General features: G+C 73.0%; 53 protein-coding genes, 2 pseudogenes and 1 riboswitch (2 of these 56 running past the window's edge). Of the genes and pseudogenes, 18 read left to right on the plus strand and 37 right to left on the minus strand.

Going from position 1 to position 56,366, the window contains the following annotated elements:
* Positions 1-34, minus strand: partial view of an STAS domain-containing protein gene (locus ABZT87_RS19860; RefSeq protein WP_355068341.1) — the 5' end (the start) only. 389 nt of this gene lie to the left of the window's left edge; 34 of the gene's 423 nt are visible here — the first part of the coding sequence; the start codon lies at positions 32-34; its stop codon lies off the left edge, out of view.
* 201 nt (positions 35-235) lie between these two features.
* On the opposite strand from ABZT87_RS19860, the gene ABZT87_RS19865 reads away from it, so the two are divergent.
* Positions 236-1,252, plus strand: a complete 1,017-nt coding sequence (locus tag ABZT87_RS19865; protein ID WP_355068339.1) for an SMP-30/gluconolactonase/LRE family protein — start codon at positions 236-238, stop codon at positions 1,250-1,252.
* A gap of 108 nt (positions 1,253-1,360) precedes the next feature.
* On the opposite strand, the gene ABZT87_RS19870 is transcribed toward ABZT87_RS19865, so the two are convergent.
* Positions 1,361-2,620, minus strand: coding sequence for an Ig-like domain-containing protein (locus ABZT87_RS19870; protein WP_355137229.1), 1,260 nt, complete (start codon positions 2,618-2,620; stop codon positions 1,361-1,363).
* An 803-nt stretch (positions 2,621-3,423) separates the two neighbouring features.
* Between ABZT87_RS19870 and ABZT87_RS19875 the strand changes: the two genes are divergently transcribed.
* Both ABZT87_RS19875 and ABZT87_RS19880 read left to right on the plus strand, forming a co-directional pair.
* A complete protein-coding gene (locus ABZT87_RS19875) occupies positions 3,424-4,398 on the plus strand; it encodes a sugar phosphate isomerase/epimerase (protein ID WP_355137231.1) in 975 nt (324 codons plus the stop codon).
* 20 nt (positions 4,399-4,418) lie between these two features.
* Positions 4,419-6,524 carry a PQQ-dependent sugar dehydrogenase gene (locus ABZT87_RS19880; RefSeq protein WP_355137233.1) on the plus strand — a complete coding sequence of 702 codons (2,106 nt, stop codon included), beginning with the start codon at positions 4,419-4,421 and terminating at the stop codon, positions 6,522-6,524.
* 71 nt (positions 6,525-6,595) lie between these two features.
* On the opposite strand, the gene ABZT87_RS19885 is transcribed toward ABZT87_RS19880, so the two are convergent.
* The 4 genes from ABZT87_RS19885 to pdhA all read right to left on the minus strand — a co-directional run bounded on the left by ABZT87_RS19885 (position 6,596) and on the right by pdhA (position 12,017).
* Entirely contained in the window at positions 6,596-8,275 is a 1,680-nt protein-coding gene (locus ABZT87_RS19885; RefSeq protein ID WP_355137755.1) for a right-handed parallel beta-helix repeat-containing protein, read from the minus strand.
* A 132-nt stretch (positions 8,276-8,407) separates the two neighbouring features.
* Complete coding sequence (locus ABZT87_RS19890; protein ID WP_355137235.1) at positions 8,408-9,808, minus strand: dihydrolipoamide acetyltransferase family protein; 1,401 nt, start codon at positions 9,806-9,808, stop codon at positions 8,408-8,410.
* On the minus strand, positions 9,805-10,821 hold the full coding sequence (locus ABZT87_RS19895) for an alpha-ketoacid dehydrogenase subunit beta (RefSeq protein WP_355067829.1): 1,017 nt from the start codon (positions 10,819-10,821) through the stop codon (positions 9,805-9,807). The genes ABZT87_RS19890 and ABZT87_RS19895 overlap by 4 nt, the downstream gene beginning before the upstream one ends.
* Positions 10,818-12,017: a pyruvate dehydrogenase (acetyl-transferring) E1 component subunit alpha gene (gene pdhA / locus ABZT87_RS19900; protein ID WP_355137757.1), complete on the minus strand. Its 1,200-nt coding sequence runs from the start codon at positions 12,015-12,017 to the stop codon at positions 10,818-10,820. Before pdhA ends, ABZT87_RS19895 begins: the two co-directional genes overlap by 4 nt.
* A 136-nt stretch (positions 12,018-12,153) precedes the next feature.
* Here pdhA and ABZT87_RS19905 point away from each other — a divergent pair, with 136 nt between their 5' ends.
* A complete protein-coding gene (locus tag ABZT87_RS19905; RefSeq protein ID WP_234587152.1) occupies positions 12,154-12,597 on the plus strand; it encodes an Lrp/AsnC family transcriptional regulator in 444 nt (147 codons plus the stop codon).
* Between the two features lie 15 nt (positions 12,598-12,612).
* On the opposite strand, the gene ABZT87_RS19910 is transcribed toward ABZT87_RS19905, so the two are convergent.
* From ABZT87_RS19910 to ABZT87_RS19925, 4 genes are read right to left on the minus strand one after another with little or no spacing between them, the layout of a single operon-like run.
* Complete coding sequence (locus ABZT87_RS19910) at positions 12,613-13,584, minus strand: DNA primase small subunit domain-containing protein (protein WP_355137237.1); 972 nt, start codon at positions 13,582-13,584, stop codon at positions 12,613-12,615.
* A gap of 37 nt (positions 13,585-13,621) precedes the next feature.
* Positions 13,622-14,926 (minus strand): acyltransferase, encoded by a 1,305-nt coding sequence (locus ABZT87_RS19915; protein WP_355137239.1) that lies wholly within the window; start codon positions 14,924-14,926, stop codon positions 13,622-13,624.
* Between the two features lie 22 nt (positions 14,927-14,948).
* Positions 14,949-15,923: an NAD(P)-dependent oxidoreductase gene (locus ABZT87_RS19920; protein WP_355067815.1), complete on the minus strand. Its 975-nt coding sequence runs from the start codon at positions 15,921-15,923 to the stop codon at positions 14,949-14,951.
* A gap of 29 nt (positions 15,924-15,952) precedes the next feature.
* The gene (locus ABZT87_RS19925; protein ID WP_354862608.1) at positions 15,953-16,843 is read right to left on the minus strand and encodes a glycosyltransferase; all 891 of its coding nucleotides are present in this window, start codon (positions 16,841-16,843) and stop codon (positions 15,953-15,955) included.
* 207 nt (positions 16,844-17,050) lie between these two features.
* On the opposite strand from ABZT87_RS19925, the gene ABZT87_RS19930 reads away from it, so the two are divergent.
* The 5 genes from ABZT87_RS19930 to ABZT87_RS19950 all read left to right on the plus strand — a co-directional run bounded on the left by ABZT87_RS19930 (position 17,051) and on the right by ABZT87_RS19950 (position 22,541).
* Positions 17,051-18,610: a glycosyltransferase family 39 protein gene (locus ABZT87_RS19930; protein ID WP_355067813.1), complete on the plus strand. Its 1,560-nt coding sequence runs from the start codon at positions 17,051-17,053 to the stop codon at positions 18,608-18,610.
* A gap of 72 nt (positions 18,611-18,682) precedes the next feature.
* Positions 18,683-19,414 (plus strand): histidine phosphatase family protein, encoded by a 732-nt coding sequence (locus ABZT87_RS19935; RefSeq protein WP_355137241.1) that lies wholly within the window; start codon positions 18,683-18,685, stop codon positions 19,412-19,414.
* Complete coding sequence (locus ABZT87_RS19940) at positions 19,398-20,267, plus strand: NAD(P)H-hydrate dehydratase (protein ID WP_355137243.1); 870 nt, start codon at positions 19,398-19,400, stop codon at positions 20,265-20,267. The genes ABZT87_RS19935 and ABZT87_RS19940 overlap by 17 nt, the downstream gene beginning before the upstream one ends.
* A gap of 91 nt (positions 20,268-20,358) precedes the next feature.
* A complete protein-coding gene (locus ABZT87_RS19945; protein ID WP_354862600.1) occupies positions 20,359-20,859 on the plus strand; it encodes a hemerythrin domain-containing protein in 501 nt (166 codons plus the stop codon).
* Between the two features lie 136 nt (positions 20,860-20,995).
* A riboswitch (ZMP/ZTP riboswitch) is annotated at positions 20,996-21,085 on the plus strand.
* Positions 21,086-21,104: 19 nt separating this feature from the next.
* Positions 21,105-22,541: a glycine hydroxymethyltransferase gene (locus ABZT87_RS19950; RefSeq protein WP_354860687.1), complete on the plus strand. Its 1,437-nt coding sequence runs from the start codon at positions 21,105-21,107 to the stop codon at positions 22,539-22,541.
* Between the two features lie 143 nt (positions 22,542-22,684).
* Here the strand turns inward: ABZT87_RS19950 and ABZT87_RS19955 are convergent, their stop codons facing one another.
* The 6 genes and pseudogenes from ABZT87_RS19955 to ABZT87_RS19980 form a co-directional block, all read right to left on the minus strand.
* Positions 22,685-22,945 carry a hypothetical protein gene (locus ABZT87_RS19955; protein ID WP_234587138.1) on the minus strand — a complete coding sequence of 87 codons (261 nt, stop codon included), beginning with the start codon at positions 22,943-22,945 and terminating at the stop codon, positions 22,685-22,687.
* On the minus strand, positions 22,945-24,273 hold the full coding sequence (locus ABZT87_RS19960) for a PLP-dependent aminotransferase family protein (RefSeq protein WP_355137245.1): 1,329 nt from the start codon (positions 24,271-24,273) through the stop codon (positions 22,945-22,947). The genes ABZT87_RS19955 and ABZT87_RS19960 overlap by 1 nt, the downstream gene beginning before the upstream one ends.
* Positions 24,274-24,276: 3 nt before the next feature.
* A complete protein-coding gene (locus tag ABZT87_RS19965; protein WP_355137247.1) occupies positions 24,277-25,395 on the minus strand; it encodes an alpha-hydroxy acid oxidase in 1,119 nt (372 codons plus the stop codon).
* Between the two features lie 127 nt (positions 25,396-25,522).
* Positions 25,523-26,443: pseudogene (locus ABZT87_RS19970) on the minus strand (alpha/beta hydrolase); the annotation flags it as partial.
* A gap of 9 nt (positions 26,444-26,452) precedes the next feature.
* The gene (locus ABZT87_RS19975) at positions 26,453-27,664 is read right to left on the minus strand and encodes a cytochrome P450 (protein WP_355137249.1); all 1,212 of its coding nucleotides are present in this window, start codon (positions 27,662-27,664) and stop codon (positions 26,453-26,455) included.
* A gap of 67 nt (positions 27,665-27,731) precedes the next feature.
* Positions 27,732-29,009, minus strand: coding sequence for an SGNH/GDSL hydrolase family protein (locus ABZT87_RS19980; protein ID WP_355137759.1), 1,278 nt, complete (start codon positions 29,007-29,009; stop codon positions 27,732-27,734).
* Positions 29,010-29,319: 310 nt separating this feature from the next.
* Between ABZT87_RS19980 and ABZT87_RS19985 the strand changes: the two genes are divergently transcribed.
* From ABZT87_RS19985 to ABZT87_RS19995, 3 genes are all read left to right on the plus strand, one after another.
* Positions 29,320-30,885, plus strand: a complete 1,566-nt coding sequence (locus tag ABZT87_RS19985; RefSeq protein ID WP_355137251.1) for an AMP-binding protein — start codon at positions 29,320-29,322, stop codon at positions 30,883-30,885.
* On the plus strand, positions 30,882-32,105 hold the full coding sequence (locus ABZT87_RS19990; RefSeq protein ID WP_354860692.1) for an MFS transporter: 1,224 nt from the start codon (positions 30,882-30,884) through the stop codon (positions 32,103-32,105). The genes ABZT87_RS19985 and ABZT87_RS19990 overlap by 4 nt, the downstream gene beginning before the upstream one ends.
* A gap of 234 nt (positions 32,106-32,339) precedes the next feature.
* Positions 32,340-33,263: an aminoglycoside phosphotransferase family protein gene (locus ABZT87_RS19995; protein WP_355137253.1), complete on the plus strand. Its 924-nt coding sequence runs from the start codon at positions 32,340-32,342 to the stop codon at positions 33,261-33,263.
* Between the two features lie 35 nt (positions 33,264-33,298).
* Here the strand turns inward: ABZT87_RS19995 and ABZT87_RS20000 are convergent, their stop codons facing one another.
* Positions 33,299-33,874, minus strand: coding sequence for a hypothetical protein (locus ABZT87_RS20000; protein WP_355137255.1), 576 nt, complete (start codon positions 33,872-33,874; stop codon positions 33,299-33,301).
* Between the two features lie 303 nt (positions 33,875-34,177).
* Between ABZT87_RS20000 and ABZT87_RS20005 the strand changes: the two genes are divergently transcribed.
* Both ABZT87_RS20005 and ABZT87_RS20010 read left to right on the plus strand, forming a co-directional pair.
* The gene (locus ABZT87_RS20005; RefSeq protein ID WP_355137257.1) at positions 34,178-35,134 is read left to right on the plus strand and encodes a sialidase family protein; all 957 of its coding nucleotides are present in this window, start codon (positions 34,178-34,180) and stop codon (positions 35,132-35,134) included.
* A gap of 9 nt (positions 35,135-35,143) precedes the next feature.
* Positions 35,144-35,815: an SGNH/GDSL hydrolase family protein gene (locus ABZT87_RS20010; protein ID WP_355137259.1), complete on the plus strand. Its 672-nt coding sequence runs from the start codon at positions 35,144-35,146 to the stop codon at positions 35,813-35,815.
* Between the two features lie 72 nt (positions 35,816-35,887).
* Here ABZT87_RS20010 and ABZT87_RS20015 read toward each other — a convergent pair whose 3' ends face one another.
* The 12 genes from ABZT87_RS20015 to ABZT87_RS20070 form a co-directional block, all read right to left on the minus strand.
* On the minus strand, positions 35,888-37,246 hold the full coding sequence (locus ABZT87_RS20015; protein ID WP_355137261.1) for a hypothetical protein: 1,359 nt from the start codon (positions 37,244-37,246) through the stop codon (positions 35,888-35,890).
* Positions 37,243-38,211, minus strand: a complete 969-nt coding sequence (locus tag ABZT87_RS20020) for a transketolase C-terminal domain-containing protein (RefSeq protein ID WP_355137263.1) — start codon at positions 38,209-38,211, stop codon at positions 37,243-37,245. Before ABZT87_RS20020 ends, ABZT87_RS20015 begins: the two co-directional genes overlap by 4 nt.
* Before the next feature lie 28 nt (positions 38,212-38,239).
* Positions 38,240-39,211 carry a thiamine pyrophosphate-dependent dehydrogenase E1 component subunit alpha gene (locus ABZT87_RS20025; RefSeq protein ID WP_354860703.1) on the minus strand — a complete coding sequence of 324 codons (972 nt, stop codon included), beginning with the start codon at positions 39,209-39,211 and terminating at the stop codon, positions 38,240-38,242.
* Positions 39,208-39,999, minus strand: coding sequence for a DUF3050 domain-containing protein (locus tag ABZT87_RS20030; protein ID WP_355137265.1), 792 nt, complete (start codon positions 39,997-39,999; stop codon positions 39,208-39,210). Before ABZT87_RS20030 ends, ABZT87_RS20025 begins: the two co-directional genes overlap by 4 nt.
* Position 40,000: 1 nt before the next feature.
* Positions 40,001-40,930 (minus strand): phytanoyl-CoA dioxygenase family protein, encoded by a 930-nt coding sequence (locus ABZT87_RS20035; protein WP_354860705.1) that lies wholly within the window; start codon positions 40,928-40,930, stop codon positions 40,001-40,003.
* Positions 40,927-42,018, minus strand: coding sequence for a 4-hydroxyphenylpyruvate dioxygenase (hppD, locus tag ABZT87_RS20040; RefSeq protein ID WP_355137267.1), 1,092 nt, complete (start codon positions 42,016-42,018; stop codon positions 40,927-40,929). Before hppD ends, ABZT87_RS20035 begins: the two co-directional genes overlap by 4 nt.
* Before the next feature lie 70 nt (positions 42,019-42,088).
* Positions 42,089-43,327, minus strand: coding sequence for a beta-ketoacyl-[acyl-carrier-protein] synthase family protein (locus tag ABZT87_RS20045; RefSeq protein ID WP_355137269.1), 1,239 nt, complete (start codon positions 43,325-43,327; stop codon positions 42,089-42,091).
* 22 nt (positions 43,328-43,349) lie between these two features.
* Complete coding sequence (locus ABZT87_RS20050; RefSeq protein WP_355137271.1) at positions 43,350-44,966, minus strand: class I adenylate-forming enzyme family protein; 1,617 nt, start codon at positions 44,964-44,966, stop codon at positions 43,350-43,352.
* Positions 44,963-45,457, minus strand: a complete 495-nt coding sequence (locus ABZT87_RS20055) for a beta-ketoacyl synthase chain length factor (protein WP_354860712.1) — start codon at positions 45,455-45,457, stop codon at positions 44,963-44,965. The genes ABZT87_RS20050 and ABZT87_RS20055 overlap by 4 nt, the downstream gene beginning before the upstream one ends.
* A gap of 98 nt (positions 45,458-45,555) precedes the next feature.
* Complete coding sequence (locus ABZT87_RS20060) at positions 45,556-46,653, minus strand: beta-ketoacyl synthase N-terminal-like domain-containing protein (RefSeq protein ID WP_355137273.1); 1,098 nt, start codon at positions 46,651-46,653, stop codon at positions 45,556-45,558.
* A complete protein-coding gene (locus tag ABZT87_RS20065) occupies positions 46,646-46,891 on the minus strand; it encodes an acyl carrier protein (RefSeq protein WP_354862636.1) in 246 nt (81 codons plus the stop codon). The genes ABZT87_RS20060 and ABZT87_RS20065 overlap by 8 nt, the downstream gene beginning before the upstream one ends.
* The gene (locus tag ABZT87_RS20070; RefSeq protein ID WP_354862635.1) at positions 46,891-47,157 is read right to left on the minus strand and encodes an acyl carrier protein; all 267 of its coding nucleotides are present in this window, start codon (positions 47,155-47,157) and stop codon (positions 46,891-46,893) included. The genes ABZT87_RS20065 and ABZT87_RS20070 overlap by 1 nt, the downstream gene beginning before the upstream one ends.
* 30 nt (positions 47,158-47,187) lie before the next feature.
* On the opposite strand from ABZT87_RS20070, the gene ABZT87_RS20075 reads away from it, so the two are divergent.
* Positions 47,188-47,913, plus strand: a complete 726-nt coding sequence (locus ABZT87_RS20075) for a 4'-phosphopantetheinyl transferase superfamily protein (protein ID WP_355137761.1) — start codon at positions 47,188-47,190, stop codon at positions 47,911-47,913.
* Here the strand turns inward: ABZT87_RS20075 and ABZT87_RS20080 are convergent.
* The gene (locus tag ABZT87_RS20080; protein ID WP_355137275.1) at positions 47,808-49,202 is read right to left on the minus strand and encodes a class I adenylate-forming enzyme family protein; all 1,395 of its coding nucleotides are present in this window, start codon (positions 49,200-49,202) and stop codon (positions 47,808-47,810) included. The two genes, ABZT87_RS20075 and ABZT87_RS20080, sit on opposite strands and share 106 nt — an antisense overlap.
* Before the next feature lie 299 nt (positions 49,203-49,501).
* A complete protein-coding gene (locus ABZT87_RS20085) occupies positions 49,502-50,179 on the minus strand; it encodes a TetR/AcrR family transcriptional regulator (protein ID WP_355137277.1) in 678 nt (225 codons plus the stop codon).
* 73 nt (positions 50,180-50,252) lie between these two features.
* Here ABZT87_RS20085 and ABZT87_RS20090 point away from each other — a divergent pair, with 73 nt between their 5' ends.
* The 3 genes from ABZT87_RS20090 to ABZT87_RS20100 are packed head-to-tail and all read left to right on the plus strand — an operon-like array spanning position 50,253 to position 51,520.
* Entirely contained in the window at positions 50,253-50,453 is a 201-nt protein-coding gene (locus tag ABZT87_RS20090) for a hypothetical protein (protein WP_355137279.1), read from the plus strand.
* A gap of 18 nt (positions 50,454-50,471) precedes the next feature.
* Positions 50,472-51,128, plus strand: a complete 657-nt coding sequence (locus ABZT87_RS20095) for a hypothetical protein (protein WP_355137281.1) — start codon at positions 50,472-50,474, stop codon at positions 51,126-51,128.
* Positions 51,125-51,520 (plus strand): DoxX family protein, encoded by a 396-nt coding sequence (locus ABZT87_RS20100; RefSeq protein WP_354862628.1) that lies wholly within the window; start codon positions 51,125-51,127, stop codon positions 51,518-51,520. Before ABZT87_RS20095 ends, ABZT87_RS20100 begins: the two co-directional genes overlap by 4 nt.
* 48 nt (positions 51,521-51,568) lie before the next feature.
* On the opposite strand, the pseudogene ABZT87_RS20105 reads toward ABZT87_RS20100, so the two are convergent.
* The 6 genes and pseudogenes from ABZT87_RS20105 to ABZT87_RS20130 form a co-directional block, all read right to left on the minus strand.
* Positions 51,569-51,895, minus strand: a pseudogene (locus tag ABZT87_RS20105) (antibiotic biosynthesis monooxygenase family protein).
* The gene (locus tag ABZT87_RS20110; protein ID WP_355137283.1) at positions 51,892-53,142 is read right to left on the minus strand and encodes a beta-ketoacyl synthase N-terminal-like domain-containing protein; all 1,251 of its coding nucleotides are present in this window, start codon (positions 53,140-53,142) and stop codon (positions 51,892-51,894) included. The pseudogene ABZT87_RS20105 and the gene ABZT87_RS20110 overlap by 4 nt, the downstream one beginning before the upstream one ends.
* Positions 53,139-54,413: a beta-ketoacyl-[acyl-carrier-protein] synthase family protein gene (locus tag ABZT87_RS20115; RefSeq protein WP_355137285.1), complete on the minus strand. Its 1,275-nt coding sequence runs from the start codon at positions 54,411-54,413 to the stop codon at positions 53,139-53,141. The genes ABZT87_RS20110 and ABZT87_RS20115 overlap by 4 nt, the downstream gene beginning before the upstream one ends.
* Positions 54,410-54,814 (minus strand): cupin domain-containing protein, encoded by a 405-nt coding sequence (locus tag ABZT87_RS20120; protein ID WP_354862623.1) that lies wholly within the window; start codon positions 54,812-54,814, stop codon positions 54,410-54,412. The genes ABZT87_RS20115 and ABZT87_RS20120 overlap by 4 nt, the downstream gene beginning before the upstream one ends.
* Positions 54,807-55,589 carry an SRPBCC family protein gene (locus ABZT87_RS20125; RefSeq protein ID WP_355137287.1) on the minus strand — a complete coding sequence of 261 codons (783 nt, stop codon included), beginning with the start codon at positions 55,587-55,589 and terminating at the stop codon, positions 54,807-54,809. Before ABZT87_RS20125 ends, ABZT87_RS20120 begins: the two co-directional genes overlap by 8 nt.
* Positions 55,586-56,366 carry the 3' portion of an acetyl-CoA carboxylase biotin carboxylase subunit gene (locus ABZT87_RS20130; protein WP_355137289.1) on the minus strand. Its footprint extends 662 nt past the window's final position, so 781 of the gene's 1,443 nt are visible here — the last part of the coding sequence; its start codon lies beyond the right edge, outside the window — the gene reads right to left on this strand; it ends in the stop codon at positions 55,586-55,588. The genes ABZT87_RS20125 and ABZT87_RS20130 overlap by 4 nt, the downstream gene beginning before the upstream one ends.

The raw sequence follows: 56,366 nt of genomic DNA on the forward strand, positions 1-56,366 counted from the left end.
CCTGCACGTCGATCCGGTCGCTGCGCTCTTCCATGAGGTGAAATCTAGCCCCCACCACCGACAGTTTCGCCCCTCCGCGGAGTGATCCCGGGTACGCCCAGGGTCATCCCCCGATGTGCCCCTCATCCCCCTAGGGGTGGAGGCCAGGGCCCTCGCGGTCGGCCGAACGGCCAGGTGCCGCGCCGCGTGCACGGCGCTCCAGGTCGACAGGGCATCGGCGGTGGAGAATGACCCGATGGTGATCCCCCGGCCCCGGCCGCCACGGCTGATCCGTCCCGTCCGCGAACCGGCCACCGTCCCGCCTCCGCTCAACGGCGTGTGGGCGGCCACGGACCGCCGGCTCGACCAGGTCGACCTCCTGCCCCTCCCCCCGGGGGCCGTCGGGCCGGAGGACGTGCTTGTCGACCCGAGCGGCCGGGTCATCAGCGGCGACGAGGACGGCAACATCTGGTGGTGGCCGGCCGACGCGCCGGCCGGCACCCGACCCCGGCTGCTGGCCGAGACCGGCGGCCGGCCGCTCGGCATCGAGGCGGATCCGTCCGGGGAGGCGCTCATCGTGTGCGACGCGTACCGCGGGTTGCTGCGGGTCACGCCGGACGGGGCGGTCCGCGAGCTGACCGGCACGGCGCCGCCGGTGCACCTGGCCAACAACGCGACGGTGGCCCGCGACGGCACCGTCTACTTCACCGACTCGTCGGACCGGTTCCCGGTCTCGCACTGGAAGCGGGACCTGCTGGAGCACCGCCCCAACGGCCGTGTGCTGGCCCACCACCCGGGCAGTGGACGCACCGAGGTGGTGGCCGACGGGCTGTACTTCCCCAACGGGATCGCGCTGACCCCCGACGAGTCGGCGCTGATGCTGGTCGAGACCACCACCCACCGGCTGCTCCGCGTGGAGTTGCGCGGCGGGGTGCGGGTGCTCGCCGACCTGCCCGCGTACCCGGACAATCTCTCCGCGGTGGGCGACGGGACGTACTGGATCGCCCTGCCCAGCCCCCGGGTGCCCATCGCCGAACGGCTGCTGCCGCACCCGCGGCTGCGCCAGCTCGCCGCTCTGCTGCCCGACGCGATGCAGCCGCAGCCGCGCCGCTACGGGCTGGTCGCGCTGGTCGACGGCGAGGGCACGGTCCGTCGTACGCTGCACGGCCCGGCCGGGAACTACTGGATGATCACCGGGGTACGACAGCACGGCGACCAGCTCTGGCTGGGCAGCCTCATCGGGCCCGGCGTGGCCCGCGTACCCCTGGGATGACCGCCTGGCTCGCGCCCGGCGTGTCGGGCGGTGGCCGACCCGGACGCGGCCGGGGTGCCTGCACGGCGAACGGGCCGACCCACCGCGACGGTGGGTCGGCCCGGTGCCTCAGCGCCCGCTGATCGAGGGCGCCGGCGCGGGTGACCCGCCGGCCACCGCGCCCGGGTGCGCCGGGGCGACCGGCGCGGGCTTGAGCCCGGACGGCACCGGCAGGGCGCTGCCCTTGACGAACTCGTCCCAACTCACGTTCCACGCCGTCCAGCCGTTGCCGGGTTGCAGGTCGACCTCGGTGCCCTTGACGGTGACCAAGTCGCCGACCTGGGTCACCCCCATCAGCCAGTCCGCGGCCGTGGCGGAGACGTTCGCGCAGCCGTGCGAGGTGTTGGTGTAGCCCTGCTCGCCCTCCGACCAGGGGGCCGAGTGGATGAACTCACCACCCCAGGTGAGCCGCTGGGCGTCGTCGACGTCGACCACGTAGCCGCCGTTCGGCTCACCCCGGGTGTCGAAGGTGGTCCGCTCGTGCTTCTCCATGATCACCATCTTGCCGCTGGAACTGGGCGTACTCGGCTTGCCCAGGCTCACCGGGATGCGGCGCACCAGCTTGCCGTCGCGCAGCACCGTCATCTGCTTCGTGGCGTTGTCGATCTCCAGCGAGACCTGTTTCCCGATCTTCGAGGTCGCGGTCCGCTCGGCGTCCCCGACCAGGTTCTTGCCGATCGGCAAGCCCTCCAGCCCCGCACGGACACTGATCGTCGTCCCCGGCCGCCAGAAATCGGGCGCCCGGTAATAGACCTGACTTCCGTCGTCCAGCCACGACCAGGTACCCGGCTGCGGCGGATTAGTCTTCACGAACAACCGGCGCTGCACATCCGCCCTGGCCTCTTTCGGAATTCCCGGGTCGAACGCCACGGTTACCGGCATTGCCGTGCCGTACGTCCGGTTGCCGACGAAATAGAGGGTGCTGGTGATCTGCGGCTTCGTGGACTTGGCCATCGTGGTGAACGTGGTCGTCCGCGTCGTGGTCGCACCCGAGTCACCGGTCGCGGTCACCTCCGCGGTGTACGTACGCCGAGGTGCCAGCGGCGCGCTCGGCACCCAACCGGAGCCGTCCTCGCGCGGCTCCGCCTTGACCTGCGCGCCCTTGTCGTCGGTGAGCCGGACAGCGGTGACCCGTCCACCCTTGACCACCGCGCCGACCTCGGCGCTGATCGGAACGTCCCGGGCCTTGTCCCCCGGTGTCACGGTGACCTCCGGCGCCGCGACGTGTCCCTTGGCCGGCCCGTCCCGGTCGGCGGTACATCCGGCCAGCACGAGCGGTGCGGCCGCGATAGCTACCGCCAACAGCGTCAATCGCCGCCTAGGTGTCATGTTCAGTCCCCCCGTTTTCGACTGCCCTCCGCCACATTCTGTCGGCCCCTACAGGAGTATCCAGGGCATTCGGAAATAATCGGCGGCGCATTTATCCGCGCATTTTCCGACACTGCGCCGGTTGGCGAGAAAAACGCACGAGTGCCGCCTTGAGGCACGTCCGCACTCCCGCACGTCACCCGACCCGCAACGTCCGGTCCCACCCCGACCCCGCCACGGCCGCACCTATCGCCGTCGTTGCACGACTTGCGCCCCGCGCCCCGCGCCCCGCGCCCCGCGCCCCGCGCCCCGCGCCCCGCGCCCCGCGCCGAGATCATCGCGACATCGGGGATGGGGCGGTTTCCGACGCGCGGGAGGCAGCAACATCGCCGATGTCGTGTGGATCTCCGCGAGGAATCGGCCGATCGGCGAGCAGGGCTTCGGACCGGTGCGCCCCTCGGGTCGCGCTCGGCCGGAATGGCGTGTAAGACGGGCACGCATGACGGGTCGGGGCGGCTGCCGCACCTGCTGGGAGGACTTTTGTCATTTGAAGCGAAACTTCTGCTCGTCGAGACGAAGCTTTGCCTTTGTCCGGAGGCAAGGGTAGGGTCGGCTTTCAGATAGAAGGTTGCCCATTCGTCAATCAGCCTGCCTGCCTCCCTTGCCGGGTCGGCCGCGGTCCCCCTCAGGGGCGCCGACCGCCCCGAAGCGTCGTCCTCACCGTCCAGCCGGAGCGCGCCTCCGGCCGGTTCGGCGCGCCCCGGCAAAGGCAGCCGGTCGACAGCTGCCGACGGCACACCAGCCGTCAGGAAGGGACCACCACCATGGATCACCAGACCAACCGCTCGGAGCCGACAGCGACCTCCGAGTCGGTCAGTCGGCGCGGACTGCTCCGCGCCGCGACCGTCTCCGCCGCCGCCGTCGGCGCCGCCGGGCTCCTCGCCGGGCCGGCGAACGCCGCGCCGGCAGGCGACACCGCCGCCCGGGGCCAGTCCCACGGCCGGCGTCGGGTGCCGGTGGACCGCATCAGCATCCAGCTCTACACCGTGCGTGACCAGCTCGCCGCCGATCTGCCGGGCACCCTGACCGCCCTGCGGCGCATCGGTTACCGGCGGGTGGAGCACGCCGGCTTCGTGGGGCGTACGGCGGCGGAGTTCCGGGCCGCGCTCGACGCGGCCGGGCTGCGCGCCACCTCCGGGCACACCGGCATCCCGCAGCCGTTCGACGCCGCCACCTGGGAACGTGCCCTCGCGGACGCCAACACGGTGGGCTGCAAGAAGATCGTCCACCCGTACTTCGGTCGGGACGCCCAGGGCCGTCCGTACCGGGACCCCGCCGTCTACCGTGCCCTGGCCCGGGATCTCAACCAGGCGGGCCGGCTGGCCGAGCGCGCCGGGCTCGATTTCGGCTACCACAACCACCAGTTGGAGTTCGTGCCGCTGACCGACGGCTCGACCGGCTTCGAGATCCTCACCGGGCAGACCGATCCCCGGCTGGTCCACTTCGAACTCGACCTGTACTGGACCTGGCGGGGCGCACACGACCCGGTCGACGTGATCCGGGCCAACCGCGGCCGGATCCGCCAGGTGCACGTCAAGGACCTGGACGTCGAGGGCGGCTTCGCGGACCTGGGCGACGGCGTCATCGACTTCGGCCGGATCTTCGACCACGAGCGGGAGGCGGGCATCGAGGAGTACATCGTGGAGCGCGACGACGCGGGCACCCCGCCGCGCGCCCCCGCCGACGCCCTTGACACCGCCCGGGTCGGCTTCGACTACCTCGCCGCACTCCGGTACTGACCACCTCGGGGGACTACCTGATGATGAACCGGACCGCTTTCCTGTCCGCCCTGCTCCTGGTGTCGGCCGGCCTGGTCGCGCCGACGACCGCGGCAGCCGCCGCGCCGGCGGCCCCGCCGCCGGACAGCAGCTTCCAGAAGGTGACGCTCAACGACTTCCCCGGCGAGCCGATGAGCCTCGCCGTCCTGCCCGACCTGCGGGTGCTGCACACCTCCCGGACCGGCGAGGTCCGCATCCACGACCCGCGCACCGGGCTGAACACCATCGCCGCCGACATCCCGGTTTACGAGCACGACGAGGAGGGGTTGCAGGGCGTCGCCATCGACCCGAACTTCGCCCAGAACAAGTGGGTGTACCTCTACTACTCGCCGCGGCTGGACACGCCGGTGGACGACCCGGCGACCCCCGACGTCAACGAGGGGGACGCGCCGGCGGTCGGCACCGAGGCCGACTGGCAGCGGTTCCGGGGCGCGCTGCGGCTGTCCCGGTTCAAGCTGGACGGGATGAAGCTGAACCTCGCCAGCGAGCAGCAGATCATCGACGTGCCGACCGACCGGGGCATCTGCTGCCACGTCGGCGGCCAGATCGACTTCGACAGCAAGGGCAACCTGTACCTGTCGACCGGTGACGACACCAACCCGTTCGCCTCCGACGGCTACGTCCCGATCGACGAGCGGGCCGACCGCAACCCGGCGTACGACGCCCAGCGCACCGCGGCCAACACCAACGACCTGCGCGGCAAGCTGCTGCGCATCAAGGTGAAGGCCGGTGGCGGTTACACGGTGCCGGCCGGCAACCTGTTCAAGCCGGGCACGGCGCAGACCCGCCCGGAGATCTACGCGATGGGGCTGCGCAACGCGTTCCGGTTCGCCGTCGACCGGCGTACCGACAACGTGTACCTGGGCGACTACTCCCCCGATGCCTCCACCGCGAACCCGGCGCGCGGGCCGGCCGGACACGGCCGGTGGATGCTGATCGACAAGCCGGCGAACTACGGCTGGCCGTACTGCGTGACGCCGACGATCGCCTACCGCGACTACGACTTCGCCACCGGCGAGTCCGGCCCGAAGTTCAACTGCAAGCGACCGGTCAACGACTCACCGCACAACACCGGCAAGCGGCAACTGCCGCCGGTCCAGGCCCCGCAGGTCTGGTACGCGGCCGCCGCCTCGGCCGAGTTCCCGCAGCTGGGCACCGGCGGCATCGCCCCGATGGGCGGCCCGGCGTACGACTACGACGGGACCAGCACGTCGCGCACCCGGTGGCCGGCCTACTACGACGGGGTGCCGCTGTTCTACGAGTGGACCCGGGACTACATCAAGGAGTTCCGCCTCGACTCCGACGGGGACGTGCAGGACATCCGACCGGTGGCGCCGTCGCTGGTGGTGGACAACCCGATGGACATGGAGTTCGGTCCGGACGGCGCGCTCTACGTGCTGGAGTACGGGGACGGCTACTTCGCCGAGAACCCGGACGCCCAGCTGTCCCGGATCGACTTCGTCCGCGGCAACCGGACGCCGATCCCGAAGATCAGCGGTACGCCGACCGTCGGGCAGGCCCCGCTGACCGTCGCGTTCTCCAGCGCCGGCACCACCGACCCGGACGGTGACAAGCTGAGCTACGCGTGGGACTTCAACGCGGACGGCTCGGTGGACAGCACCGACGCCAACCCGACCTGGACGTTCCAGGAGAACGGCTCGTACACGCCGACGCTGAAGGTGACCGACCGCACCGGGCGGTCCGCCTCGGCGACCCTGCCGCTGCTGGTCGGACCGACCGCGCCGATCATCGAGTTCGTCGCCCCGGTGGCCGGGCAGCCGTTCCAGTTCGGGCAGACCGTCGCGTACGAGGTGAAGGTCACCGACGACCTGCCGGTGGACTGCTCCCGGGTGAAGGTCACCTACGTGCTCGGGCACGACCAGCACGGGCACCCGCTCTCCACGGCGACGGGGTGCTCCGGGACGATCCCCACCTTCGTGGACGGTGGGCACAGCGGCGCGGACAACCTCACCGCGGTCTTCGTCGCCGAGTACACCGACGCGCCGACGGAGCCCGGTGTGCCGCCGCAGACCGCCACGGCGACGGTCGTGCTGGATCCCACCCCGGTGGCCGGCCTGGCCGGCTGACCCACGCACGACGAGCGGCGGCGGCCGGAGAGCTCTCCGGCCGCCGCCGCTTCGCGTTCCGGCCCGGCTGGTCAGCCCCAGTCGCTGTCGACGTGGTTGTCGCGCCAGCGTCCGCCCACCGGCGGGGTGTCCAGGCGCATCCCGCCATTGGCGTTGCCGGCGAGGTCGTTGTCCTCGACCCGGCAGTCCACACAGCTGCCCCGTTCGGTGATCCACAGACCGTGGGTCTGGGTGCTGTACTCGTGGTTGTCCCAGACCCGGTTGCCGCGGATGGTGGCCGAGTCGAACGCCGCGTCGATGGTGATGCCGGCCCGCCGCTCGGGTGCCGCGGACAGCTCGTACCCGCAGCCCGGGGGCGGTACGTCCCCACTCCACGCGGTGATGCCGTCGGGCCGGACCGGCGCCAGGACGAGTTCTTCGCCGGTGTTCGCGGCGACCATGGCCACGGCCCGTCCCACCCGCAGGACCTTGCCCCGGTGCCCGTCGTGCGGCCAGGTCGCCGACCGGTCCACCACGGACCGCTCGGCGTAGCGAACGGTCTCGCCACCGCCGCTGGCGGCCTGCGCGTACTGTCGCCCGTTGTTGCGGATCCGGTTGTTCAGCAGCACCGCGTCGGTCATCTGGTGGTCGATCCGGACGGCGTCCAGCCCGTTGCCCCAGAACTCGTTGCTCTCGATCACCACGTCCCGTACCGGGCCCTGGTAGCCCCGCCCGAGGTCCTGCCCGTGGTAGCCGTACTGACCGTTCCCGCTGATCCGGTTGCCCCGGATGGTGTACGGGCCCGGGCTGTTGCCGACAATGACCCCGTCGCGGATGTTGCCGTCGATGACGCAGTCGGTGAGCAGCCCACCCCGTCCGGCCACCGCCGCGGTGCCCTGGGCGGAGATGTCGAACCCGGCCTCCAGGTTGCCGGTCATCGTGCAGGCGGAGACGATGAGACCGTCGGCACCCCAGTCGGAGATGCCGAACCGGTTGCCCTGGCTGTGACAGCCGATGATGCGGTAGCCGCGGGGCGGGGGCCAGTAGTCCTTCTGCAGCTCCAGGAAGATGCCGTTGGTGCCGTTGGCGAGCGTGGTGCAGTTGGCGATGGTCAACCGCTCCACCGCGCCCCAACCGCCGATGCCCACGCCGATGCCGGCGCCGCCGATCTGCTCGCCGTTGTCCAGTCGCCCGCAGCCGACGACCACCACGCCGTCGATCAGCGAGTCCTGGAGGAAGTCGCAGCCCAGCCCGGTGGCCGCGGTGTGGTGGATGTAGAGGTTGCGGAACACGCCGCGCACGACGTATTGCAGGCCCAGGCCCTTGGCGAGGTAGTTGTACTCGGCCATCGCCACGCCGGAGCCGTCGATCTGGAAGTCGGCGAAGGTGCAGTCGGCGATGTGCCGGTCCCGGTCGGCCCCGTGCTGCACGGTGGTCCAGAAGGCCAGCGGGGTCGGGTCGGCCCGGTTGCCCTCGTTGCTGAGCATGAACCGGGTCGCCGCCGGGCCGGCGCCGACCAGCGAGACCCCACTGCGCCACACCGTGCCGGAATCGCGGATCGAGTAGATGCCGGGCGGGCAGTAGATGACGCGGGCCCGCCCGTCCGAGGCGTACCCGGCGCCGAGGCGGTCCACGAGGGCGGCCAACGCCGGCTGGTCGTTGGTCGCGCCGTCGCCGGTCAGCCCGTACTCCAGCGCGTCGCAGTAGAGCGGTGCGCCGGCCGCGGCGGGCCGCCGCACCCGTACCGAATTCAGTAGCAGCTCGTTCGCCACGACCACGGGTCGGCTCCCTTCGACGCCTCCGGTGCGTACCGGCGGGGCCGACTTCCCGATGACGCGACAGCGAAACCACTGACGCACGCCGGCCCCGGCGCCGCGCGGGCGGTGCCAGGGCGGGGGTACGCGTCAGACGGCGGCGATCAGCAGCGCCGGGCGCTCCACGCAGTCGGCGACGTGCCGCAGGAAGCCACCGGCCACCCCACCGTCGCAGACCCGGTGGTCGAACGTGAGGCTCAGCTGGGTCACCTTGCGCACGGCCAACTGCCCGTCGACCACCCACGGCTTGTCCACGATCCGGCCCACGCCGAGCAGGGCCGCCTCGGGGTGGTTGATGATCGGGGTGGAGCCGTCCACGCCGAACACCCCGTAGTTGTTCAGCGTGAAGGTGCCGCCGGTGAGCCGGGCCGGCGCGAGCGTCCCGGCCCGCGCCGCGGCGGTGGTCGCCGCCAGCTCGGCGGCCAGCTCGGCCGTGGTGAGTCGCTGGGCGTCGCGCAGCACCGGCACCAGCAGGCCCCGGTCGGTCTGCGCGGCGATGCCCAGGTGCACCCCGGCGGACTGGACGATCCGCTGACCCTCGGTGTCGACGCGGGAGTTGAGCTGCGGGAACCGGCGCAGACCGCTGAGGCAGATCCGGGCCAGCAGGGCCAGGATGCTCACCGGCGCGTCGGGCGTCGCCGCGTTGATCGCCGCGCGGGTCTCCAGTAGCCCGGTGGCGTCGACGTCGACCCAGATGGTCACCTCGGGGATCTCCCGCCGGCTGCGGGAGAGCTTGTCGGCGATCACCTTGCGCACGCCGGTGAGCGGGACGATCAGGTCGCCGTCGCCCTCCGGGGTCGGCGCGACGTGCGGGTCCGGCACGGCGGCGAGCCGGGCGACGGGGACGGCCAGCGCCGCCTCGACGTCGGCGCGGCGGATCACACCGCCGGGCCCGCTGCCACGGACCGTACCCAGGTCGACGCCGCGCTCCCGGGCCAGCCGACGGACGATCGGCGAGATGACCAGGGCGCTCGCCGACCGCACCTCGGCGGAGGCGCTGCCACCGACCGGGGCCGCTTCGTCCGCCGCCGGGCCGGCGCCGGCTGCCGGGACCGCGTCGGGCCGGACAGCGCCGGCCGGGGCGGCGTCGGCCGGTTCGGGCGCCAGCGCAAGTCGGGGCCGACGCCGACGGCGGGTCGCGCCGCCGTGCCCGGTGCCGTACCCGATCAGCACGTTGCCGGAGCCGGCACGCTCCTCCTCGCGGTAGGTGGCGTGCCCGGCGGGCTCGTCGCCGCCGTCCAGCGGCGCGATGGTGATCAGGGGCTGGCCGACCGGGCGGACCTCACCCGCCGCGCCGTGCAGGGTCACGACCCGTCCGGCGTACGGGCAGGGCACGTCCACGACCGCCTTGGCGGTCTCCACCTCGACCACGCTCTGGTCCACCGTGACGATGTCGCCCACGGCGACCCGCCACTCGACGATCTCGGCCTCGCTCAGCCCCTCGCCCAGGTCGGGCAGGAGGAAGACCTGCGTCCGCTCGACGGTGGTCATGCCGCGCTGCCCTGCGCCGCCCAGCGCGGGTCCGGCTGGTCGTCCCACTGCAACCGGGCCACCGCGTCGAGCACCCGGTCCACGCCGGGCAGGTGGGTGTGCTCCAGCATCGGCGCCGGGTACGGGATGTCCAGCCCGGCCACCCGCAGCACCGGAGCGTGCAGCGCGTGGAAGCAGCGCTCCTGCACCCGGGCGGCGATCTCCGCGCCGACACCCGCGAACCCGGGCGCCTCCTGGATCACCACGCACCGGCCGGTCCGCCGGACCGACGCGGTGATGGTGGCGTCGTCGAACGGCACGATGGTCCGCACGTCGACCACCTCCAGGTCCCAGCCCTCCTCGCGGGCGGCCTCGGCGGCCTCCAGCGCGACCGGCACCGCCGGCCCGTACGCCACCAGGGTGGCGTCGCGGCCGGGCCGGCGCACGACGGCCCGGCCGAACGGCTCGGTACGCGCCGGCAGCTCGGCGTCGGCGCTGCCGAAGTAGAGCTTCTTGGGCTCCATGAAGACCACCGGGTCGGGATCGTCGATCGCCTCACGCAGCAGCGAGTACGCGTCCTCGACGGTCGCCGGGGTGACGACCTTCAGGCCGGGGGTGTGCGCGTAGTACGCCTCGGACGAGTCGCAGTGGTGCTCCACCCCGCCGATGCCGCCGGCGTACGGCACCCGGATGACGATCGGCACGCTGAGCTTGCCCCGGGTGCGGTTGCGCAGCTTCGCCACGTGCGAGGCGATCTGCTCGAACGCCGGGTACGCGAACGCGTCGAACTGCATCTCGACCACCGGCCGCAGCCCGGACATGGCCAGGCCGACGGCGAAGCCGACGATGCCGGCCTCCGCGAGCGGGGTGTCGAAGCAGCGCTTCTCGCCGAAGCGGGCCTGCAGGCCGTCGGTGATCCGGAAGACGCCGCCGAGCTGGCCGACGTCCTCGCCGAAGACGACGACTCGCTCGTCGGCCGCGAGGGCGTCGGCGAGCGCGGTGTTGAGCGCCTTCGCCATGGTGGTGGCCATCAGTCGTCACTTTCCTCGTCGCGCGCGGCGGCCAGCTCGGCCCGGACCTGCTCGCGCTGCTCGACGAGCTGCGGGGTGGGCTCGGCGTAGACGTGGTCGAAGAGGCTCAGCGGGTCGACAGTGGGCTGGGTGTTCATCCGGGTACGCAGGTCCGCCGCGTACGCCTCGGCCTGCTCGGCGACCTCGGCGACCGCCGCGTCGTCGAGCACGCCACGGGCGCGCAGGTACGCCTGGAGGCGGGCGAGCGGGTCGCGGTCGCGCCAGGCGTCGACCTCGGCGCCGTCGCGGTAGCGGCTGGCGTCGTCGGCGTTGGTGTGCGGCTCCATCCGGTAGGTGTGCGCCTCCACCAGGAACGGCCCGTTGCCGGCGCGGGCGTGCGCGACCGCGCGGGTCAGAACGGCGAGCACCGCGACCGGGTCGTTGCCGTCGACCTGCTCGCTGGGCACCCCGTAGCCGACGCCCTTGTACGCCAGCGACGGCGCGGCGGTCTGCCGCGACAGCGGGACGCTGATGGCGTACCGGTTGTTCTGGACGAAGTAGACGACCGGCGCTTTGAACACGGCGGCGAAGTTGATGCCCTCGTGGAAGTCGCCCTCGCTGGTCGCGCCGTCGCCGATGAAGGCCAGCGCCACGGTGTCGCGCCCCTGGTACGCCTCGCCGTACGCGAGACCGGCGGCGTGCACGCACTGGGTGGCGAGCGGGGTGCACTGCGGGGCGGCGCGTACCTCGGTGGGGTCGTAGCCGCAGTGCCAGTCGCCGCGCAGCAGGGTGAGCACCTCGACCGGGTCGATGCCCCGGGCAACCAGCGCCATCGATTCACGGTAGGTGGGGAACACCCAGTCGGTGTCGCGGACGGCGAGCACGGCGGCGACCTGGCACGCCTCCTGGCCCCGCGACGACGGGTAGACGGCGAGGCGGCCCTGCTTGGTCAGCGCGGTCGCCTGGGTGTCGAACCGGCGGCCGAGCACCATCCGGCGGTACAGCTCGCGCAGCGCCTCGACGGGCGGCTCCGGGTAGTCGGTACGGTCCGGCAGCGGCGTACCGGTCGGATCGAGCAGGCGGACCGGTTCGGCGTCCGGCAGCAGCGGGCGCGCCGGGTCGGGCGGGGTGACCGTCCGACGGGCGCGCGGGGATGCCCTGCGGACCGCCTGGGGTGTGGTCGTCACGGCGGGACCTCCTGGGACGTGTGGTGAGCCTATGCTTCCGCCTGACGGATGATTGACTCAAGATCCACGCAGAAGGCGGGACGTCTGGCATGTGGGAGGCGCGTCGGTGAGCCAGGAGAACGGAGACGGAGCGAGCCGGGGAACCGGATCGGGACGATCGGCCCGAGCGATGGACGAGGTCGACCGGCGGATCCTGGACGAGCTGGTCCGCGACGGGCGCACGTCGGTGCGCACCCTGGCCGAGCGGATCCACATCTCGCGCACCAACGCGTACGCCCGGGTGGAACGCCTGCTGCGCGAAGGCGTGATCACGGGCTTCCGGGCGCAGGTGGCGCCCGAGGCCGCCGGGTTGGGCACGTCGGCGTACATGGCGTTGACGATCGAGCAGAACACCTGGCGGGAGGTGTCGGCCGAGCTGGCCCAGGTGCGCTACGTCGAGCACGTCGCGCTGCTCAGCGGCGAGCACGACGTGCTGGCCCTCGTTCGGGCGCCGGACAACGCCGCCCTGCGCGACGTGGTGCTCGACCGGGTGCAGCGCATCGCCGGGGTGCTGTCGACGCGGTCGTGGCTGGTCTTCGAGGAGTTCGACGGCACGCAGAGCCCGTGGCAGTAGCGCGAGCCTCGCCGGTCACCGCTCCGGCGGGGCCTCCAGACCCTCGGAGTCGGCCAGCTCCAGCAGGGGCGCCAGCGAGTGCCGATCCCCGTCCAGGCCGGCGTGCGGATCGCCGCGCTCGGCGAACCGGGCCGGCACGGTGAGCACGTCGAAGTCCTCCGGACGGGCGTCGTCCAGCTCCGCCCAGTCCAACGGCGCCGACACGAGCGCCCGAGGCGTCGGCCGGATCGAGTACGCCGACGCCATCGTGTGGTCCCGCGACATCTGGTTGTAGTCGACGAAGACCGGCCGGTCCCGCTGCTCCCGCCACCAGGTGGTGGTGACCAGCTCCGGCAGCCGGCGCTGCATCTGGAGGCCCAGCGCGAGCACCGCCCGGCGGCACTCGCCGAAACTCCACCTCGGCTCGATCGACAGGTAGACGTGCAGGCCCCGCCCGCCGGTGGTCTTCGGATAGCCGGTCATGCCCAGCTCGGCGAGGAACGCCCGCACCTCCCGGGCCACCGGCACCACCTGCTCGAAGCCCACGCCGGGCATCGGGTCCAGGTCGATGCGCAGCTGATCGGGGCGCTCCACGTCGGCGGCGGACACCGGCCACGGGTGGAAGCGCAGGGTGCCCAGGTTGGCGGCCCAGATCACCACGGCCAGCTCGCTCGGCGCGACCTCGTCGGCGGTCCGGCCGCTGGGGAAGGTGATGTGCGCCGTGCGCACCCACGCGGGCGCGCCCGCCGGCAGCCGCTTCTGGTAGAACGCGTCACCGCGGTTGGTCTGCCGGGTGGCGATCGTCGCGCCCTCGAAGACGCCGCGCGGCCAGCGTTCCAGCATGGTCGGCCGGTCGCGCAGCGCCCGCAGGATGCCGTCGCCGACCGCCAGGAAGTAGCGGACCACGTCCAGCTTGGTCAGTCCGCGTTCCGGGAAGTACGGCTTGTCGGGGCTGGAGACGCGGACCAGCCGCTCCCCCACCTGGATCTCCTCCGCCGCCGTGGCCACGCCCCCGAGGGTACGACGTGGAGGCGGGCCCGGTGGGCTACCGGCCGGGGACCAGCGTGGCGGGCTGCTGCGGCAGTTCCTCCGTCGGGCCGCCGACCGACACCGGCTGCGTCCCGGGTGGCTCCTCGGCCACCGCGGTCTGCTGCTCGACCGGCACCGTCCGCGCCGTGCGGCGGGCCACGAAGCCCGGCGTCCAGTCCTTCAACCGCAGAGCCGGCCGCTCGACGAGCTTCCACGACACGAACGCGGCGGCGAAGGCGACCGCGACCGACATCGCCGCGAACGGCACGTACCCCCAGCGGCTCCAGCCCAGGCTCGCCATCACCTGCTGGAAGGCGAACCCGTAGATGTAGATGCCGTACGAGTAGTCGTTCTTGCGGCCCACCCAGTGCAGCTGGCGCGGCATCCGCACCGACAGCCACACCAGCAGGTACGCGAACGCCGGCAGCCCGATGACGAAGAAGCCGCCGAAGAGCAGGGACAGCCCCAGCGCCACGGCCGAGCCGATGCCCAGCGCGTCGTTGATCGGCACCCGCTCCCGGTAGAGATCCAGCGTCGCGCCGAACGCGAACAGGAAGCCCAGGTAGACGATGTAGTGGAAGCTCATCACGCCCACCAGGGGCGAGTCGAACGACCAGCTCGCCGTGGACGCCGGCCCGCTGAACTGCCCGGAGCTCACCCAGTCCTGCAGGATGCTCAGGTAGAGCGCGACGGTCAGGAACAGCACGAACCGGCGGGCGTTGCGCAGCACCGCGGTGATCGCCAGGACGCCCACCACGACGTAGCAGAACATCTCGTACTTGAGCGACCACAGGGCGCCGTTGAAGACGCTGGAGCCGCTCTTCTCACCCCACGGGGTGGTCGGCTTGAGCAGGTCCTGAATGCCGTACTGACGGACACCGGTCCACCAGTTGGCCTGCAGGTAGGCCAACGGGCCGCCGCGGTCCCAGGGGTTGTCGAAGAGGCCGGCGGTGGTGCCGTGCTCGCGCAGCGCCACCAGTGGGGCCACCACCAGCGCGGTGATCAGCAGGCAGACCCAGAGCCCGGGGAAGATGCGCAGGGCCCGGTGCCAGGCGTAGCGGATGATGCCGGTACGCCTGGCGCTGCGGGTGATGAGCAGGCCGGAGAGCACGAAGAAGCCGTACACGGCCATGGTGCCGACGTTGGTCTGCCGACCGGTGATGTGGTAGCCGAGGTCGTTGGCCCCGAAGCCGAGCGGCTTGGAGTGCGACAACACGACGCCCACGGCGAGGCAGAGCCGGATCAGCCCGATGCCGTTGCTGCGGCCGGAGAGCAGATCGGCGAGCGTGCCACGGGAGCGGACGAGGGCGGGGGTAGTCATGCGGTCAGGAACCTCTCGACCATCAGGCGGGCACCTCGGCGCCGGCGTGCTCCCACAACTGCTTCATCTCGGTGTGCAGATCTTCGCTCGGCGACCAGCCGAGCACCTCGGCGGCCAGCCCGACGTCCAGCCGCTGCCAGTTCGTCTCGGCCGGGCCGGTGCGTTCCGCCTCGACCAGGTCGGTCGGCACCTCACTCACGTCGATGAGGAGCTGGACCATATCACGCGCGCTGGCGGCCACCCCCCGACCGATGTTGATCACGTGGCCGGCCGCCCCGGGGCGGGTCGCGGCCAGCAGCACGGCGGCGACGACGTCGCTGAGGCCGACGAAGTCACGCCGCGAACCCAGCGGAGCCAGCTCCAGCCGGGCCCGCTCACCGGCGCGCTGGGCGTCGCGCAGCCGACCCGCGACCACCCCGAGCAGGCTGTGCCCGGGCTGGCCGGCGCCGATGACGTTGCCGACCCGCAGCGTGACGCCCTCGATCAGGCCCTGCCGGTCGGCCTCGGCGACCGCCGTGGTGCAGCGCAGCTTGAACTCGCCGTACGGCATCACCGGCGCGGGCGGCAGCCCCTCGGGCATCGAGGTGTCGACCGGGACCAGCCCGTACTCGTGCACGCTGCCCAGCTGGATCACCCGGACCCGCCCGGGCAACCGGCCGGCGGCCTCGATCAGCCGCTCGACCAGCGTGACGTTGACCGCGAGCATCTGCGCGTCGGTGAGCCCCCACATGCCGCCCGCGGCGTTGATCACCACGTCCGGATCGAGCTCGCGCAGCACCGCGGTGATCTCGTCGACGTCGGCGGCGGCCAGGTCCAGCGCGCGGACCTCGACACCCGGCCCGACGTCGCGCGCGGTGCGGGCCACGGCGACCACGGTGTGCCCCTGGTCGGCCAGCGCCCGGCAGATGGGGCGGCCGAGGAAGCCGGTGCCACCGAGCACGGCCACCCTCCGCCGCTGTCCGGCGGCCTCCGCCGAGTGCCGTGGTTCGACGATCATGGCGCTGGCGTCTCCCTGGCTGCGGTCGGTCATCGGCCCGGCCCGAACGCGTGCCGCGACAGGCTCTTGACGCCGGTCATCCGGCCGGCGAGGACCGCCGTCGGCAGCAGCGTGATGGCGTGCAGCCGGGACGACATGTAGCGGCGGGCGGCCCGCGCCGCCCGGGGCCAGCCCTGCTCGTCCATCCGCCGGGCGACGTCGACGAAGAACGCCCGCGCCTCGGTGAACCGGGTGCCGGTGACCGCGTCGGCGGCGGACTTGCTGACCGCGTGCCGCCGGTACTGGAAGCACAGGGTGGTGTCGACGGCCATCTGCTCGCCGCGCTGGATCAGGTCGATCACCAGGGCCAGGTCCTGGATGACCTGGAACTCGTCGCGGAAGTCCACGGCCTTGAGCGCGTCGGTCCGCCAGCAGATCGACGGGAAGTAGAACCAGCAGCCGCGCAGCAGGCTGGCCGCCAGATCCTCGCCGCCCATCAGCTCCCGGGACTCGACCCGCGGGGCGTAGAGCCGCCGCTTGGCCTCGTCGACCATGGTGTTGACCACCGCGCCGGTGGCGTCGATAATCTCGACCCCCGGCTGGACCATGCCGACGCCCGGGTACTGCTCGATCACCGATCGCACGGTGGCGACGTAGTTGGGGTGCATGATGTCGTCCGTGCCCATCATCACCAGGTACTCGTGCTCGGCGAGGCCGACGCACTTGCGGTAGTTGCCGGTGACCCCGAGGTTGCGCTCGTTGCGCTGGTAGCGGACCCGCTCGTCGGTGATCTGAGCGAACCACTCCGGCACGCCCGGCTCGGTGCCGTCGTCGACCACGGTCAGGCGCCAACCCGGGTCACTCTGCGCCATCACGCTGCGGACGGCCGCCTGCATGAGGGGCACGCTCCCGTAGTACGGCAGCATGATGTCGACAATCATCGGTTCCGCGGGCCTTACTGTGCGTGGTGGAAGTGCTCGACGGGCGCGGCCACATTATCAGGCATCCCGTCCGGATCCAGTACCGGCGAGCCGGCCTGACGGCCGTCGCGACGCCACCGCCGGTGACCGGACGACGGGGCCGACGGCGACCGCGGCGGGGGCTATCATCGTCGCGCCCGCACCGCACGCCCCCCCGATCGGACGCCGATGCCAGACCGCGCCGTCACCACGGACGCGCCTCCCGCGCAGACCGACGCGGGGCCGCCCGCGCCAGCCACCGAGCCGGCCCGACGGCGACTCCCCCTCGTCCGCCGACTCGCGCTCAGCGTCTGGTTCTGGCCCACGGCCTTCGCCGCGCTCGCGGTCGGCTGGCGTCTCGGCAGCCCAGAGATGTGGCACGACGAGCTGGTGACCGTCGACGTGGCGACCCGCTCGACCGGGCAGATTCTGGGCATGCTGGCGAACGTCGATGCCGTGCACGGGGCGTACTACCTCTTCATGCACGGCTGGACGACCCTGTTCGGCACCGGCCCGGCCGTCGTGCGGCTCCCGTCGGCCCTGGCCATGGTCCTGGCCACCGCGTGCGTGGCGCTGGTCGGGCGACGGGTGTTCGGCCAGACGGCGGGGATCGCCGCCGGGTTCGTCTTCGCCCTCGTGCCCACGGTCACCCGCTTCGGGCAGGAGACCCGGTCGTACGCCTTCGTCGTCCTCGCCGCGGCCGCCGCAACCCTGTTCCTGCTGCGTGCGTTGCAGCGGCCGGGGTGGCTGCGCTGGATCGCGTACGTGCTCGCCGTGGCCGCCATCGGCCTGGTGAACGTGGTGGCGCTCACGCTGCTGCTCGGGCACGGCGTGGCCGTGTTGATCCACTGCTGGCGGGAGCGCCGGTGGTGGTCGCTGGCCTGGTTCGTGCTCGCCGCCGCCGCCGGGGTGGGGATCGCCGCGCCGGTGATCCTGCGCGGTATGAAGCAGGCGGGGCGGCAGATCAGCTGGATCCCGGACAGCGCGCCCTGGACGGTCTGGGAGCAGGCCTTCGGCTCGGTGCTGCTCGCCGCCGCGATCACCGCGCTGGCCGTGGTGGGCGTGCTGACCCACCTGCGCCGCGACGCCGCCGCGCGGACCGCCGTGGCGGCGGTGATCGCCGCCCTGCCGCTGCCGGTGATCCTGCTGGCCTCCACCGGCGACATCAACTACTTCTTCTCCAAGTACCTGCTGTTCCTCGTGCCGGCCTGGGCGGTGCTCGCCGGCGCGGGCGTCGCCGCGGTGCGCCGCGCCCCGCTGGTCGCGGTGGGGCTGGTGGTGCTCGCCGCCCTGAGCGTGCCCGGTCAGCTCGCGCTGCGCGGGGAGTACTCGCACGGCTGGTACACGTATCCGCAGGGGCGGGCGTTCAAGCCGCTGTCGTACTCGGAGGCGGCGCGGGTCATCGAGGCCGGCTACCAGCCCGGTGACGGCCTCGTGGCGGGCGGCCCCTGGTGGTGGATGCACGAGCCGGGGGTGCGCTACTACCTCCCTGCGGACGTGTCGCCGCGCAACGTCTTCCAACAGCAGTCGGCGGCCCAGCGCAACGAGCTGTTCGGCGCGGACTGCGCCGACCCGGCCCGCTGCCTGCGCGACGAGCCCCGGCTGTGGGTGCTGCTGCCGACGGTCACCGACGCGCCGCTGACCGGCCTGCCGAAGAAGCAGTCCGCCGTGCTCGCCCAGCGCTACGACGTGGTCCGCGTCACGCACGTGACCGGGCTGACCGTGGCCCTGCTGCAACGGCGCGGCTGAGCCGACGCACCGGCCGCCCGGTGGCGACCCGGGCGCGGTTACCGCGCGCGGCGCCCGGGTAGGGGGGTCGGCATGGCGGAACTGTCGACGCTCTGGATCATCCGGCACGGGGAGAGCACCGCGAACGTGGCGGCCACCCGGGCCGAGGAGAACGGCGCGGACGTGATCGGGCTCAGCCACCGCGACGCCGACGTGCCGCTGTCGGCCACCGGCGAGGAGCAGGCGCGGGCGACCGGCCGCTGGCTCGCCGGGCTGCCCGAGGACCGGCGCCCCGACGTGGCGGTGGTCTCGCCGTACCTGCGGGCGGTGTCCACGGCCGAGCTGGCGCTGCACGGCACCGGGGTGCCGGTGAGCCGGGACGAGCGGCTGCGCGACCGGGAGCTGGGCATCCTCGACGGCCTGACCGGGCACGGGGTACGCCGCCGGTTTCCCGACGAGGCCGAGCGCCGCGCCCGGCTGGGCAAGTTCTACTACCGGCCGCCCGGCGGTGAGGCCTGGACCGACGTGGCGCTGCGGCTGCGGACGCTCCTCGGCGACCTGCGCCGCGACCACGAGGGCCAGCGGGTGCTGCTCTTCGGCCACGACGCGCTGGTCTTCCTCCTGCGGTACCTGGTGGAGGGGCTGACCGAGCCGGAGCTGATGGCGTTGACCCGCGAACACGTCATCGCCAACTGCTCGATCACCGACTGGTCCGCCGACGACCAGGGCAGGCTGACGCTGGGCGGTTTCAACGAGGTCGGCCACCTGCACCGGCAGGGCGCCGAGTCGACCAGGGAGGACGAGATCCATGCCGAACCGGTCTGAGGTGCAGGTGATCACGCCGGGGCTGCTGCGCGACTGGGCGCTGCCGGTGCCGGCCGGCGGCAAGGAGAGCCGGGGCACCGTCCTGGTGATCGGCGGCTCCCGCTTCACGCCCGGGGCGGTCCTGCTCGCCGGGGTGGCCGCGCTGCGCGCCGGCGCCGGGGTGCTCCAGCTCGCCGCCGCCGAGTCCACCGCGGCCACGCTGAGCATCCAGGTGCCCGAGGCGCTGGTGGTCGGGCTGCCGGAGACGTCCGACGGCGCGGTCGCCGCCGACCGGGCCGGCCAGCTCGGTGAACTGGTCGGCGTGGCCGACGTGGTGGCCCTCGGCCCGGGGTTGAAGGGCATCGACGAGACCGCCGAGCTGCTGGGTCTCGTCCTGGAGGCGGCGGGGCCGCGCACCCCGCTGGTCCTCGACGCGTACGCCCTGGGCGCGCTCAGCCACGAGCCGAAGCTGCTGGTCGGCTCGGGCCGCCCGGTGGTGCTCACCCCCAACGTGACCGAGGCCGGGCACCTGCTCGGCCGGGAGCCGGGCGACGACCTGGACGCCGAGGCCGCCGAGCTGGCGCAACGCTACGAGGCCGTCGTCTCGCTCTACGGCCACGTGGCCGCCCCGGACGGGCGCGGGTGGCGGGAGGAGAGCGGCGACGCGGGCCTCGGCACGTCCGGCAGCGGAGACGTGCTCGCCGGCCTGCTCGCCGGGCTGCTCGCCCGGGGCGCCGACCCGGCGCAGGCCGCCTGCTGGGGAGCGTTCGCGCACGCCGTGAGCGGCCAACGGCTGATCCCCCGGTACGGCCGGATCGGCTTCCTGGCGCGGGAACTGCTCGACGAGATCCCGCGCACCCTGGCCACCGTCTGAACAGGCGAGATCGGCCACATTCGCCCGTTTCGCCGCTCGGCCTCGGGGTACCGGATCGACACCCAGCCGAGCTACGAAAGGGGGCACGCCGGTGTCAACCGATGCCATCGTCCTGCTCAAAGAGGACCACAAGGAGATGCGTCGCCTGTTCAAGGCCTTCCAGGACGCCGAGGAGGGGCCGGCGAGCCAGCGGCAGAAGCTGGTGAACCAGATCCTTGAGGCCCTGACGGTGCACACCTACCTGGAGAACGAGGTGATGTACCCGGAGGTCCGCCGGCTCCTGCCCGACCTGGAGGACGACATCCTCGAGTCGTACGAGGAGCACCACGTGGCCGACGTGCTCTGCGCCGAACTGGCCAGCATGGACGCCGGCGACGAGCGCTTCACCGCCAAGACCACGGTGCTGATCGAGAACGTCACGCACCACGTCGAGGAGGAAGAGGAGGAGTGGTTCCCCAAGGTCCGCGAGGCGCTCGGCCGTAAGCAGCTCCAGGAGATCGGCGAGAAGATGATCGCGTTGCGCGCGGACGCGCCGCGTACCCCCACCCAGCCGAAGGCGATCAAGAAGGCGCTCGACGCGGTGACCGCCTGAGCCAACCACCGCGCGACGCGGGGCCCGGCCTGGCCGGGCCCCGCGTCGCGCCGGCCGGCAGCAGCGCCGTCCAACCACCTCGGCGCGCTCACGTCGGGAGGTCGGCCGGGTCGCCCGGGGCCGGCCCGGTAGGATCGGCGCGGGCCGTTACTGGCGCGTGGGGATGGAGAACCATCGGGGAGCGGCCCCGTCATGAGGACGTCTGCCGAGCGCCTGGGCCTTCCCGCACGTCTGTTGGAGGTCGCATGTCGCACAACGCCGAGTCCACCGCATTCCGGAGCGCCCTTGAGGTGATCCGGGCTGTCGAGCCGCGGGTGGCCGACGCTATCGGCGCCGAGCTGACCGACCAGCGGGAGTCCCTCAAGCTCATCGCCAGCGAGAACTACGCCTCCCCGGCGACCCTGCTGGCCATGGGCAACTGGTTCAGCGACAAGTACGCCGAGGGCACCGTGGGGCGTCGCTTCTACGCGGGCTGCCAGAACGTCGACACCGTCGAGGCGCTCGCCGCCGAGCACGCCCGGGAGCTGTTCGGGGCCGCGCACGCGTACGTGCAGCCGCACTCGGGCATCGACGCCAACCTGGTCGCGTTCTGGGCGGTGCTCGCCGACCGGGTGGAGTCCCCCGCGCTGAAGAAGGCCCAGGTCCGCCAGGTCAACGACCTCACCGAGGCGGACTGGTTCGCGCTGCGCCGCGAGCTGGGCAACCAGCGGATGCTCGGCATGTCGCTGGACGCCGGCGGTCACCTCACCCACGGTTTCCGGCCGAACATCTCCGGCAAGATGTTCGACCAGCGCAGCTACGGCACCGACCCGGCGACTGGGCTGATCGACTACGACCGGGTCGCCGAGGCGGCCCGCGAGTTCAAGCCGCTGATCCTGGTCGGCGGCTACTCGGCGTACCCCCGGAAAGTGAACTTCCGGATCCTGCGGGAGATCGCCGACTCGGTCGGCGCCACCTTCATGGTCGACATGGCGCACTTCGCGGGCCTGGTGGCCGGCAAGGTCTTCACCGGCGACTTCGACCCGGTGCCGCACGCGCACATCGTCACCACCACCACCCACAAGTCGCTGCGCGGCCCGCGCGGCGGCATGGTGCTCTGCCAGCCGGAGCTGGCCGACCAGGTGGACCGGGGTTGCCCGATGGTGCTCGGCGGTCCGCTGCCGCACGTGATGGCCGCCAAGGCCGTCGCCCTCGCGGAGGCCCGCCGCCCCGACTTCGCCGACTACGCCCAGCGGATCGTGGACAACGCGCAGGCGCTCGCCGACGGGCTGCTGCGCCGGGGCGCGACGCTGGTCACCGGCGGCACCGACAACCACCTGGTGCTGATCGACGTGTCCGGCTACGGGCTCACCGGCCGGCAGGCCGAGCAGGCCCTGCTCGACTCCGGCATCGTCACCAACCGCAACTCGGTCCCGCAGGACCCGAACGGCGCCTGGTACACGTCCGGCATCCGGATCGGCACCCCGGCGCTGACCACCCGCGGGCTGGGCACCGCCGAGATGGACCAGACCGCCGAGCTGATCCACACCGTGCTGACCCAGACCACGGCCGGCGCCAACGCCGACGGCACCCCGTCCAAGGCGAAGTACACGCTCGACGCCGACCTGGCCGACAAGATCGCCCGCCAGGCCACCGACCTGCTGGCCCCCCACCCGCTCTACCCGGCCATCGACCTGGGCTGACGGTCGTCGTCAACCGGGTCCGACGGCACCCGGGCCGGGCTGTCGGTGGCAGTCACCGAAACGAGCGGTATACCTCAGAGTCATGAATATGACGCTGAGGTATACCGCTCAACTGTGTGACCGCCCCGGCGGGCGGCCGGCAGTCAGTTCAGGGGACGCTTGAGGTGGTAGCGGTGAACCTCGGTGCTGCCCTGGACGTTGTTGACGTCCTCGGCGGCCGAGACCAGCTCCCAGCCCTCCCGGCCGGCGCGGTTGAGGTGCGCGATGGCCGTGTCGCCATAGGGGGTGATGTCCTTGCGCGACCCGTCCGGGCCGTACCAGACGAACGAGACGGTGAAATTGCGGCCCTGTCCCTGATAGCGGCGGACGAGCAAGGCGTACTCCCAGGCAACCATGCGGCCCATTATGACCGTCCACGCAGGAGCTCGTCGGTGATGAGGGCGGCGAGCCGGTCCAACCCCAGGTCGATCTGCTCGGGTGTCACCGCGCTGACCGACAACCGCAGCGCGCACACCGGCGCCGTGTCGTCGTAGAAGTGCGCCATCGGCGTCCAGAGCACCCCGTAGTCACGCGCCGAGGTGTCCAGCAACGCGTCGTCGACCGCGAACGGCACGGTCACCACCACGAAGAACCCGCCGGCCGGCACCGTCCACCGCACCACCGCCGGCCGGTCCGGCCGATCCGGGAAACGCCGGGCCAGCCCGGCGACCAGGTGACGCAGATTGCGGGCGTACGCGGCCCGCTCCCGGGTGTTCGCGGGCACCAGGCTGCACCCGTGCTCCAGCAGCCGCCCACCGATCACCGCCTGCGCGATCGGCGAGGTGTTCACGGTGACCATGCTCTTGATCATCGCGAGCTGGTCGGCGAGCGGGCCGACCCGGCCGTCCGACCCGGCCACCCGCTGGTCGGCGACCACGTAGCCGACCCGCGCTCCGGGCAGCACGGTCTTGGCGAACGAGCCGAGGTAGACCACCCGCCGGTCGGTGTCCAGCGCCTTCAGGGTGGGCGGGCGCGGCCCGTCCTCGACGGGGAACAGCCCGTACGGGTTGTCCTCCAGCAGGAGCAGGTCCTCCTCGGCGGCCAGCGCCAACAGCCGCTGCCGGTCCGGGACGTTCATGCTGACCCCGGACGGGTTGGCGAAGTCCGGCAGCACGTAGCAGGCGCGCGGCCGGCGCCCCGACGCCCGGGCCCGACGCGCCTGTGCCCGCAGGTCGGCCAGGTCCACTCCGGACGGTCCACCGGCGACCGGCCACACCGGCAGGTCCACCAGCCGCGCCGCCCCGGTCAGCCCGACGTAGGTCGGGGCGACCGCCAGCAGCACGTCCGCCGGATCGGCCCGCAACGCCCGCAGCACCAGGAACATCGCCTCCTGGCAGCCGACGGTCACCACGACGGCCTCCGGGTCGACCGTGATCCCCTCGTCGACCGCGAGGTTGCGGGCGATGAGGTGGTGCACGATGCCCTTGGTCCGGCCGTACTGCAACAGCAGCCGTCGGGCCTGCTCGGGCGCGTGACCCAGCTCGTCGACGAGGTGCCGGTGGAACGTGTCCAGGTGCCGGTGCACCGCCGCGACGTCGAAGAACTCCTCGTACGGGCGCCCGGCCGCGAGCGACACCGCCGCCGGATAGCGTTCGGACACCTCGTTGAGGAAGTTCATCGAGGTCAGCGCCGGATCACCCAGCGCGGGGTGCAGGTCGGCGACGCTCAGGTCGGCCGACTCCGTCGGGGCCACCGCTCAGCCCGCCGCGAGCGTACGCAGCTCGGCCACCGCCGCCGGATCGGCGCAGCCGGCCAGGGTGAACGCGTCCCGCACCTCCGCGGCGAGCAACGCCAACGCGTCCTGCGCGCCGCGCCGCCCTCCGACGGCCAGCGCCCAGAGCAACGGACGACCGACCAGGACACCCGCCGCGCCCAACGCCAGCGCCCGCAGCACGTCGGTGCCTCCACGGATGCCGCTGTCCAGCAGCACCTGCCCACCGTCGCCGACGGCGTCCACGACCTCCGGCAGCATGGTGACGCTGGCCGGCGCCCCGTCCAACTGACGCCCGCCGTGGTTGGACACCACCACCGCGTCCGCCCCGATCCGCACCGCCTCGACCGCGTCGCGGGGATCCAGCACCCCCTTGACGACCAGCGGCAGGTCGACGTGCTCACGCAGCCAGGCCAGATCCGCCCAGCGCAGGGCGGACTCGAACGACGCGTCGGTGTGCGCGGCGATCGCGGACACACCGGGGGCGCCGGCGTGCGCCAGGGCGTCCCGGCCGTGCGGCAGGTTCGCGGCGACCACGTCGGCCGGGAGGCGGAACGCGTTGCGCAGGTCGCGTGGGCGTCGACCGAGCACCGGAACGTCCACGGTGACCACCAGCGCGTGGCAGCCCGCCGCGACGACCCGGTCCAGGAGATCGCGGACCAGCGCCCGGTCGCGCAGCCAGTAGAGCTGGAACCAGACCTCGGCAGTGGCTCCGGTGATCTCCTCGATCGGCGTGCTGCTCAACGTGCTCGCCAGATACGGCACGCCGGCCGCGCCGGCCGCCGCCGCGAGGCCCAGTTCCCCGTCCGGGTGCACGAGCCGCTGGTACGCCATCGGCGCCACCCCGACCGGCATCGCGTACGGCCGGCCGAGCAGCCGGGCGCCGAGGTCCACGGCGTGGCTGCCGCGCAGCACCCGGGGCAGCACGGCCACCCGGTCCAGCGCGGCCCGGTTGGCGGCCAGGGTCACCTCGGCCGCGCTGCCGCCGGCGATGTAGTCCCACACGTCCGGGGCCAGCACCGCCCGCGCCCGCGGTCCGTAGTCGGCGAACGTCACCGCCGCCGGCACCCCGGTCGGCAGGTCGGCCAGTACCGGCTCAGCCACCCCGCACCCCCGCGTCGGCCGCAGCGGCGTCCGGGCCGGCGGCGGCTGCGCCGACACCTGAGCCGGCGGCGGCCGGGTCATCGTCAGCCTGGCCAATGGCCGGGTCGTCCCGCAGCGGCGGCAGCCCGAACCGTTCCCGCAGGAACGCGGCCGCGCGGTGCTGCGCCCGCTGGCCGTCGGTGAAGGCGCCGGGCATGGCGAAGAAACCGTGGATCATCTGCGGATAGTGGTCGAGGCGGGTGGGCACACCGCAGGCGCGCAGCCGCTGCGCGTAGCGCTGCCCCTCGGCGCACAGCGGGTCCAGCTCGGCGGTGACCACCAGCGCCGGAGGCAGGCCGGACAGGTCGTCGGCGAGCAGCGGCGACGCCAGCGGATCCCGGGAGTGTTCCGGGTCGGCCAGGTAGTGCGTCCGGTACCAGGCCACCGACCGGCGGTTGAACAACGCCGGGTCGTCGTCGACCGGGCCGGACGGCTCGGCGCTGACGTCGGTGTTCGGATAGACCAACAGCTGCGCGGCGAGCGGAGGCCCGTCCGTGCGGCAGAGCAGCGTCACCGCAGCCGCCAGGTTCCCGCCCGCGCTGTCCCCGCCCACCGCCAGCCGGGTCGGATCAACGCCGAACCGGTCGGCGTTCGCGGCGATCCACACGGTCGCGGCGTGGCAGTCGTGCACCGCGGCCGGAAAGGGGTGCTCAGGGGCCAGTCGGTAGCCGACGGTCACCACCTGGCATCCCGCCGCGTTGGCCAGTCGTCGGCAGATGCCGTCGGCGGTGTCCACGCTGCCGAGCGTCCACCCGCCGCCGAAGAAGTACAGCAGGGTGGGCAGCGGCCCCGGCCCGCCCGGCCGGTACACCCGGATCGGCAGGTCACCGCCCGGCCCGGGGATCCGCTCGTCGCGTACCTCGGCGACCTGCTCGACCGCGCCGCCGCCGGCGCGGATCGCGGCCAGGTCGGCGGCGCGCGCCTCGCCGAGGGTCTGCGTGTAGAGCGGCGGCGTGCCGGCGGCGACGCGGGCGGCGCGGTAGGCCGCCACCTCCGGGTGCAGGGCCATGCGGGTCTCCTATCCGCCGGTGCTGACCAGCAGCTTGTCGATGCCGCGCAGGAAGAGGCTGCCGCTGTACGTCGGGGTCTCGGTGACCGCGAGCCGGGGGAACCGGGCGAACAGGCGGGGCAGGGCGAGGCGTCCCTCCAGCCGGGACACCGCCGCGCCGAGGCAGAAGTGCAGGCCCACACCGAAGGCCAGCGACGGCGGGCCGGGGCGGGTGGGGTCGAAGACGTCCGGGTCGGGAAACCGCGCCGGGTCCCGGTTGGCGGCCCCGATGATGATGAGCACGTTGTCGTCGCGGGCGACCGGCACGCCGGCCAGCACGGAGTCCTGCGGCGCGGCCCGGGCGAGGAAGTGCACCGGGCTCTGCAGGCGCAGCACCTCGTCGACGCAGCCCCGGGCGAGGTCGTCGTCGGTGGGCAGCGCGGTGACCGCCCCCGGGTGGGCCAGCAGCAGCGGCAGGCCGTTGCTGAACATGTAGACGGTGGTGACGAAGCTGGCGTTGAACAGGACGATCAGGTTGCTGATCAACTCCTCCTCGGTCAGCTCCACCTCGCCCGAGCCGACGGCCTCGACCAGAGCGCTGATCAGATCCTCGCCGGGCGTGCGGCGGCGGTGGGCCAGCAACTCCCGGTAGAACGCCCGCAGCTCCTGCGCCGCCATGTTCGCGGCGGCCAGCCGCTGCGGGGTCTTCCCGGCCACGTCCAGGAACTCGTCGATGCGCTCCACCCGGTCCCGGTACCAGGGCAGCTCCCCCGCCGGGATGCCGATGAACTCCGCCATCACCAGGGCGGGGATCGGGTACGCGAAGTCGGCCACGAAGTCGACGACGCCGCCACCGGCGTCGGCCATCCTGTCCAGCAGCTCGTCGACGACCCGCAGGATCACCGGCTCCAGCGCGCCGAGGCGGCGCGGCGTGAAGGTACGGGAGAAGACGTGCCGCATCCGGGTGTGATCGGGCGGGTTGATGAACATCATCGAGGTCTGGAAGGTGCGCAGGATCTCGTGCTCCTCCCAGCCCGGCGGCGGCTGCTTGGTCCACTGCGGATCGCGCAGCAGCCCGTCGATCAGGTCGTACCCGACCGCCACCGCCGCCACCGTGCGGTGCTCGGCGCGGGGCGGCACCGCGCTGACCGGCCCGAGCCGGTGCATCTCGGCGTACCACGGGTACGGGTTCTGGCGGCCCTCTTCGCTGTAGAGGCCGGTGAGCAGGTCCTGCACCGTCACGACGTTCTCCTCCCCAGGATGTCGGCGCCCGGGGGCGGCGGGATCGGCCGCCGCCCCCGGGCCGGTGTCACAGGTTGAGCAGCCGCAACGGGACGGCGTCGGCCATCGCCTGGTTGCCGGCGTCGTTCGGGTGGATGTGGTCCCCCGAGTCGTACGCGGGCAGCAACTGGCTGGGCCGGGCCGGGTCACGCAGCACCCGGTCGAAGTCGAGCAGCCCGTCGAACTCCCGGCTGCCGCGCAGGTACGCGTTCACTGCCTGCCGGGTGGCCTCCTTCTCCGGCGTCCACACACCCGGGGCGCCGTGCCCCTCGTACGGGGTCAGCGTGGCCACCAGGCTGGTCAGCCCGCGCTGCTGGAGCTGCTGGTTGATCTGCCGAAGGGTGGCGATGATCGCCTCCAGCGGGTCGTTGGACATCCAGATGTCGTTGATGCCCAGGTGCGTGACGACCGTACGGACCCCGGTCTGGGGAAAGACGTCCTCGTTGAGGCGGGCCGCCGCGTTCGGGCCGAGCTGGAAGTAGCCGGGGTAGTCGCCGGCGCCCGGCTCGGTGCCCTCGTGGTTGAGGCGGTTGCCGGCCAGGCTCAGGTTGAGCACGCCCGGGGTGCGCCGATCCGGACGGTCGGCGAGCAGCCGGTCGGAGAGCAGGTCGGGCCAGCGCCGGTTGGCGTTGACCGTGCTGCCGTTGCCGTCGCCGATGGAGTCGCTGAGCACGACCAGCGCCCCCGGACTGCCCTTGCGCTGCACGTCGACGCCGGACAGGAAGAACCAGCAGCAGGTGGGTCGGATGGTGAACCCGCCGCCGTCGGCGGCCCCGGTCAGGTCGCCGGCGCCGATGAAGTTGGTCTGCTGGGACTGCCCGTGGAAGGTGGTCGGCCCGGTCGGCGTCGGGAAGTGCAGGGTGACCACCAGGTCGCTGTCGTCCGCGACGGTGAAGGTCAGGGGGTCGCTGAGCAGCTCGGCGCCCCGGTTCATGGTGGCCGAGGCGGCGCCGGTGAACGTCAGCGCGCGCAGCGAGGCCGGGTCGATGTCGGAGACGTCGTCGACGGTCGCGGTGTTCGGCCGGGCGACGGTGGCGCGGCCCACCCGGACCGCCTGCTCGCCGTAGAGGTTGCTCAGCCGTACGCGTAGGGCCGGGCCACCCACGGAGACGTGTACGACCATCCGGACGCTCTGGTTGTTCAGGCCGGTGTTGGTCAGGCCGACCGAGTTGCCCCGGGTGACCGCGGCGGCCCAACTGCCCGCCCACTCGCCCCGGTCCGGCCGGGCCGCGGCGGTCGGGGATCCGCCGGCGCTGGCGACGACGGCGGGTGTTGCCGTGACCAGCAGCGCCGCGGCCGCGGCGATGACATGCCATCTCTTCGGGGTCGACATTGAACCTCCATCGTGTGGCAGCCCAGGGCCGTCCGCTGACGGCTCCCGCCTGGACGATGGTCCAGAAACCTAGCCGCCGCCGATGACGGGCGTCAATCAACCTGATCGACGCGATCAAATGTCCACCGGGCCTGCCGGATCGCCCTTCGGCCCGGTCCCGCCGCGCCCTCGCCGGCCTAGGCTCGCAGGCGGCGGCGGTGCGGTCGCCGAACGCGCGCCCACCGCCCGCGACGTCACCGGGAGCTGCCCGGAGACCGCCGCTTCTCGGATGGGGGTTTGCCGGATGACTGACGGACCCGGGCACGCGACCTATGTGGACAGGGCACTGGATCTCTTCGCCGACTTCGGCGACCGGGAGGCGCTGGTCGGCGGTGGCCGCCGCTTCACGTACACCGAGGCCGCCGCGCTGGTGCGTGCGATGGCCGCGGCGCTGACCCGGCACGGCGTACGGCCCGGCTCGGCGGTGCTGGTGACCGTCGCGAATGCCGTGGAGGGGCCGCTGCTCCAGCTCGCCCTGCACCTGATCGGCTGCCGGACGATGTGGGTCGCCCCGGTCACCGCCCGCCGGGAGGTCGACGAGTTCATCCGGCTGGCCCGCCCCGACGCCCTGGTCTACGACGCCCGCGACCCGGCCAGCCTGGGGCCGGAGCTGGCCGCCGCGCTGCCCGGCGTACCGGTGTGCTGCCTGGGCCCCGGCGGCGCCGGCCCGGACCTCACGGCCGACGCCGAACCGAACCCGGCGGTGGCGCTGCCGGCGGCCGTCCGCGCGCCGGAGTCGTTCCTGCAGACCAGCGGCACCACCGGCACACCGAAGCTGGTGCACCACACCGAGAGCTTCTACGCCCAGATCCGCACCCTCGCGGCCGACTTCCGCGCCGCCGGGTTCCCCGTGCTGCGGCACCTGTCGCACTCGCCGATGTGGCTGGCCAGCGGCCAGATCACCACCCTGTTCAACCTGTTCACCGGCGGGGTGCTGTACCTGCGCGACGACTGGGACCCGGCGGCGTTCGTGGCCACCGTGCAACGGGAGCGGATCAACTCGACCTTCGTCACCCCGCCGATGCTCTACGAGCTGCTGGACCATCCGGCGCTGGTGGGCGCCGACTTCTCGGCCATGTTCATGTTCAACGTGGGCGCCGGGCCCGCCGCGCCCGCCCGGCTACGCCAGGCCATCGCGCGCTTCGGCCCGGTACTGCGCATCGTGTACGGCCTCAGCGAGGCCGTGGTCATCACCGCTCTGCCCGGACTGACCGACGATCCGGAGCACCCGGAGCGGCTGCGCTCCTGCGGGCGGCCCTACGGCGACGTACGCATCGAGATCCGCGACGACGACGGCACGGTGCTGCCGCCGGGCCGCGACGGCGAGGTGTGGGTGCGTACGAAGCTGAGCTTCGCCGGCTACCACGGCCAGCCCGAGTTGACCGCGCAGACCCTCGTCGACGGGTGGGTCCGCACCCGCGACATCGGCCACCTCGACGGCGACGGCTTCCTCTATCTGGTCGACCGGGCGCACGACATGATCGTCACGCACCGGCGGAACTGGGCGATCTTCTGCCGCCCCATCGAGGACGTCCTGGCCGGGCACCCGCAGGTGCGGGCCGCCGCGGTGATCGGCGTGCCGGACGAGACGGTGGGCGAGGTGCCGTACGCGTACGTGGTGACCACGCCCGGCGCGACGGTCACCGGGGCGGAGCTGATCGACCTGGTGACCGCCGAGCTCAACGAGATGTGGGCGCCGGCCGGGGTGGAGTTCGTCGACCGGTTGCCGGTGAACCGGTCGGTGAAGGTGGACAAGCGGGCGCTGCGCGCGCAGTACGCCGCGCGCCGGGCGGCGGCGGTCGGGGCGTGACCCCCCGCCGGCAGCTGGTCGTCCTGGTCAGCGCGGACCTGGTCTCCAACCTGGGCACCCGCATCTCGGTGGTGACCATCCCCTGGCTGGTGCTGGTCACCACCGGCAGCCCGACCAAGATGGGTCTGGTCGCGTTCGCCGAGACGCTGCCGTACCTGCTGTCCAGTGCCCTGGGCACGCCCTGGGCGGACCGGATCGGCCTGCGCCGGACGTCGATCCTGTGCGACGCGGGCAGCGCGGTGGCCATGGTGGTCGTCGCGTTGACCCCGTGGCTGGGCTTCGCCCCCCTGGTGGCGCTGGTCGCGGTGGCCGGCGCGCTACGAGGCATCGGGGACCGGGTCAAGCACGTCATGTTCCGGCCGGTCGCCGAGGCCGCCGGGGTGCCGCTGATCCGCCTGACCTCGGCGTACGACGGGTTGAGCCGGGTGGTGACGCTGTTCGGCGCCGCCGTGGGCGGCCTGTTGATCGCCGCGTTCGGGGTGAGCCAGGCGATCCTCATCGACGCGGTCAGCTTCGCGATCTGTGCCCTGCTGATCGGCCTCCTGGTCCGACCCCCGGCCGCCCCGGCGCAGCCCACCGCCCCGGTCGGCTACCTGCGCGCGCTGCGCGACGGGTTCGGCTACCTCGGTCGGGACCGGCCGCTGCTGGGCATGCTGGTCGTCGTCTCGGCGCTGAACATGGTCGCCAACGCCAGCGTGGCCGTCTACATCCCGTTCTGGGTCGCCCGAGAGCTGCACGGCCCCAGCGGGCTCGGCCTGGTGCTGGCGGCGTTCTCGGCGGGCGCGCTGCTGGGCAACGTGCTGTTCACCGCGCTCGGTCCCCGGCTGCCCGGCCGGCTGACGTTCCTGCTCGGGGCGACGGTCGCCGGCACGCCTCGACTGGTCGCCCTGGCGATCAGCGACGAGTTGCCGGTCGTGCTCGTGGTGACGTTCCTGTCCGGCATCGGCATCGCGGCGGTCAACCCGCTGCTCGGGGTCGCGCTCTACGAGCGGGTGCCGGCGGATCTGCAGACCCGGGTGCTCGGCATCGCCGGATCGCTGGCCTTCGTCGGCCTGCCGGTCGGCGCGTTGCTCGGCGGCTGGTCGGTGGACGCGCTCGGGCTCACCCCGGCGCTGCTGGTCATGGCCGTGGCGTGCCTGCTCGTCACCGCATTCCCGCTGGTGGCGAGGGCGTCCAACCCGAAGGCGCCGACGCGGCCCACACCTGCCGCCACCGCCTGATGCCCTGCTGCCCAGCGGCTCGCAACCGTCTCGTGCGCCCCCTTTGCTCTGCTTACACCCACGCAACACTTTCGGGGCGTCGGTGTTGCGGCGGTTGAAGCAGAGCAAAGGAGGCAGTTGAGGTACGGCCAGGCCCGCACCTCCCGGACACCTGTCCCGAGCGCTGGCCCGGCCGGTTCCACTGTCGGCGCAAATCGGTTGCGGGCGGCCGGCGGAGCCCGCAGGCTCGGGCGGATGAGCGCACAGCCCGCACCCGACGTGCCGGACATTGACGAGACGACGGCCCGGCGCATCGACGTGGGCCTGGTCCGCCGACTGGTCGCCGAGCAGTTCCCCCGGTGGGCCGAGCTGCCGGTACGCCCGGTCGAGGTCGGCGGCTGGGACAACCGGACCTTCCACCTGGGTACGGAGATGACCGTGCGGCTGCCCAGCGGGGAGGGCTACGCGTTGCAGGTCCCCAAGGAGCAGCGCTGGCTGCCGGTACTCGGCGGGCAGCTGCCGCTGGAGATCCCTACCCCGCTGGCCCACGGGCGACCCGGCGCCGGCTACCCGTACCCGTGGTCGGTCTACGGCTGGATCGACGGCCGGACCGCGCGACCCGAACGGATCGACGACCCGACCCGGTTCGCCACCGACCTCGCCGCCTTCCTGTGCGCCCTGCGCGCCGTCGACACCACCGACGCCCCGGCGGCCGGCCCGCACAGCGCCTGGCGCGGCGGTCCGCTGTCCACGTACGACCCGGAGACCCGGGCGGCGATCGAGACGCACCGCGACCGGCTGCCCGTCGACGTGGTCACCGACATCTGGCAGGCCGCTCTCGATGCCACCTGGTCCGGGCCGCCGGTCTGGTTCCACGGCGACGTCGCGGAGGGCAACCTGCTGGTTCGCGACGGTCGGCTCGCCGCCGTCATCGACTTCGGCTGCTGCGGCGTCGGCGACCCCGCCTGCGACACGGTGATCGCCTGGACCCTGCTGCGCGGCGCCGCCCGGGCGGCGTTCCTCGACGCGCTCGACGTCGACACGGCCACCTGGGCGCGCGGGCGCGGGTGGGCGCTGTGGAAGGCGCTCATCACGCTGGACGCCCCGGAGCCGGCCACGGCGGCCTGGGCCCGGCGGGTGCTCGACGAACTGCTCGCCGAGCACGCCGTGTCCCGCTGATCCCCGCCGCACCGGGCCCGGGCCGGGGCGACTCGTCAGGGACCGGTTCGGACCGGGGTGGCGTGTTCGGTCCGGCAGCGCGGGCAGCGCAGTTTCGCCCCGGCGGCGACTGTCGGCACGCGCAGCCGCTGCCCGCACCCGCAGGTGAAGTCCCGGGCCGAGCGCAGGTACTCGGCGCGGTCGCGGCGTGGCCAGCGGCCGTGGCAGCGGGCACACCACTTCGGCGGGTAGCTGTGATACCAGGCCAGCCCGAACGCTCCCCCGACCATCAGGCTGCCGGGGACCAGCAGGCCCAGCGGCGCGAGCAGGGCAGGCCACAGGGCGCCGACGCCGTCGGACAGCACCGCGCCGACCACGACCAGCACGACCACCGGCACGCCGAGCAGGGTGAACCCGAAGCCCCACGCGAAGGCCAGCAGCGACAGCAGGAACACCACCCACATGCCGCCCGGCGCCCACCGCCGGACGCCGTACCCGCCGCAGCGTGGACAGTTCGGCGAGGCACGGTGCGGTACGGCCCGCAGCGCCTTCGGCGCGAGCCACTCGGTCAGTTTGCCGAGGATCGCCTCGACCAGCTTGCTCGCCAGGGCCTGCAGAAAGGCGCTGAGCATCGGCACCTCCCTCCGACCGGCACGCCAGCCCAGGTCGGCTGGCCCACCGCCATCGTGGCGGACCCGTGCCAGCGCACCGCCCCACCGCGCCGACGCCACCGCCTCGATGACGCCGATCCGACAGGGTCAACGGACCTCGTCGTTCGTCGTCCGTTCTTCTGCTGGCCGCGTCGGCGTCGGCCGGGGCGGCTAGCGTCGGCCCGTCGCGGCCGCGCCGGAGCCCGTCGGGCCGGAGAACGGCCGACCCGGCCGCGCGTCGGCCCGGGGAGTACCGCTCTTTCCGCAGCCAGGAGGCCGCCGCGCATGACGTCGTCGTCACCCACCCACCGCCGCACCGCCGAGGTCACCGCCGTGCGGCGGATCGGCGACAGCGCGCCGCACAGCGCGTTCACCGACCTCGTCCGGTACGCAGGCATGTGGTTCTGCGCCTTCCGTGAGGCGCGGACGCACCTCTCCGGTGACGGCGTGATCCGGGTGCTGACCTCAGCGGACGGTCGGTCGTGGAACTCCGCGGCGGTCATCCGGCAGGACGGCGTCGACCTGCGCGATCCTCGGTTCGTCGTCCGGCCCGACGGACGCCTGCAACTGTTCGCGGCGGCGGCGACCGGAGAGACGAGCAAGACGTTCGACACGGTGACCTGGCTCTCCGGGGACGGGCGCAGCTGGGGCGACCCGGTTTCCGTCGGCGAACCGGGCGTCTGGGTGTGGCGGGCCGCCTGGCACGACGACGCGATGTACGCCGTCGGCTACGCCACCCGTGGGCCACGGTTCGCCCGGCTCTACCGCAGCGTCGACGGCGTCGACCTGAGGCAGTGGGTGCCGACGCTGTTCGAGGGCGGCTACCCCAACGAGTCGGGTCTGGCCTTCGCCCCGGACGGCACCGCCCACTGCCTGCTGCGCCGCGACGGCGACAGCGCCACCGCGCAGCTCGGCCGGGCCCGACCGCCGTACCGGGAGTGGAGCTGGACCGACCTGGGGGTGCAGGTGGGCGGGCCGGCGCTGCTCCGGCTGCCGGACGGACGGCTGCTGGCCGGCGTACGGCTGCTCGACGGCGACGTCCGCACCGCGATCTGCGCCGTCGACCCGGAGCGCGGCGCGCTGACCGAACTGGTCGCGTTGCCCTCCGGCGGCGACACCAGCTACCCGGGCCTGGTCTGGCACGACGATCTGCTCTGGGTCAGCTACTACTCCTCCCACGAGGGGCGCACGTGCGTCTACCTGGCCGAGGTCAGCCTGGCCGAGGAGGCGGCGGTCGGTTAGCGTGCCGGCATGCCATCGACGCTCGACGAAGCGACCGATCCGTACTGCCTCCGCCCCGGTGAGGCCGGAGAACTGCTGCGCGGGCACCCGTGGCGGCGGTTCGTGGCGATCGGCGACAGCGTCGTGGAGGGCATGTGCGAGCCGACCCCGGGCTACCCGGACGTGCAGTGGGTCGACCGGGTCGCCGCCGAGCTGACCGCCGTCCGCCCCGAGCTGGCCTACCGGAATCTGGGTCGGCGCGGGCTGCGCGCGCACCAGGTGCGGGCCGCGCAGCTCGCCCCGGCGCTGGCCTTCGAGCCGGACCTGGCGCTGGTGGTCTGCGGCGGCAACGACGCCTTTCATCCGGCGTACGACGCGGACGCGGTGGACGCCGAGCTGACCGCGATGATCAGCGCGCTCCGGGACGTCGGCGCGGACGTGATCACGGTGGGCATGTTCGACGTGTCGCACAGCCCGGCCGTGCCCGAGCACGTGCGGGCCGGCCTCGGGGAACGGATGCGACGCCTCTCCGCGCACACGGCGCGGCTGGCCGAACGCCTGGGAACGGTCCACGTGCACCTCACGGACCACCCACTGACGGCCGACCCCACCCTCTACAGCACCGACGGCCGCCACGGCAGCGCCCGCAGCGACGCGATAGCGACAGCCGAAACGCTCCGCGCCCTCCGACCGCGACGGTGATCATGAAGTTATTGCCGTCCGGCACGGCGTGTCGGGGCAATAACTTCATGATCAACCGGTGGGGGGTCGGGGTCAGTCGGACAGGAGGATTCCCGTCAGGAGGACTCCGTGGGCCAGGTTGAGGATTCCGTTGCCGCCGGGAAAACCGACCCTCGCCAGGCCGCCGGAGGCCTGGCGGCCGAACAGGTAGGGGGCCAGGGAGTACGGGACGTCGGCCGTCACCGTCTCGCCGGTCTCGATCTGCACGAAGTCCATCGGCACCCGGTCGGCCGGCAGATACCGCTGCAGGATGTTGCCGCCCCGGTCGACGGCCGCGCGCAGGCCGTCGGCCCAGTCCGTCGGGCTCAGCTCGGGGCCGATCAGCACACCGTGCCCGGCTGAGCCGTCCGCCGGTTTCGCCACCAGCTCGGCCTGCTCGGCGATCGCCCGGTCGAGCACCGCGACGGTCAACGGCACCGTGTACGGCACGTGCCGGCGGATCAGCGTCTGGTCGTCGGCGGGCAGGGCGTCCACGTCCTCCCACAGCCAGGCGAAGGTGGTCTTGTTGCCGAGCAGCCAGGCCGCCGCCGACACGAACATCGGCAGCGTGCCGGCGGCCAACGCGCCGGCCACCGCGTCCAGGCCGGCGGTCGGGGTGACCCGGTTGGGCACGAAGAGGCGGAACAGCGCGTCGACCGGCGCGCCGTCGACCACGAGCCGGTCGTCGGCGGCCAGGGTGGCGGTGGACAGGGGCGCGATGACCAGGTCGATGCCGAAGTCCCGGGCCCGTACGGCGAGCGGGCTGAGGATGCGGATGAACGTCTCCGGGTCGTCCAGGCCCGGATAGTCGGCGTCGAAGTCCATCAGCAGCGCCAGCCGGGCGCCGTCGGGCAACCCCAGCTCCTCGCGGATCGCCACGAAACGCTGGTCCAGCAGCGACGGCGCGGCGCGTACCGGCAGCTCGTCGAGGATGCCGTGCTCGGCGTAGAGCTGCGCGAACCGCTGGATGACGGTGTCGGCGTCGAATCCTCCCCCGAGGCTGCTGTCGATGTTGTACTCGACGAATTTCGGCACGCCCTCGGTGAAGATCACATCGGGCCGGTACGCGGCCAGCAGCGCCTCGGTCAGCGGCTCCGGCTCGTCCAGCAGTCGGGTCTCCCCCGCCGGGACGCCGAGCAGCCGGCGCAGCTCACCGGCGGTGTCCACCCGCCGCCGGCAGGCGTTCAGGATGAGTTGGGCCAGCCGGTCGCAGACCTCGTTCAGCTCCCGCCAGGCGTCGGCGGTCAGGACCGGGGGGCGGGCCAGCCGCCACTCTTTGTTGTAGGTCGCCCGCCCGTGGAAGACGCGTTCCCAGGCGGCCGCGCCGCTGGCCACCATGGCCCGGCGGGCCGGCTCCGGCAGGTCGGTCCAGGCCCCGTCGGCCGACGGCCACGAGTAGTTCGGGTCGATCATGATGAGTCCTTCATGGTCAGGTGGATGGCGGTGGCGAGCTGCTCCCGGGACGGCTGCACGGCGCGGTCCAGGGCGGGGGCGAACGGCAGCACCGCGCCGTCCGGGCGGGTGACCCGGCGCGGCGGGGCGAGCAGCCGGACCCGCTCCACCACCGAGGCGATGATCTCGGCGGCCATGCCACAGGAGCGGTTGGCGTCGTCGAGCACCACGAGACGCCCGGTGCGGGCCACCGACTCGGTCAACCCGTCGATGTCGAAGGGGTACAGGGTGCGCGGGTCGAACACCTCCACCGAGACCTGGTCGGCCACCTCCTCGGCGACCGCGAGCGCGTCGTGCACCAGGTGCCCGATCGCGACCACCGTCACGTCGTCGCCGAAGCGGTGGATGCGGCCCCGGCCCAGCGGCACCGGCTCCAGATCGGACACGTCGGCGCGCCTGTCCATCGCGCCGGCCGGGGCGAACACCACCACCGGGTCGTCGTGCCGGATCGCGCTGACCAGCAGCCCGTACGCGTCCGCCGGGGTGGCCGGCACGACGGTGACCACGCCGACGTGGGCGAAGAGGCTGTACGGGTGGTCGGAGTGCTGCCCCGCCCAGCCGGTACGCGACCCGGAGCCGGGCACCAGGTAGGTGACCGGCACCGCGCACTGCCCGCCGGTCATCAGCGGGAACTTGTGCGCGTGGTTGACGATCTGCTCGAAGACCAGGAACAGCAGCGACGGGATCTGGAACTCGATCACCGGCCGGAGCCCGGCCAGCGCCGCCCCGGTGGCGAAGCTGGTGAACGCCTGCTCGGACAGCGGGGTGTCGCGGACCCGGTCGACGCCGAACCGTTTGGCCAGCCCGGTGGTCACCAGCGACGCGCCGACCTGGATGTCCTCGCCGAGCAGGAACACCGCCTCGTCGCGGGCCAGCTCGTCGGCCAGCGCCCGGGTCAACGCCCGGCGGTACGACAGTCGGGGCACCTCAGCCACCTCCGGTGCGCACGGTCATTCAGCCACCTCCGGTGCGGGCGGTCAGGCCGCTGGCGTACAGGTACGCCAGCGCGTCGGCCGGGTCGGGGTGCGGGCTGTCCAGCGCGAAGCGCACCGCCGCGTCGAGGGTCGCCTCGACCTCGGCGTCCACTGCGGCGCGCTCGGCGTCGGAGAGCCGTTCGCCCTGGATGCGCACCGGGTCCCGGGCCCTGCCCCGGCTCACCTCGTCGGGCGGGCGGTAGTCGAGGCGTACCGCGTGTTCGAAGGTGTGGTGGGCGTCGAAGCGGTAGGTCCGGGCCTCGATCAGCTCGGGGCCGCCGCCGGCGCGCATCCGGTCGACGGCGGCGGCCGACGCGTCGCGTACCGCCTCCGGGTCCTGGCCGTCGACCTCGACGGCCCGGATGCCGAAGGCGGCGGCGCGGCCGGCGATGCTGCCGGCCACCGCGCCGGCGACCGGCATGGTGGTGGCGTAGCCGTTGTTCTCGCAGACGAACAGCACCGGCACCCGCCACAGCGCGGCCAGGTTGAACGCCTCCAGCAGCATCCCCTCGTTGACCGCGCCGTCGCCGAAGAAGCTCACCCCGACGGTGTCGCGGCCCTGCCGTCGGCGGGCCCACACCGCGCCAGTGATGATTCCGCCGGAGGCGCCGACGATGGCGTTCGCGCCGAGCACGCCGATGCTGAGATCGGCGGCGTGCATCGAGCCGCCCCGCCCGGCGTTGAGGCCGGTCAGCCGGCCGCACAGCTCGGCGAGCATCCGGGCCGGGTCGGCGCCGCGGGCCAGCACGTGCCCGTGCCCACGGTGGGTGCCGGCGAGCACGTCGTCGGCCCCGAGCGCGGCGCAGACGCCGGCGGCGATCCCCTCCTGACCGAGGTACGGGTGGATGCCGCCGACGATCTGCCCGCCGTGGACCAGCTCCACCGCACGCTGTTCGAACCGGCGGATCAGCCGGACCGTGCGGTAGAGCCGGACCGGGTCGGCGTCGGTCACGCCGGCCCCTTGACCGCTGCGAGGATGTCGTCCCAGAGCCGGGCGCGGGCGGCCAGGGCGGTGTTGACCGTGTCGGCGCACTCCTGCCACTTTGTGTCGTCGTCGCCGCACAGGTCGGCGAGCATCTGCATGGCCATCGGGGTGTGCTGCTCGCCGTCGACCTCGATGTGCCGTTCCAGGTAGTCGACGAAGGTGTGCAGCCGGTTGCTGCGCTCGTTGACCGCGACGACCTGCGTGAACATGTCCGGGATCAGGTCCTCCCGGCCGAACGCGAAGGCCGCCGCCTGACAGTGCACCGGGGTGGACTCGATGATGTGCCAGGTGGTCGCGGCGAACCGCGCGGACGCGGCCGGCGCCCCCGCCTCGGCGAGCGCGTCGGTCACCGGCCGGCCGGCGCGCAGCAGGTCGACGAGGGCGTTCATGGCGGTGGTGTCCGCGCCGGCCTCGGCCATTCCCCGCACGTACAGCTCGAAGTGACTGATGTAGCCCTCGCCCAGCTCGTCGCTCTCCTCCACCATGACGATGTCGTTGATGAGGCGGCGGCTGCCGGTCGGGCCGGTCGGAATCCAGGGGACGGTCACGCAGGTCAACTGCCGCTGCAACGACTTGAGCAGCGACATGAAGTCCCAGACCGCGAAGACGTGGTGCTCCATGAAGGTGACCAGCGCCTCGTGGGTGTCGAGGTTGGCGTAGAGCGGGTGCTTGACCACGGCGTCGCGTCGCTCGGTCACCGCCTGTTCCAGCCGTTCGATGCCCGGGTGCGTCCTACCCCAGTCGTACCGTGACATGTCAGCCTCCCTGCTGGGCGCGGTGGCGCCAGATGACCGGGCAGTAGTCGGGGTCCGCGTAGTCCGGCCGCCCGTCGTGGGTGCGGCGGACCAGCACGTCGTGGTTGTACGCGGCGAGCGAGCCGTCGGAGAGCGGGTACGCCCGCCAGGCGTTGTCGCCGTCCTGCAGGTGCAGCGAGATCGCCTGTCGGGGGCGACCGCTGACGTTGGGGCCGCTGCCGTGGTAGGTGCGGCAGTGGTGGAAGCTCACGTGTCCCTTGGGGATCACCATCGGGATCTTGCGGATCTCGGCGCCGTTGTGTGCGGCGTTCTCGGCCAGCATCTCCTCCAGCTGGCCGCGGTCGCGGTCGGCGAAGTGCCGCACGACTGTGTCGTCGGCGCCGATCTCGGACCACCGGTGCGAGCCGTCGACCATGGTGATGGTGCCCATCTCCTGGCCGCAGTCGTGGAAGGGGATGAACGCGGTGAGCATCTTCTCCGACGACGACGACGCCCAGTAGTGCTTGTCGAAGTGCCACGGCACGATGTTGCTCGGCTCGCCGGAGATCGGCGGCTTGTAGATCAGCGTGGACTGGAAGACGCGGATCTCGTCGGCCTCGGCGAGCCGGGCGGCGACCGCGCCGATCAGCGGTTTACGCAGGATCGCGCCGAGGCCGTCGTGCTCGTGGTGGACGTAGTCGTTGTGCCGCTGCACCGGCCCTTTCGCGGGCTCCCAGTAGGCGAGCTTCGGCGGACGCACCGGCAGCCGGCGGTCGCGTTCGCCGTCGTAGTAGCGCTGCGCGGCGGCGGCGAGCGCGTCCACCTCGTCGTCGGTGAACAGCTTCTTCGACAGGTACCAGCCGTGCTCGGCGTAGTGCCGCACGTCGTCGTCGGAGGGCAGCAGCGCCCTCTCCTGGGCGGTCAGCGTCGGTTCGTACTCGGTCGCGGTCATGCCCCCACCCCCTGTGGTGTGGCCGCCGCGGCGGCCAGTTCCCGCTCCTTGGCCTCGTACAGCGCCTTGATGTTGCCGCTGCCGAAACCGCTCGCGCCCCGCCGCTCGATCAGCTCCAGGAACAGCGTGCGGCGCACGTGCATCGACTCGGCGAAGATCTGCAACAGCTGCCCGCCGTGGTCGGAGTCGACAAGCACTCCCAGCTCGCGCAGTCGTTCCAGCGGGGCGTCCACCCGACCGACCCGCGCCTCCAGGGCGTCGTAGTAGCTGGCGGGGGTGCCGGCGAAGCGGACCCCGCGCCGGCCCAGCGACTCCACGGCGGCCACGATGTCGTCGGTACGCAGCCCCAGGTGCTGCACTCCCCCACCGGCGTGCTGGTCGAGGAACGCGTCGATCTGCCCCGGCCGGCGGGCCCGGTCGGGCTCCAGCAGCACCACGGTGACCTGCCCGGACGGGCTCTGCACCACCTTGGAGTTCATCCCCTGCCCGTCGACCTCGATGTGCTCCTCGAAGATCTGCGCGAAGTCGAACAGCCCCTCGAAGTGCCGGACCGTCTCGTCCAGCTCGCCGGACGGCACGCAGACCGCCAGGTGGTCGACCTCGGCGAGGACCGGCTTTCCCTCCTCCGCCGTGAACGGCGTCGGCGTGATCACGCCGGGCAGGAAGTCGGCCCGGCTCCCCCGGCGCTGCACCAGGCGGTGCCGCACGTCGGCGAAGCCCTCCACCTCGGCGGTCACCACCTCGGCGTCCGCGCCGGTCAGCGTGGTCGGTGGGGTCACGCCGGTCGCGCCCCGGCCCACCAGCTCGGCGTACGCCTCGGCGACGTCGCCGACCTCGACCGCGACGACCGCGATGCCGTCGCCGTGGCGCTGCACGTACCGGGCCGCCGGATGCTCGGCGCTCAGCCCGGAGGTGAGCAGCAGGCGGATGTCGCCGTGGCAGAGCAGCAGTGAGCGCTGCCCGGCCAGGCCGGTCTCCGGGCCACCCTGGCCGCAGATCTGAAAACCGACGGCGGTGCTGAAGTAGAAGGCCGCCTGCCGGGCGTCACCTACGTAGAGTTCGATGTGGTCGATCCCACGGATGTCCATGTTCAGTGCCCTTCCCCATGCTTCCCCCGTGTTGCCGTCCGGACGCCCCCCGTCCGGGATGCCGCGTCGCTCACCTCCTCGGCTCGGCGACCCGCGCGAGCAGCAGGCTCACGTTCTGGCCGCCGAACCCGAACGAGTTGGTCAGCGCGTACTCCGGGTCGGCCTTGCGGGGCGTGCCACGGATGTGGTCCGCCGGGCAGGCCGGGTCCGGGTCGTCGAGGTGGTACGTCGGTGGCAGCAGCCCCCGACCGAGCGCCAGCGCGGTCGCCGCGGCCTCCAGCACCCCGGAGGCGCCGAGCAGGTGGCCGGTGAGCGCCTTGGTGGAGCTGACCGGCACGCCGCCGTCGCCGAAGACGTCCGCGAGGGCGGTGGTCTCGGCGATGTCGCCGAGCTTCGTGCCGGTGCCGTGCGCGTTGACGTAGCCGACCGCGGCAGCGGGCACGCCCGAGCTACGCAGCGCGCCACGGATGCACGCGGCCGCGCCGGCGCCGTCGGGGCGCGGGGCGGTCGGGTGGTACGCGTCGGTGGTCGCGCCGTAGCCGGCCACCTCGGCGTACCCGGTGGCGCCGCGTGCGGCGGCGTGCTCGGCACGTTCGAGCACCAGCAGCGCCGCGCCCTCGGCCAGCACGAACCCGGAGCGGGACGTGTCGAACGGCCGGCTCGCCCGGGACGGGTCGTCCCCGGCGCGGGCCAGCGCCCGCGCGTTGCCGAAGGTGTCGGCGAAGGTGGGGAAGAGCGGCGCCTCGCTGGCCCCGCAGACCACCACGTCGGCCTCTCCCGCCCGGATCAACCGGACCGCGTCGGCGACCGCCTGCGCGCCGGACGCGCAGGCCGTGCCGACCGACGAGCTGTAGCCCCGGATGCCGTGCGCGATGGCGATCCGCGCCGCCGGCATGTTCGGCAGGATGCCGGTGAGCAGGTACGGGCTGACCGCCGCGCGGCCCCGGGCGGCGCGGGCGAGCACCTGGGTCTCCAGGGTGGCCATCCCGCCGACCCCGCCGACGATCACGCCGATCCGGGACTCATCGACGTCGCGGCCCACCTCGATGCCGGCGTCGGCGAGCGCGTCGGCGGCGGCGAGCAGGGCGAGCACCACGATCCGGTCCAGCACGCGGCTCTCCGGCCCGGACACGACGCTGCGCGGGTCGATGTCCGGCAGCAGACCGGCGACGTCCAGCGACCCGCGCGCCGGATGCCCGTCGGGCGGCCGGGTCAGCCCGGAACGGCCGGTGGTCAGCGCGTCGAAGGTCTCCTCGACACCCCGCCCGACCGGGGTGAACAGACCCATCCCGGTGATCAGGGCCGTCACGACGGCGCTCCGGATCGCCCGCTCACGACGACGCCTCGCTCAGGTAGCGCTCGCGCAGGGCCACCTTGCGGACCTTGCCGGTCACGGTGACCGGGATGTCGTCGGAGCGCACCGGCACCACCCGCCGCAGCGTGGCGCCGACGTCCGCGCCGAGCGCGGCGCGGACCCGTTCGGTGCGGTCCTCGGCCTCGTCGGCGCCGGCCGCCAACTCCAGCAGCACGTCGGTGACCACACCGCCGGCCTCTGCGACGATCACCACCGTGCAGTCGGTGACGTCCGGGCAGGTGGCGAGGATCTTCTCCTCGGACAGGGCGGTGAAGAACCGCCAGCCGTCACCGGCGTCGACCGAGTCGACGGCCCGGTCCAGGTGGTAGTAGCGGCCGTCGGCGTCGGCCCGGACCAGGTCACCGGTGAGGTACCAGCCGCGCTGGCGGAACCGGTGGGTGGTGACCGAGTCGTTCCAGTAGCCCCGGAACAGCGACGGCGAGTCGACGCCCAGGAAACCCACCTCGCCGACCGGCACCGGCTCGCCCTCGGCGTCGAGCACCGCGACCCGGGCGAACTCGTACGGCCGGCCGATGCAGCGGCCGTACCGGTCGGTGTCGGCGCGGTGGGTGATGTGGAACATGGAGTGCCCCATCTCGCTGGAGCCCAGCCCGTCGATGAAGACCGAGCCGGGCACCCGGGCCACGCCGTCGCGGGTGACGGTGTCCCGCCAGCCGGTCGCGACCAGCCGGCGGATGTGCGGCTCGTGCGAGCAGTCGCCGGTGTTGAACCACAGCCGCACCGAGTCCAGGTCGTACCCGGACAGGTCGAAGCGGGCCAGCTCGGCCCAGGTGACCGAGAAACCGAACACCCCGTCGGGGCGCCAGCGCTGGATGGCGTCGAGCACCCGCTCGCCGCCCTGCTCGGACAGGAGGAACATCTCCGCGCGGTTGCCCAGCGCCTGGTTGACCATCAGCACGGTGGCGGTGTGCGGCGCGGGCAGCGCGTTGAGGATCCGGCGGGTGCCCTGCGCCTGCGGCATGGTGAGCAGGTGCCGGGTGGCGGCGAAGAGGCTGGCGTGTGAGTGCAGCACCGCCTTGGGCACCCCGGTCGTCCCGGAGGTGTGGGTGATCACGATCGGGTCGTCGGGGTGGTGCCGGTAGTGCGCCGGGGCCGCGGCCGGGTCGCCCGCGCCTGCCTGCGCGGGCGTGCCCAGCAGCGGTACGCCCAGGTCGTGTCCGGCCAGCAGCGCGGTGTGCGCGTCGTCGGCGAGCACACCGACGCCGCGTAGCCGGCGGATGTACTCGGCGGCGATCTCCGGGCGGAGCTTGCCGTTCATCAGCGCCGGGATCGCCCCGAGCCGGGCCAGTGCCAGGAAGCTCAGCACCATGTCGGCGGCGGCGGTGGCCCAGACGGCGACCGGGTCGCGGGGGCGTACCCCGCGCTCGTGCAGCCAGGCGGCGCGGGCGGCGACCCGTTCGTCGAGCTGGCCCAGCGTGAGCGGCGCCTGCGCCGGGTGCCCGTCGACGGCGGTGTCGAAGGTCAGGCCGGGCCCGTCCGGGTCGGCGCCGTGCGCCAGCACCCGGGCCAGCATGTTGCCCGCGCCCAGCTCGGTGTCGGCGGCCAACGCGCCGCGCAGTCCCGGTGTCCTCATGGTCGTGCTCCTCCCCCCAGCAGCACCGCGACCGCCTCGGTGGACGTGTCGGGCGCCTGTTCGATCAGGACCAGCAACACCTCGTCGGCGTCGCCGTCGTCGCGCAGCAGGGTCGCCTCGGCGGTGCCGTCGGCGTACGGGTCGCCGGTCGGGCTGAGGCAGACCACCGGGCCGCGCAGCCCCCAGCGGGCCGCGAGGTGCCCGGCGACGCTGTTGGGCACGGACTGGTAGAAGAACAGCGGGCCGACCCGTCCTCCGGCCTCGACCGTGGCCCGCACGTGCTCCGCGCTGGCCCGGTCGCCGCTGGCGGTGACCAGCACGATCGCCGTCCGCGTCCCGGTAGGCACCGGCCCCGTCCCGTACCGTCGGCGCAGGCACCGCTCGGCAACGGCCACCACCACCGGCGCGAACCCCGAGAACACGAACCCCGGAACTCCCGGCACGTCCCCGTCCCCGTCCTCGGGCCAGCGAGCCCGGGCGAGCTCCCGCACCCCCGCCTGCCGCGATCGTGCGATTTCGGTAGTCGTTTCGCGTGCTTCCTGGGATTCGTCGGGACGGAAGGTGCACGATCGCGGGGAGGTCGGGGTTGTCACGGGGTGCCGACCAGGAGGGCGGTGTTGGCGCCACCGAAGGCGGCGTTGAGGGTCAGGGCGTGGGTCGCGGTCGTCCTGCGTGGGCGGTCCGTGATGACATCCAGGGGGCACGCCTCGTCCGGGCCGCGCCAGCCGGCGTTGACGGGCAGGTCGCCGTGGCGCAGCGCCAGCGCGGTGACCACCAGTTCGAGCAGCCCGGACGCCTCCAACGCGTGCCCGTGCAGCGCCTTGGTGGAGCTGACCGGCACCTGCCCGGCGTACCCGTCGAGGGCCCGGCGCAGCGCTGCCGCCTCGGCGGCGTCGCTCTGCGCGGTGCCGGTGGCGTTGGCGTTGACGTAGCCGACGGCCTGCGGTGGCAGCCCGGCCCGGCGCAGCGCGGCGCGTACCGCGTGCGCCAGCCCGGTGCCGGACGGGTCCGGCTGGCAGGGGTGGAACGCGTCCCCGGCCCGCCCCCAACCGACCACGGTGGCCACCGGCTCACCGTCGCGTCGACGGGCCACCGCGCTGGACTCGAGCACCACCGCGGCCACCCCGTCGCCGAGCAGCAACCCACGTCGGCCGGCGCTGAACGGGCGTACCGCCCCGTCGTCGGCGAGCGCCCGGCCGGCGTCGAAGAGCGCGAACTGGTCCGGTTCGACGAGGTAGCCGGCGGCCACCACGGCCCGGTCCAGGTCGCCCCGGGCGATCAGGGTGGCGGCGTCGGCCACCGCCGTGCTCGCCGACACGCAGGCGCTGGTGTAGACGCGGGTCGGACCGGACAGTCCGCCGCCCTCGGCGAGCCGAGCCGCCAGCGCGGACGGGCCGGGCGGGCCGCCGTGCACGGCGAGCAGCAACGCGCACCCCGCCCGTCGTACGTCGGTCAGGCCGGCCGCCGCGCAGGCCGCGTCGATCGCCGCGGCCAGCTCGTCGGCGAGGGTGCCGACGTCGGGCAGGGTGGCGGCCACGGCGACCCGGCGGGCGGTGGTGTCGAAGCGGCGTACCGGGCCGAACGCCGGCTCACCGGCCAGGACGCCGGCGAGCTGCGCGTCGGCGCCCCGACCGAGGGCGCTGACCGCGTGCACACCGGTGAGCTGGGCGACGGGTGGCTCAGCCATCTGCGGTAGCGGCCAGCGACGCCCGGAAGACCACCAGGGCGTCGTCGACGGTACGGATGCCGGCCAGGTCGTCGTCGGTGAGGTCGAGCCGACGCTCGTAGCGCTGCTCGATGAGGTGCACGAGCCAGGCGAGTTCCATCGAGCCGATCCGGTCGGGGACCTCGGCGGCGGGTTTCGCGGTGAGTTCGGCGAGCATGGTCAGCAGGTCAGCTCGCCCCAGGTCGGGCTGACCGGACATCAGGCGTTGTCGCTCGTCGCCTCGGCGACACGGTCGGCGACCATGGTGGTGAACTCGCCGACCGTCATGAGGGCCAGCTTCTCCGACTCGTCGTCGGCGAACGTCACGCCGTAGCGGTCCTCGACGCGGACGGACAGGTCGGCCAGGGCCAGCGACTCCAGGTCGACGCCGGACGGGCCGAGCGTGGTGTCGTCGTCGAGCCCCTCGACGTCGTAGTTCATGTCGGCGAGCTGCTCGACGACGAAGGCACGGACCTCGGCTCTCATGGATACCCTCTCTGCGTGGGCCAACTGACGGTGTCCGATCGGGACACCGCGTACGTGTGGGTCGGTCGGGACGCCGGCGGTCGGCCGGGTCCCGCCGTGCGGTTGCTGCGGCGGGCGGGCGCGGCGCTGCTCGGCCGCGCCGAGGCGGAGGTGGTGCTGGCACACGGCCCCGCCGGCAACCCGGTCGTACGGGTCGCCGCTCTGGCGGACCCGGGGCCCGTCGAGCTGCCGGTCAGCGTCAGCCGGGCCGGTCAGGTCGTGGTGGTCGCGGCCCGTGCGGCCGGCCCGGTCGGCGTGGACGTGGAGGAGATCCGTCCGCTGCCCGCACTCGCGCTGGCCCGCCGCTGGTTCTCGGCGGACGAGCTGGCCTGGCTGGCCGGTCGACCCGAGGCCGGCCGGGCGGCGGAGTTCCTGCGGCTGTGGACCGCCAAGGAGGCGGTCGGCAAGGCGCTCGGCCTGGGGCTGCGCGCCGGCGGACTGCTCCGGGAGATGCCCCCACCGGTCGGGCCCGGGCTGCCGCTGCGCCCGCTGCCCGGCGGCGAGCCCCTGCGGGTCGGTCATCCGGAGCTGGGTGGCGGTCTCGTCCTGGCCGTCGCGGTACGCGCCGAGGCGGGCGTCGACGTCGACGTCGAGGTGGTGCAGCGGGCCGGTCACGACGTCGCCGCCGACCGCAGCGCGCCGGTCGAACGGACCAGCTTGCCGGTGGTGGTGCGGGGCAACGCGTCGAGCAGACGCAGCACCCGGGGCCGCTTGTAGCCGGCCAACCGCTCGGCGAGGAGCTTGTCCAGCATCTCCTCCGACAGCGGGCCGTCCGGCTGGACGTACGCGGTGATGCCGTCGTCCCACACCACCACGGCGGCGGCCACGCCGGGCAGCTCGGCGACGGTGGCCTCAACCTCGGTGAGGTCGACCTTCATTCCGCCCACCGAGACCTGCGAGTCGAGCCGGCCGCGCACGGTGACCAGGCCGGATTCGGCGTCGACGATGCCGGCGTCGCGGGTGTGCAGCCAACCGTCGGCCCAGCGGGTCGGGTCGCTCAGCCCGACGTACGGCGACGCCGGGCAGGACACCCACAGCTCGCCGCCGGACTCGCGGACCTCGATGCCGGGCGCCGGGGCGATCGACGGCCGGTGCGCTCCGTGCAGGTCGGTGCCGATCACCCCAACCTCGGTCATCCCGTACATGTTGCCCAGCGGCACCCCGTACCGGTCGGTGAACGCCTGGGCCACGGCGGCCGGCACGAGTTCGCCGCCGGTGGTCATCCGCCGCAACTGCGGCAGGGGGTCGGACGGCCGCGTGGAGGCGAGCAGACCGATGTGGAACGGCACACCCAGCACGGTGGCCGGTGTCGGGTCGGCGGCGATCGCGGCCAGCACGGCGTCGCCGCTGAGCCGCTGTGGCGGCACCAGCTCGACCCCGGCGTGCAGGCCGTAGAGCAGGCCGCCGACGAGCCCGAGCACGTGCACCATGGAGGGCAGCAGGATGATGCGCTCGCCGGGCAGCGGCACGCCGTCGATGCGGGTGTAGCGACCCACCTCGGCGACCAGGTCGGTGGCCGTACGGCCGATCACCTTGGACGGTCCGGTGGAACCGGAGCTGAGCTGGATCACGGCGTGCCCGCTGACCGCCGGCCGGTCGGCGTAGCGGGTGATGCTCTCGGTGACGTCGACGAAGACCTTCAGCGCGCCGCCGGAGGTCCGCAGCGGCGCGATCACCACCTGCGGGGTGAGCCGGGCCAGGGCCCGATCCACCTCGTGGTCGGTCAGCCGGTGGTCGAGCAGGATCGCCTGTGCGCCAGTGCGCCAGGTGGCCAGCAGGTTCACCACGTACGCCAGCGACGGCGGCAGTCGTAGCGCGGCGGCGCCACCGGGGCGCAGGCCGGCAGCGATGAGCCGGTCCTGCGCGGCGGTCACCAGCCGGTGCAGGGTGACCCGGTCGATCGATTCCGGCAGGCGGAGACAAACATCGGTCGGATGGCCGGAGAACAGGATGTCGTCCACCCATCCAGGGTCTTCAGCCGTAAGGTTTCCTGTCGATTGATCCATCGCCCTCGCCGTTCAACCCGCAGCACAAATTAGGGCATAGCTACCGTTTGTGAACAACTTTCGGGGTGCTGACGGAACCCTACGACAGCCGCGCGGAGCATCGCTAGATGCAAATGGCTAGATCAAACAGAGCGCCCGGACCGATTGCCACATACCGGTGCCCACCGTCACTCGGACCGCCATCACGGCCCAACGTGCATGATCGACTCGGGTTCCGTGAAGCCGGGTTAGCGGATTCCGCGTTCTCCGGGAACCCGAGCCGATGTGGGAACGCAGTCGGTGAGTGTGGACGAGCTCGGTCAGTCGTTGGCGCCAGGTGCGGTCGACGTGTCCGCCGGCGCAGGTAGCAGTTGGCCGATGAGGATTTCCGTCAGCCATTGTTCGTACCGCTGCGGAGACCAGCCTCGGTCGCTGACGAGCAAGCGGTAGACCTCCGGGGACGTGAGCGCGTTGATGATGTCGTCGGCGTCGCGTTCGCGCAGTGTCGGCTGTAGGGCGCCGGTGCGCGCGAGGGACCGCGCGAACTGCGCGTGGCCGTGTTGCCTCTGCCGCGTCAGCTCGGCGAGCAGTGCGGCGGCATCGGGATCGGTGCCCGCCGCACTGACAAGAATCCGGTGAACAGGCTCGGCCCTGGACATGATGCCGCGGACGAGGCCGGCCAAACCTGACAGCTGTTTCCTGGGGTCGCGGTCGGCGAGAAGCGCACGGACCATGGGCCGGTCGGGCAACGCTACGGCCTGGTCGTCACCGGCTATCGAGAGGTCGAGCAGCGCCTTGAGGATCCCGAGCTTGGAAGAGAACAGCCGGTACACCGTCGCGGGCGGGACGTCCGACACCTTGCTGATCGTCTCAATCGTCGTTGCGGCGTAGCCGCGCTCAAGGAACAGGGCCCGCGCGGCCGCAACGACCGCGGCGCGAGCCAGGCGGGTCCGCGCCTGCCCGTCGCGGGACCCTTGTCCGCTGACCCTGGTCGCCACATGATCGAGACTACCACTCTCATTTCGAGAGTTGTACTCTTGAAATGAGAGTTCTACTCCACAGGAGACACACATGGCGAGCACCGCGACCCTCGGCCCGGCGCGGACGCTGCGCCCGGTCGAGCGGGTTCATCGCGCCCGCCTCGCGCCGGCCCGGGGTGATCGGGCGGGATCGCTGAGCGGCGGATCACCGGACCGTCGTGGTCAATACCAATCGGACCAGTCCCGGCCGTTTCAGGCCATGCCCGCCGTCGCGTCGGCAGAGGTGGATTGACGTCAGAGGAGGCCAGCAATGGCACCGTACCTGCCCCCGATCGACAAGCCGCGGGGCCTGATCATGAAGATGGTGTATGTCGTCAGCCGCCGCCAGTTCGGCAAGGTGATGACCCCGATCAAGGTGCTGCCCCCTCGCATGCCCCTCGCGTTCGGGTCCTTCTACGGCAAGCTACCGAGACTGGACCGGAAACTCCGGCTTGCGTCGCAGACCGCGCTGCTCATCCGCGAGCAGGTGGCGAGTACCAACATGTGCATGTTCTGCATGGACGCGGCCAGGTGGTACGTCATGACCAAGACGCCCGACGACCTGGCGCGGCTGGACGCGCTGCCGGAGTACCAGACCAGCCCGCTGTTCACCGATGCCCAGCGCGCGGCCCTGGACTACGCAACCGAGCTCACCCGCGACAAGAAGGTCGAGCCCACCACGTTCGTCCGGCTCACCCGCCACTACACCGAGCGCGAGGTCTGCGACATCGTCTGGCTGGTGGCCAGCGAGCACCTGAACAACATGACCAACATCGGCCTGGGCATCGGATCAGACGGCTTCTGCGAGCTGGCCCAGCGGGCCGGGACGAAGGGCCGGGACCGCGCCCTGCCGGCCCCGCCGTCAGACGTGGCCCGCCACCGGACCGACGACGCTGCCGCCGGCACTGCCCGGGAGCAGCAGTCATGACCACGGCACCCACCACCGCCGCCCGAGGTCTTGGCCGGGCCAGTACCTACTGGGTCACCACCGCAGCCGTCGTCGCTGAATGCGCCATCGGCGGCACGATGGACCTGCTCCACATGCCGCCGTTCTACCCGGCGATGATCGACCTCGGGTATCCCAGCTACCTGGCCACCATCCTGGGAACCGCGAAGCTCATCGCCGGGGTGGTGGTGCTCGCGCCCCGCCTGCCACGGCTGAAGGAATGGGCCTACGCCGGCATCCTGATCAACATGATCGGTGCGGCCGCCTCAATCGTCGCCACGCGTCAATCGGCCACCAACCTCATCCCACCTGCCATGGTCGCCGGGCTGGCGCTGCTGTCCTGGACGCTGCGTCCGCCAACCCGACGGCTCTAGTACGCATCCGGGCGCTCGGATACCCCCACAGCGCCGATCTGGATGGGTCTACCGGACCCTGACCTCATCGCGGGCCCGTTCCGGGGTCTGGGCGTGGATCTGGAAGCGCAGCGAACGGGCGTCGGTGAAGCACTCCCGCATCGGGCGCACCAGGTCCCGGTGCTCTTCGGTGCGCTCCTAGTCTCGAAGTCGGCAAGGCTCGCCCACTCGCTGGTGATCAGCCACTTCTCCGGGTCGGTCGACGAGCGGCAGACCTGGTCGACCAGATGCCCCGGCGACCAGATGCCGCACCTCCTCGTACGCGGCAAGGAACTCCTCGGTGCGGGGCAGCGGCACCCGGACCAGGAAGACCACTGGGGCCCGCTGCTCGCTCATGGCGTCTCTCCCCTCGCCGGCGCGGCCCCCCGCAGGACCAGCGCGCTGTTGAACCCGTCGAAGCCCCGCGCGCAGACCAGCGCGAGCCGACTGCGCGGCCGGCGATGCTCGCGCAGGAAGTCCAGCTCGCACCCGTCGGCCACCTCGTCCGGGGCGGCGGACGCGGGCAGCGTGTCGTGCGCGAACGCGAGCAGCGCGGTGGCCACGTCCAGCGCCGAGCCGCCCTGGTGTGCCCGGCCGGTCAACGGCTTCTGGGTGGTGACCGGGGGCGACCGGTCGGCGAACACGGCGCGCAGCGCCTCGGCCTCGCTGCGGTCGTAGCGGAGCACACCGAGAGCGTCCGGCAGCACCACGTCGATCCCGGCCGCCGCGACACCCGCCCGGCCCAGGGCCAGCCGCATCGCGCGGGCGTACTGGCCCGGATCGCCGGCGCTGTCGGCCGTGGTGTGCGCGGCGTCGTGGGTGGCGCCCCAGCCGCTCACCTCGCCGTAGATCCGGGCGCCCCGCGACAGGGCGTGCCCCAGCTCCTCCACCACGAACACCGCGCCGCCCTCGGCCGGCAGGTAGCCGCTGGCCGCCGCGTCGAACGGCCGGTACGCCCGCTCCGGGTCGGCGACGTCGCTGAGCAGCCCGGAGCGCAGCTGGCAGGCCAGCGCGTACGGACTCAGTGGACACTCGGTCGCCCCGGCGATCACCACGGGCGTGCCCCGGCGTACGGCGCGGGCGGCGTGCGCGAGGCTGTCCAGCCCGCCGGCCGTCTCCGCGACCAGCACCCCGCTCGGCCCCTTGAACTGGTGGTGGATGGAGAGCTGCCCGACGCTGGCCGCGTAGAACCAGGCGATCGACTGGTACGCGCCGACGGTGCGCGACGTCCCGCCCCACAGCCGTTGCAGCTCCCGCTGGCCGAACAGGTTGCCCCCGGACGAGCTGGCCAGGGCCACCGCGTAGCCGTACGGGTCGGGTGCCCGTTCGGGCAGGCCGGCGTCGGTAAGCGCCAGCCGGGTGGCGGCGAAGCCGAGGTGCGTCCACCGGTCGGTCTGCACCAGTTGCCGGCTGTCGGCGTAGGAGTCGGCAGTGAAGTCGGGGACCTCGCCGCCGAAGCGGGTCGGGTAGCCGGCCGGGTCGAACAGGGTGATCGGCCCGGTGCGCCGGGTGCCGGCCAGCACGGTGCGCCAGTGCGCGTCCACGCCGACGCCGCTCGGCGCGACCACCCCGATGCCGGTGACGACCGCCCGGGCGGCGCTCACGCCGCCACCGTCGGAGGCAGTCGACAGAACACCATCGCCGACTGGAAGCCGCCGAACCCGCTGCCCACCGACAGGGCCACGTTGACGGGCACCTCCCGCGCCTCGTTGGGTACGTAGTCCAGGTCGCACTCCGGGTCGCGGGTGCTCCAGTTGGCCGTCGGCGGCACGACGCCGAACTCGATCGCGAGGGCGCAGGCGGCCATCTCGATCGACCCGATCGCGCCGAGCGAGTGCCCCACCATCGACTTGATCGAGCTGATCGGCACCCGGTACGCGGCCTGGCCCAGCGCCCGCTTGAACGCGGCCGTCTCGTGCCGGTCGTTCTGCCGGGTCCCGGAGCCGTGGGCGCTGATGTAGGAGACCTGCTCGGGGATGATCCCGCCCTGCCGCAGCGCGTCGGTGACGGCGAGGCCCATCTCCAGCCCGTCCGGGCGCAGCCCGGTCATGTGGTAGCCGTTGCTGCGGCTGGCGTAGCCGGCGACCTCGCAGTAGATGTGGGCGCCCCGCCTGCGGGCGTGCCCCGCCTCCTCCAGCACCAGCACCGCCGCGCCCTCGGCCAGCACGAACCCGTGCCGGTCGGCGTCGAAGGGACGGGAGGCGTGCGCGGGGTCGTCGTTGTCGGGGCTGGTCGCCTTGATCGCGTCGAACGAGGCGACGGTCACCGGTGAGATCGGCGAGTCGGCCGCGCCGGCCAGCACGATGTCCGCCTCGCCGTCCACGATCAGCTGGTGGGCGTAGCCGATGGCGTCGATGCCCGACGTGCAGCCGGTGGAGACCACCTGCGCCGGGCCGTGCAGCCCGTGCCGGCAGGCCACGTCGGCGGCCAGGCTGCTGGGCACCAGCGCCTGGTAGAGGTACGGGCCGCCGAGCGCCGCGTCGACCAGCCAACGCCGGCCATGGTCGCTGACCCGCACGTACTCCTGTTCCAGGGCCATCGTGCCGCCCACGGCGGTGCCGAGCACCACCCCGGCGCGGTCCCGCTCGGCGTCGCTGAGCACCAGGCCGGCGTCGGCGATCGCCTCGGTGGAGCAGGCCAGCGCGAACTGCACGTACCGGTCGGCGCGGCTCCGTTCGGCGTCGGTGAGCCCCGCGGCGATCGGGTCGAAGTCGCACTCGGCGGCGATCTGGGAGCGGAACGGCGACGGGTCGAAGAAGCTGATCCGCCGGGTGGCCGTACGTCCCTCGGTGATGGTCTTCCAGAAGCGGTCCCGGCTGGCGCCGCCGGGAGCGACCACCCCGATGCCGGTCACCACCGTGCGACGCCCGCTCACGACCCGCCCCGTTGCTCGACCAGCTCCGTGTCGACGTGTCCCAGCTCCGGACGCGGGGCCAGCGGGCCCAGGTGGAAGACCACCTCGGCCGGCTCGGACCCGGTGTTGCGCAGCCGGTGCCGCACGTTGACCGGCACGAACAGCGCCTCCCCGGCCGCGACCTCGGTGGGCTGGTCGTCCAGGTCGACCGTGATCGCGCCACGCGCCACGTACAGGAACTCCTCGCTGTACGGGTGGTAGTGCTCGGCGATCCGCTCCCCCGGCGCGAGGGTGGCCACCCCGAGGAAGCCCGAGGTGCTGCCGACGGTGCGGGGCCCGAGCAGCACCCGCAGTTCGCCGCCGCGCCGCCGGTCGGCCGGTACGTCCGCCGCGCCGATCGGCCGGGTGCCCAGGTCACTCATCGCCGGCCCCCGTCGACTCGCCGGCGGCAACCGGGCTGTCCTGCGCGGCGCCGGCCGCCGGGCTGTTCTGCTCCTCGCGCTGCCGGGCGATCCGCTCCACCCGGTCCTTGATCACCGCGAGTTGGATGACGCTGTTGGTGTTGATCCGCTCGGTCATCCCGGCGTTGTCGACCGGCGCGGTGGGCTTCATGGCGAAGTCCTGCGTCCAGGTCATCCGGGTGCCGCCGGCCTCCTCGGTGTAGCGCCAGTGGATCCGCATGTACTCGAACGGCCCGGTCTCCACCCGGTGCGCCCGCACCTGTCGGCTGACCGGGTCGGCGGTGCGTTCGCTGACCCAGCTCCACGCCACCCCGGACTCGTCGGGGTGCATGGTGAGCCGGAACCGCACGGTGTGCCCGTCGCGGTGCAGGATCTCCACCACGGCGTACTCGGTGAACAGCTCGGTCCAGTTCGCCACGTCGTTGGTGACGTCCCAGACCAGCGCGAGCGGCGCGTCGATGACCACCGAGTTCTCGGTGTGCCCGGGCGGGTCGGTGCGCCGGGCGACCAGGTCGGCCACCGCCGGGATGCTCAGCTGCCCGGCCTGTTCGGGGATGCTCACCTGCCACCGGTCGGCGACGACCGCGGAGAGTTCCAGCAGGGCGAGCGAGTCCATGCCCAACTCCTCGAGCGACGCGGCGGGCGCGCGGGCGGCGGCGTCGGCGTCCAGTCCGCAGTGCGCCACCAGGATGTCGGTGATCTCGGCGGTCATCGGGCGACCATGGGTGACGGTCATCGGGTCCTCCGGTTGGATACGTCGGGCTCCGCGGCGGGCGCGGCGCGGGGTGTGGGGGTGGCCGTCGGCCGTTGCCCGGGCACCGGCGGCGAAGTGGCGAGCAGGCGGTCGACCAGGCCGGTGGTGTAGCGGCCCTTGCGGAACGCGGCGTCGTCGAGCACCCGCCGGACGAACGGGATGGTCGTGTGCACGCCCGGCCCGGCGATGTCGAACTCCTCCAGGGCACGCTCCAGCCGGTTGAGCGCCAGCTCCCGGTCGGGCGCCCAGACGATCACCTTGGCCAGCAGCGAGTCGTACCAGGGGCCGACCAGGTAGCCGGCGCTGGCGTGGGTGTCCACGCGGGTGAACGGGCCGCCGGGCGGGGTGAACCGCTCCAGGCGGCCGGGCGTCGGCGCGAAGCCGCGCTCCGGGTCCTCGGTGTTGACGCGGCACTCCACGGCGACGCCGTGCAGCTGGATCTCCTCCTGCCGCCACCGCAGCGGCACCCCGGCCGCGATGTGCAGCTGCTCGTGCACCAGGTCGATCCCGGTGACCATCTCGGTGACGGGATGTTCCACCTGGATCCGACAGTTGATCTCCAGGAAGTGGAAGCGTTCCTCGGCGTCCACCAGGAACTCCAGCGTGCCCGCGCCGACGAAGCCGACCTCCAGGGCACCCCGCAGCGCGGTCTCGGCGATGGAGTCGAGCGCCGCGGCGGACAGCGCCGGAGCAGGCGCCTCCTCGATGAGTTTCTGGTGCCGGCGCTGCACCGAGCAGTCCCGGGTGCCCAGGTGCACG

The sequence above is a fragment of the Micromonospora sp. NPDC005237 genome (genome assembly GCF_040607775.1).
Taxonomy (GTDB): Bacteria; Actinomycetota; Actinomycetes; order Mycobacteriales; family Micromonosporaceae; genus Micromonospora.

Coding starts and splice junctions, on each gene's coding strand:
- ABZT87_RS19865 (WP_355068339.1), top strand. CDS start 236: ATGGTGATCCCCCGGCCCCGGCCGCCACGGCTGATCCGTCCCGTCCGC.
- ABZT87_RS19870 (WP_355137229.1), bottom strand. CDS start 2,620: ATGACACCTAGGCGGCGATTGACGCTGTTGGCGGTAGCTATCGCGGCC.
- ABZT87_RS19875 (WP_355137231.1), top strand. CDS start 3,424: ATGGATCACCAGACCAACCGCTCGGAGCCGACAGCGACCTCCGAGTCG.
- ABZT87_RS19880 (WP_355137233.1), top strand. CDS start 4,419: ATGATGAACCGGACCGCTTTCCTGTCCGCCCTGCTCCTGGTGTCGGCC.
- ABZT87_RS19890 (WP_355137235.1), bottom strand. CDS start 9,808: ATGACCACCGTCGAGCGGACGCAGGTCTTCCTCCTGCCCGACCTGGGC.
- ABZT87_RS19905 (WP_234587152.1), top strand. CDS start 12,154: ATGGACGAGGTCGACCGGCGGATCCTGGACGAGCTGGTCCGCGACGGG.
- ABZT87_RS19915 (WP_355137239.1), bottom strand. CDS start 14,926: ATGACTACCCCCGCCCTCGTCCGCTCCCGTGGCACGCTCGCCGATCTG.
- ABZT87_RS19920 (WP_355067815.1), bottom strand. CDS start 15,923: ATGATCGTCGAACCACGGCACTCGGCGGAGGCCGCCGGACAGCGGCGG.
- ABZT87_RS19925 (WP_354862608.1), bottom strand. CDS start 16,843: ATGATTGTCGACATCATGCTGCCGTACTACGGGAGCGTGCCCCTCATG.
- ABZT87_RS19930 (WP_355067813.1), top strand. CDS start 17,051: ATGCCAGACCGCGCCGTCACCACGGACGCGCCTCCCGCGCAGACCGAC.
- ABZT87_RS19935 (WP_355137241.1), top strand. CDS start 18,683: ATGGCGGAACTGTCGACGCTCTGGATCATCCGGCACGGGGAGAGCACC.
- ABZT87_RS19940 (WP_355137243.1), top strand. CDS start 19,398: ATGCCGAACCGGTCTGAGGTGCAGGTGATCACGCCGGGGCTGCTGCGC.
- ABZT87_RS19950 (WP_354860687.1), top strand. CDS start 21,105: ATGTCGCACAACGCCGAGTCCACCGCATTCCGGAGCGCCCTTGAGGTG.
- ABZT87_RS19955 (WP_234587138.1), bottom strand. CDS start 22,945: ATGGGCCGCATGGTTGCCTGGGAGTACGCCTTGCTCGTCCGCCGCTAT.
- ABZT87_RS19985 (WP_355137251.1), top strand. CDS start 29,320: ATGACTGACGGACCCGGGCACGCGACCTATGTGGACAGGGCACTGGAT.
- ABZT87_RS19995 (WP_355137253.1), top strand. CDS start 32,340: ATGAGCGCACAGCCCGCACCCGACGTGCCGGACATTGACGAGACGACG.
- ABZT87_RS20000 (WP_355137255.1), bottom strand. CDS start 33,874: ATGCTCAGCGCCTTTCTGCAGGCCCTGGCGAGCAAGCTGGTCGAGGCG.
- ABZT87_RS20005 (WP_355137257.1), top strand. CDS start 34,178: ATGACGTCGTCGTCACCCACCCACCGCCGCACCGCCGAGGTCACCGCC.
- ABZT87_RS20010 (WP_355137259.1), top strand. CDS start 35,144: ATGCCATCGACGCTCGACGAAGCGACCGATCCGTACTGCCTCCGCCCC.
- ABZT87_RS20015 (WP_355137261.1), bottom strand. CDS start 37,246: ATGATCGACCCGAACTACTCGTGGCCGTCGGCCGACGGGGCCTGGACC.
- ABZT87_RS20030 (WP_355137265.1), bottom strand. CDS start 39,999: ATGTCACGGTACGACTGGGGTAGGACGCACCCGGGCATCGAACGGCTG.
- ABZT87_RS20035 (WP_354860705.1), bottom strand. CDS start 40,930: ATGACCGCGACCGAGTACGAACCGACGCTGACCGCCCAGGAGAGGGCG.
- hppD (WP_355137267.1), bottom strand. CDS start 42,018: ATGGACATCCGTGGGATCGACCACATCGAACTCTACGTAGGTGACGCC.
- ABZT87_RS20050 (WP_355137271.1), bottom strand. CDS start 44,966: ATGAGGACACCGGGACTGCGCGGCGCGTTGGCCGCCGACACCGAGCTG.
- ABZT87_RS20060 (WP_355137273.1), bottom strand. CDS start 46,653: ATGGCTGAGCCACCCGTCGCCCAGCTCACCGGTGTGCACGCGGTCAGC.
- ABZT87_RS20065 (WP_354862636.1), bottom strand. CDS start 46,891: ATGTCCGGTCAGCCCGACCTGGGGCGAGCTGACCTGCTGACCATGCTC.
- ABZT87_RS20070 (WP_354862635.1), bottom strand. CDS start 47,157: ATGAGAGCCGAGGTCCGTGCCTTCGTCGTCGAGCAGCTCGCCGACATG.
- ABZT87_RS20080 (WP_355137275.1), bottom strand. CDS start 49,202: ATGGATCAATCGACAGGAAACCTTACGGCTGAAGACCCTGGATGGGTG.
- ABZT87_RS20090 (WP_355137279.1), top strand. CDS start 50,253: ATGGCGAGCACCGCGACCCTCGGCCCGGCGCGGACGCTGCGCCCGGTC.
- ABZT87_RS20095 (WP_355137281.1), top strand. CDS start 50,472: ATGGCACCGTACCTGCCCCCGATCGACAAGCCGCGGGGCCTGATCATG.
- ABZT87_RS20100 (WP_354862628.1), top strand. CDS start 51,125: ATGACCACGGCACCCACCACCGCCGCCCGAGGTCTTGGCCGGGCCAGT.
- ABZT87_RS20120 (WP_354862623.1), bottom strand. CDS start 54,814: ATGAGTGACCTGGGCACCCGGCCGATCGGCGCGGCGGACGTACCGGCC.
- ABZT87_RS20125 (WP_355137287.1), bottom strand. CDS start 55,589: ATGACCGTCACCCATGGTCGCCCGATGACCGCCGAGATCACCGACATC.